This window comes from Nocardioides oceani (assembly GCF_030412965.1).
In the GTDB taxonomy this organism is placed as follows: Bacteria; Actinomycetota; Actinomycetes; order Propionibacteriales; family Nocardioidaceae; genus Nocardioides; species Nocardioides oceani.
On record NZ_JAUHJQ010000011.1, the window covers coordinates 56,571 to 110,670 of the forward strand.

Annotated in this window: 55 protein-coding genes and 1 tRNA gene (1 of these 56 running past the window's edge); 15 read left to right on the top strand and 41 right to left on the bottom strand. The window is 70.6% G+C overall.

Going from position 1 to position 54,100, the window contains the following annotated elements; all coding sequences use genetic code 11:
• From QWY28_RS19860 to QWY28_RS19870, 3 genes are all read right to left on the bottom strand, one after another.
• Nucleotides 1-1,804, bottom strand: partial view of a heavy metal translocating P-type ATPase gene (locus QWY28_RS19860; protein WP_300954418.1) — the 5' portion only. It extends 614 nt beyond the left edge of the window; the window shows 1,804 of its 2,418 coding nt (coding positions 1-1,804); the start codon lies at nt 1,802-1,804; its stop codon lies beyond the left edge, outside the window.
• A gap of 30 nt (nt 1,805-1,834) precedes the next feature.
• Entirely contained in the window at nt 1,835-2,389 is a 555-nt protein-coding gene (locus QWY28_RS19865; protein ID WP_300954420.1) for a DUF305 domain-containing protein, read from the bottom strand.
• A gap of 178 nt (nt 2,390-2,567) precedes the next feature.
• The gene (locus tag QWY28_RS19870) at nt 2,568-3,098 is read right to left on the bottom strand and encodes an ArsR/SmtB family transcription factor (RefSeq protein WP_224126685.1); all 531 of its coding nucleotides are present in this window, start codon (nt 3,096-3,098) and stop codon (nt 2,568-2,570) included.
• Between the two features lie 38 nt (nt 3,099-3,136).
• On the opposite strand from QWY28_RS19870, the gene QWY28_RS19875 reads away from it, so the two are divergent.
• Nucleotides 3,137-3,541, top strand: coding sequence for a four-helix bundle copper-binding protein (locus QWY28_RS19875; protein WP_300954423.1), 405 nt, complete (start codon nt 3,137-3,139; stop codon nt 3,539-3,541).
• Between the two features lie 518 nt (nt 3,542-4,059).
• Here QWY28_RS19875 and QWY28_RS19880 read toward each other — a convergent pair.
• The 9 genes from QWY28_RS19880 to QWY28_RS19920 form a co-directional block, all read right to left on the bottom strand.
• A complete protein-coding gene (locus QWY28_RS19880; RefSeq protein WP_300954424.1) occupies nt 4,060-5,598 on the bottom strand; it encodes a putative type IV secretion/conjugal transfer ATPase in 1,539 nt (512 codons plus the stop codon).
• Nucleotides 5,598-7,103, bottom strand: a complete 1,506-nt coding sequence (locus tag QWY28_RS19885) for an SCO6880 family protein (protein ID WP_300954426.1) — start codon at nt 7,101-7,103, stop codon at nt 5,598-5,600. Before QWY28_RS19885 ends, QWY28_RS19880 begins: the two co-directional genes overlap by 1 nt.
• 65 nt (nt 7,104-7,168) lie before the next feature.
• Nucleotides 7,169-9,163, bottom strand: a complete 1,995-nt coding sequence (locus QWY28_RS19890) for a type IV secretion system protein (RefSeq protein WP_300954427.1) — start codon at nt 9,161-9,163, stop codon at nt 7,169-7,171.
• Nucleotides 9,160-9,957 carry a hypothetical protein gene (locus tag QWY28_RS19895; protein ID WP_300954428.1) on the bottom strand — a complete coding sequence of 266 codons (798 nt, stop codon included), beginning with the start codon at nt 9,955-9,957 and terminating at the stop codon, nt 9,160-9,162. Before QWY28_RS19895 ends, QWY28_RS19890 begins: the two co-directional genes overlap by 4 nt.
• Before the next feature lies 1 nt (nt 9,958).
• The gene (locus QWY28_RS19900; protein ID WP_141003351.1) at nt 9,959-10,849 is read right to left on the bottom strand and encodes a hypothetical protein; all 891 of its coding nucleotides are present in this window, start codon (nt 10,847-10,849) and stop codon (nt 9,959-9,961) included.
• Nucleotides 10,849-11,142 (bottom strand): hypothetical protein, encoded by a 294-nt coding sequence (locus QWY28_RS19905; RefSeq protein WP_300954430.1) that lies wholly within the window; start codon nt 11,140-11,142, stop codon nt 10,849-10,851. Before QWY28_RS19905 ends, QWY28_RS19900 begins: the two co-directional genes overlap by 1 nt.
• Before the next feature lie 38 nt (nt 11,143-11,180).
• Complete coding sequence (locus QWY28_RS19910) at nt 11,181-12,029, bottom strand: hypothetical protein (protein ID WP_300954431.1); 849 nt, start codon at nt 12,027-12,029, stop codon at nt 11,181-11,183.
• The gene (locus QWY28_RS19915; RefSeq protein ID WP_300954432.1) at nt 12,026-12,244 is read right to left on the bottom strand and encodes a hypothetical protein; all 219 of its coding nucleotides are present in this window, start codon (nt 12,242-12,244) and stop codon (nt 12,026-12,028) included. The genes QWY28_RS19910 and QWY28_RS19915 overlap by 4 nt, the downstream gene beginning before the upstream one ends.
• A 118-nt stretch (nt 12,245-12,362) precedes the next feature.
• Complete coding sequence (locus tag QWY28_RS19920) at nt 12,363-13,259, bottom strand: hypothetical protein (RefSeq protein WP_300954433.1); 897 nt, start codon at nt 13,257-13,259, stop codon at nt 12,363-12,365.
• Between the two features lie 390 nt (nt 13,260-13,649).
• On the opposite strand from QWY28_RS19920, the gene QWY28_RS19925 reads away from it, so the two are divergent.
• Nucleotides 13,650-16,469: an NACHT domain-containing protein gene (locus QWY28_RS19925; RefSeq protein WP_300954435.1), complete on the top strand. Its 2,820-nt coding sequence runs from the start codon at nt 13,650-13,652 to the stop codon at nt 16,467-16,469.
• 597 nt (nt 16,470-17,066) lie between these two features.
• Here QWY28_RS19925 and QWY28_RS19930 read toward each other — a convergent pair.
• The 13 genes from QWY28_RS19930 to QWY28_RS19990 form a co-directional block, all read right to left on the bottom strand.
• Nucleotides 17,067-17,948 carry a hypothetical protein gene (locus tag QWY28_RS19930; protein WP_141003371.1) on the bottom strand — a complete coding sequence of 294 codons (882 nt, stop codon included), beginning with the start codon at nt 17,946-17,948 and terminating at the stop codon, nt 17,067-17,069.
• Nucleotides 17,949-17,965: 17 nt separating this feature from the next.
• Complete coding sequence (locus QWY28_RS19935) at nt 17,966-18,805, bottom strand: hypothetical protein (protein WP_109691876.1); 840 nt, start codon at nt 18,803-18,805, stop codon at nt 17,966-17,968.
• A gap of 23 nt (nt 18,806-18,828) precedes the next feature.
• A complete protein-coding gene (locus QWY28_RS19940; RefSeq protein ID WP_300954438.1) occupies nt 18,829-22,089 on the bottom strand; it encodes a LysM peptidoglycan-binding domain-containing protein in 3,261 nt (1,086 codons plus the stop codon).
• The gene (locus QWY28_RS19945) at nt 22,086-22,544 is read right to left on the bottom strand and encodes a TadE/TadG family type IV pilus assembly protein (RefSeq protein WP_300954440.1); all 459 of its coding nucleotides are present in this window, start codon (nt 22,542-22,544) and stop codon (nt 22,086-22,088) included. Before QWY28_RS19945 ends, QWY28_RS19940 begins: the two co-directional genes overlap by 4 nt.
• The gene (locus tag QWY28_RS19950; protein WP_300954441.1) at nt 22,541-22,939 is read right to left on the bottom strand and encodes a TadE/TadG family type IV pilus assembly protein; all 399 of its coding nucleotides are present in this window, start codon (nt 22,937-22,939) and stop codon (nt 22,541-22,543) included. The genes QWY28_RS19945 and QWY28_RS19950 overlap by 4 nt, the downstream gene beginning before the upstream one ends.
• A 47-nt stretch (nt 22,940-22,986) precedes the next feature.
• A complete protein-coding gene (locus QWY28_RS19955) occupies nt 22,987-23,337 on the bottom strand; it encodes a TadE family protein (protein WP_300954442.1) in 351 nt (116 codons plus the stop codon).
• Nucleotides 23,338-23,400: 63 nt separating this feature from the next.
• Complete coding sequence (locus QWY28_RS19960; protein ID WP_300954443.1) at nt 23,401-23,604, bottom strand: hypothetical protein; 204 nt, start codon at nt 23,602-23,604, stop codon at nt 23,401-23,403.
• 70 nt (nt 23,605-23,674) lie between these two features.
• The gene (locus tag QWY28_RS19965; RefSeq protein WP_300954444.1) at nt 23,675-24,589 is read right to left on the bottom strand and encodes a type II secretion system F family protein; all 915 of its coding nucleotides are present in this window, start codon (nt 24,587-24,589) and stop codon (nt 23,675-23,677) included.
• Complete coding sequence (locus QWY28_RS19970) at nt 24,586-25,518, bottom strand: type II secretion system F family protein (RefSeq protein WP_300954445.1); 933 nt, start codon at nt 25,516-25,518, stop codon at nt 24,586-24,588. Before QWY28_RS19970 ends, QWY28_RS19965 begins: the two co-directional genes overlap by 4 nt.
• Nucleotides 25,519-25,523: 5 nt before the next feature.
• A complete protein-coding gene (locus QWY28_RS19975; protein WP_300954446.1) occupies nt 25,524-27,203 on the bottom strand; it encodes a TadA family conjugal transfer-associated ATPase in 1,680 nt (559 codons plus the stop codon).
• On the bottom strand, nt 27,200-28,036 hold the full coding sequence (locus QWY28_RS19980; protein ID WP_300954447.1) for a MinD/ParA family ATP-binding protein: 837 nt from the start codon (nt 28,034-28,036) through the stop codon (nt 27,200-27,202). Before QWY28_RS19980 ends, QWY28_RS19975 begins: the two co-directional genes overlap by 4 nt.
• 3 nt (nt 28,037-28,039) lie before the next feature.
• On the bottom strand, nt 28,040-28,720 hold the full coding sequence (locus QWY28_RS19985) for an SAF domain-containing protein (protein ID WP_300954448.1): 681 nt from the start codon (nt 28,718-28,720) through the stop codon (nt 28,040-28,042).
• Nucleotides 28,721-29,058: 338 nt separating this feature from the next.
• Nucleotides 29,059-29,511: a helix-turn-helix transcriptional regulator gene (locus QWY28_RS19990; protein WP_300954449.1), complete on the bottom strand. Its 453-nt coding sequence runs from the start codon at nt 29,509-29,511 to the stop codon at nt 29,059-29,061.
• Between the two features lie 340 nt (nt 29,512-29,851).
• Here QWY28_RS19990 and QWY28_RS19995 point away from each other — a divergent pair, with 340 nt between their 5' ends.
• The 9 genes from QWY28_RS19995 to QWY28_RS20035 all read left to right on the top strand — a co-directional run bounded on the left by QWY28_RS19995 (nt 29,852) and on the right by QWY28_RS20035 (nt 35,836).
• The gene (locus QWY28_RS19995) at nt 29,852-30,196 is read left to right on the top strand and encodes a hypothetical protein (protein ID WP_300954450.1); all 345 of its coding nucleotides are present in this window, start codon (nt 29,852-29,854) and stop codon (nt 30,194-30,196) included.
• Nucleotides 30,197-30,263: 67 nt separating this feature from the next.
• A complete protein-coding gene (locus tag QWY28_RS20000; RefSeq protein WP_300954451.1) occupies nt 30,264-31,553 on the top strand; it encodes an ATP-binding protein in 1,290 nt (429 codons plus the stop codon).
• 399 nt (nt 31,554-31,952) lie between these two features.
• Entirely contained in the window at nt 31,953-32,360 is a 408-nt protein-coding gene (locus QWY28_RS20005; RefSeq protein WP_300954453.1) for a hypothetical protein, read from the top strand.
• A 297-nt stretch (nt 32,361-32,657) separates the two neighbouring features.
• The gene (locus tag QWY28_RS20010) at nt 32,658-33,371 is read left to right on the top strand and encodes a hypothetical protein (protein ID WP_300954454.1); all 714 of its coding nucleotides are present in this window, start codon (nt 32,658-32,660) and stop codon (nt 33,369-33,371) included.
• A 14-nt stretch (nt 33,372-33,385) separates the two neighbouring features.
• Nucleotides 33,386-34,324 (top strand): helix-turn-helix domain-containing protein, encoded by a 939-nt coding sequence (locus QWY28_RS20015; protein WP_300954455.1) that lies wholly within the window; start codon nt 33,386-33,388, stop codon nt 34,322-34,324.
• The gene (locus QWY28_RS20020; RefSeq protein ID WP_300954456.1) at nt 34,321-34,845 is read left to right on the top strand and encodes a thermonuclease family protein; all 525 of its coding nucleotides are present in this window, start codon (nt 34,321-34,323) and stop codon (nt 34,843-34,845) included. Before QWY28_RS20015 ends, QWY28_RS20020 begins: the two co-directional genes overlap by 4 nt.
• Before the next feature lie 15 nt (nt 34,846-34,860).
• Nucleotides 34,861-35,310 (top strand): hypothetical protein, encoded by a 450-nt coding sequence (locus QWY28_RS20025; protein ID WP_300954458.1) that lies wholly within the window; start codon nt 34,861-34,863, stop codon nt 35,308-35,310.
• Between the two features lie 124 nt (nt 35,311-35,434).
• Nucleotides 35,435-35,665, top strand: a complete 231-nt coding sequence (locus QWY28_RS20030) for a hypothetical protein (protein ID WP_300954460.1) — start codon at nt 35,435-35,437, stop codon at nt 35,663-35,665.
• Between the two features lie 9 nt (nt 35,666-35,674).
• Nucleotides 35,675-35,836, top strand: a complete 162-nt coding sequence (locus tag QWY28_RS20035; protein ID WP_166196085.1) for a hypothetical protein — start codon at nt 35,675-35,677, stop codon at nt 35,834-35,836.
• Between the two features lie 39 nt (nt 35,837-35,875).
• On the opposite strand, the gene QWY28_RS20040 is transcribed toward QWY28_RS20035, so the two are convergent.
• Entirely contained in the window at nt 35,876-36,865 is a 990-nt protein-coding gene (locus QWY28_RS20040) for a hypothetical protein (protein ID WP_300954461.1), read from the bottom strand.
• A 95-nt stretch (nt 36,866-36,960) separates the two neighbouring features.
• Between QWY28_RS20040 and QWY28_RS20045 the strand changes: the two genes are divergently transcribed.
• The 4 genes from QWY28_RS20045 (at nt 36,961) to QWY28_RS20055 (ending at nt 40,615) form a co-directional block, all read left to right on the top strand.
• The gene (locus tag QWY28_RS20045) at nt 36,961-37,329 is read left to right on the top strand and encodes a hypothetical protein (protein WP_166196089.1); all 369 of its coding nucleotides are present in this window, start codon (nt 36,961-36,963) and stop codon (nt 37,327-37,329) included.
• The gene (locus tag QWY28_RS20050) at nt 37,319-38,893 is read left to right on the top strand and encodes a hypothetical protein (RefSeq protein ID WP_300954462.1); all 1,575 of its coding nucleotides are present in this window, start codon (nt 37,319-37,321) and stop codon (nt 38,891-38,893) included. The genes QWY28_RS20045 and QWY28_RS20050 overlap by 11 nt, the downstream gene beginning before the upstream one ends.
• Nucleotides 38,894-39,125: 232 nt before the next feature.
• Nucleotides 39,126-39,410: a helix-turn-helix transcriptional regulator gene (locus QWY28_RS24460; RefSeq protein ID WP_369292710.1), complete on the top strand. Its 285-nt coding sequence runs from the start codon at nt 39,126-39,128 to the stop codon at nt 39,408-39,410.
• Nucleotides 39,411-39,436: 26 nt separating this feature from the next.
• Nucleotides 39,437-40,615 (top strand): tyrosine-type recombinase/integrase, encoded by a 1,179-nt coding sequence (locus QWY28_RS20055; protein WP_166196092.1) that lies wholly within the window; start codon nt 39,437-39,439, stop codon nt 40,613-40,615.
• 169 nt (nt 40,616-40,784) lie between these two features.
• Here QWY28_RS20055 and QWY28_RS20060 read toward each other — a convergent pair.
• From QWY28_RS20060 to zwf, 15 genes are all read right to left on the bottom strand, one after another.
• Nucleotides 40,785-40,858 (bottom strand) — tRNA-Pro (locus tag QWY28_RS20060).
• Nucleotides 40,859-40,996: 138 nt separating this feature from the next.
• On the bottom strand, nt 40,997-42,328 hold the full coding sequence (der, locus tag QWY28_RS20065) for a ribosome biogenesis GTPase Der (RefSeq protein ID WP_300954465.1): 1,332 nt from the start codon (nt 42,326-42,328) through the stop codon (nt 40,997-40,999).
• Nucleotides 42,325-43,092, bottom strand: coding sequence for a lysophospholipid acyltransferase family protein (locus QWY28_RS20070; protein WP_300954466.1), 768 nt, complete (start codon nt 43,090-43,092; stop codon nt 42,325-42,327). The genes der and QWY28_RS20070 overlap by 4 nt, the downstream gene beginning before the upstream one ends.
• Nucleotides 43,089-43,796, bottom strand: coding sequence for a (d)CMP kinase (gene cmk / locus QWY28_RS20075; RefSeq protein WP_300954467.1), 708 nt, complete (start codon nt 43,794-43,796; stop codon nt 43,089-43,091). The genes QWY28_RS20070 and cmk overlap by 4 nt, the downstream gene beginning before the upstream one ends.
• An 11-nt stretch (nt 43,797-43,807) precedes the next feature.
• Nucleotides 43,808-44,911, bottom strand: coding sequence for a prephenate dehydrogenase (locus QWY28_RS20080; protein WP_300954468.1), 1,104 nt, complete (start codon nt 44,909-44,911; stop codon nt 43,808-43,810).
• Nucleotides 44,904-45,287 (bottom strand): chorismate mutase, encoded by a 384-nt coding sequence (gene aroH, locus QWY28_RS20085; protein WP_300954469.1) that lies wholly within the window; start codon nt 45,285-45,287, stop codon nt 44,904-44,906. The genes QWY28_RS20080 and aroH overlap by 8 nt, the downstream gene beginning before the upstream one ends.
• An 81-nt stretch (nt 45,288-45,368) precedes the next feature.
• Nucleotides 45,369-45,968 carry a hypothetical protein gene (locus QWY28_RS20090; RefSeq protein ID WP_300954471.1) on the bottom strand — a complete coding sequence of 200 codons (600 nt, stop codon included), beginning with the start codon at nt 45,966-45,968 and terminating at the stop codon, nt 45,369-45,371.
• Nucleotides 45,965-46,726 (bottom strand): pseudouridine synthase, encoded by a 762-nt coding sequence (locus tag QWY28_RS20095; protein ID WP_300954472.1) that lies wholly within the window; start codon nt 46,724-46,726, stop codon nt 45,965-45,967. The genes QWY28_RS20090 and QWY28_RS20095 overlap by 4 nt, the downstream gene beginning before the upstream one ends.
• The gene (gene scpB, locus QWY28_RS20100; protein WP_300954473.1) at nt 46,723-47,454 is read right to left on the bottom strand and encodes an SMC-Scp complex subunit ScpB; all 732 of its coding nucleotides are present in this window, start codon (nt 47,452-47,454) and stop codon (nt 46,723-46,725) included. Before scpB ends, QWY28_RS20095 begins: the two co-directional genes overlap by 4 nt.
• On the bottom strand, nt 47,447-48,310 hold the full coding sequence (locus QWY28_RS20105) for a segregation and condensation protein A (RefSeq protein ID WP_300954474.1): 864 nt from the start codon (nt 48,308-48,310) through the stop codon (nt 47,447-47,449). Before QWY28_RS20105 ends, scpB begins: the two co-directional genes overlap by 8 nt.
• Complete coding sequence (locus tag QWY28_RS20110; RefSeq protein WP_300954476.1) at nt 48,307-48,684, bottom strand: hypothetical protein; 378 nt, start codon at nt 48,682-48,684, stop codon at nt 48,307-48,309. The genes QWY28_RS20105 and QWY28_RS20110 overlap by 4 nt, the downstream gene beginning before the upstream one ends.
• A complete protein-coding gene (locus QWY28_RS20115) occupies nt 48,669-49,643 on the bottom strand; it encodes a ParA family protein (protein ID WP_439117270.1) in 975 nt (324 codons plus the stop codon). Before QWY28_RS20115 ends, QWY28_RS20110 begins: the two co-directional genes overlap by 16 nt.
• 262 nt (nt 49,644-49,905) lie before the next feature.
• Complete coding sequence (locus tag QWY28_RS20120) at nt 49,906-50,196, bottom strand: GNAT family N-acetyltransferase (protein ID WP_300954478.1); 291 nt, start codon at nt 50,194-50,196, stop codon at nt 49,906-49,908.
• A 19-nt stretch (nt 50,197-50,215) separates the two neighbouring features.
• On the bottom strand, nt 50,216-52,042 hold the full coding sequence (locus QWY28_RS20125) for a glycoside hydrolase family 15 protein (RefSeq protein WP_300954479.1): 1,827 nt from the start codon (nt 52,040-52,042) through the stop codon (nt 50,216-50,218).
• Nucleotides 52,035-53,435, bottom strand: coding sequence for a glucose-6-phosphate dehydrogenase (zwf, locus tag QWY28_RS20130; RefSeq protein WP_300954480.1), 1,401 nt, complete (start codon nt 53,433-53,435; stop codon nt 52,035-52,037). The genes QWY28_RS20125 and zwf overlap by 8 nt, the downstream gene beginning before the upstream one ends.
• Nucleotides 53,436-54,100: the final 665 nt, after the last annotated feature.

The following is a 54,100-nucleotide window of genomic DNA, read 5'->3' on the forward strand; positions in this document are numbered from 1 at the left end:
CGCCGGTGCGGCGCAGCTGGGTGGCCTTGTCGGCCAGGGGCGCGGGGTCGATGTCCTGGCTCGTGAGGAACCCGGCTGTCCCGATCAGCACCTCGCGGCCCTCGACGATGCCGAGGACACCTTTGCCGGCGGGTGCGTCGAAGTCAGCGACCTCGGGCAGCCTGCCTGCGCTGGACTCGGTCCCGGCTGCCAGGGCGGAGTGGGCCTTGTCGACGATGGCGCGAGCCAACGGATGCTCCGAGGCGTTCTCCACCGCGGCCGCGAGCCACAGCAGCTCGTCGGCGGTGTGCGTGTGGAAGCTCTCGGCGAGCTCGACGGCGACGACGGCGGGTTTGCCCTCGGTCAGGGTGCCGGTCTTGTCGACGACGACGGTGTCGACCTTCTCCATCAGCTCGAGCGCTTCGGCGTTCTTGATCAGGACACCCATCTGGGCGCCGCGCCCGACACCGACCATGATGGACATGGGTGTGGCCAGGCCCAGGGCACACGGGCAGGCGATGATCAGGACGCTGACCGCGACGACGAGCGCGTGAGCCAGCTTCGGGTCGGGGCCTAGGAGCGCCCAGATGATGAATGCGAGCACGGCGACGCCGATGACGGCGGGTACGAAGATTGCTGAGACTCGGTCGACGGTGCGCTGGATGGGTGCGCGGGAGCGTTGGGCCTCGGCGACCATGTTCACGATGCGGGCAAGCATGGTGTCGCGGCCGACCGCGTTGGCGCGCACCAGCAGGGCGCCGGTCTGGTTGAGGGTGCCGCCGATGGCGCTATCGCCGACGTTCTTGGTGACGGGCATGGACTCGCCAGTGACGAGGGACTCGTCGACAGCGGACTTGCCGTCCTCAACAAGCCCGTCGACCGGGACCTTCTCGCCGGGGCGGACGCGCAGCATGTCCCCGATCTCAACCTGGTCGAGAGTGATTTCCTCCTCGGTGCCGTCCTCACCGACGCGGCGCGCGGTCTTGGGGGACAGGTCCAGGAGGGCCTTGATGGCGCCGGAGGTAGCTTCGCGCGCGCGGAGCTCGAGGACCTGCCCGAGAAGGACGAGGGTGGCGATAACGGCTGCAGCCTCGAAGTACACCTCGACGGCCCCGTCCTCACGGAAAGCGGCAGGGAAGATGCCCGGCGCGACGGTGGCGAGGACGGAGAACAGCCATGCGACGCCCGTGCCCATCGCGATGAGCGTGAACATGTTGAGGTTCCGGGTCCTCACTGATGCCCAGCCGCGGACGAAGAACGGCCACCCGGCCCACAGCACCGCCGGGGTCGCGAGCACGAGCTGGGTCCACGCCGACGCGGTGGCGGAGATGTTGTCGTGCAGCCACGGGACGAGGTCGCGGCCCATGCCGAGGATCACGACCGGGATGGACAGGACGACGCCGACCCAGAAGCGGCGGGTCATGTCGCGCAGTTCCTCGGACGGGCCGGTGTCCGCGGTGACGATGACGGGCTCGAGGGCCATCCCGCAGATGGGGCAGGTGCCGGGGCCGTCTTGGCGGATCTCGGGGTGCATCGGGCAGGTGTACTCGACCGACTCGCCCTCACTCGGGGTCGTCTGCCCATGTTCTGGCTCAGTTGCATGCTCGGCGCGGCCACCTGCGGCACGATCCGGGAAGCCATGGCCGGAGTACTGGCTGGGGTCGGCGAGGAACTTGCCCTTGCAGCCGGCTGAGCAGAAGTAGAACTGCTCACCGCGGTGGTCGACCGCGTGCTCGGCGACGGACGGATCGACCTTCATGCCGCACACCGGGTCGGTGGCCTGGTCCATCGTGGCGGCGTCGGGACGATGGGTGTGCGTATTCATGACTTCACCATACCCCCCTAGGGTATATGGTCAAGACAGTTCGACGCCGAACAGGGCCAACATGGCGAGGGCATCACTGACATCATCGAGGCTGCTGGCGGCAGTTCCCTCGAAGCTCGGGACGGGACGCTGATCGGCTTCCTCCTGGGTGGTGGCCGGGCCGTTCTTCTCGATATCCTCGATCAGCCAGTCCATCTCCTTAATCTCTTTGCGCTGGGCCTTGATGATCTCGTCGGCGAGTTCTCGAACGCGAACGTCATCGATGTCGGCCCGCTCGCTGGTCAAGATGGCGATCGAGTGGTGCGGGATCATGCCCTTCATGTACGCCTGGTCGTCGACCAACGCCTGGGAACGCGAGAGGTACAGCCCACCTGCACCGAGCAGCAGCGCCACCGCCACGAGCACGAGGTTGTAGGCGCGGTTCTTGTACATCATGCTGCGCATGAACGCGAACATCACCAGCGCCATGGCGCCGCCCATCAACAGCGCCATGTAGAAGCGCTCCTCGCTCCACCGCACGTGGTCAAAGGCGAAGACGTTGGAGTACATCAAGACGAACATCACCACCGTGGAGGTGGCGATCATCAGCCCGAAGCGTACGTACATCCGCCGCTCATGGGCCTTGTCCCCCTTCTGCTGCTCGGGCTTCTCCCGGTCACTGGGCTCGCTGGCACCGGACGGCTTCTGCGTATGAGGCGATGACATGGGGATTGCCCTTTCCGATGGGGGTCAGTTGCGGTAGTTGATGTCGCTCAGCTCGGCGTCAGACGTCGTCGTCCTCGATCGGAGCGCGAGACATCTCGATGAGCTGACGTAGACAGTGCTGACGAAGTGGCTCGGGAAAGCCCTCTGCGAGCCGGTAGTACACGATCCGGCCCTCCTTGCGTCGTCTCACCAGCCCGGCGGTACGCAGCACCCGAAGTCCGTAGGAGACTGCGTCCTCGCTCACCGACAACGCAATGGCGAGGTCGCCCACACAAAGCTCCTCGACCACGTCAAGCGCGTACAACAGTCGTGCCCGGGTGGGATCGGCCATCAGCGAGAGCACGCTGGTGAGCCGGTCTCCCTCCTCTGCCGACGGCAGGCGCTCGCGGGCCAAGGCAACCCGTCTCGGATCGACCGGGTGCTGGTGCCGGTCGCCGCCACCAGTGTTCTGGTCGGGCGCGTCTACGCGAGCGCGGACCGGATGGTCGTCAGTCACCCCGCGGAAGTACCCGATATCCGTGCGGCTATGCGGATGATGCTCGTCCGGTTGGGTACAGACGTCAGGAGAGCGGCGGATCAAGAGCACCATGCCGGGATGACCCCGCCGCCGTAACCAGAGGAGGAACCGTGGCTCACACCAAGATGCTGGAGGCTTACCCGAAGGACTTGGGCAACATCGACAAGGAAAAGCTGGCCGAGTGCATCGCGGCCTGTTTCGAGTGCGCACAGATTTGTACCGCGTGTGCCGACGCGTGTCTGTCGGAGGACATGGTCGCCGAATTGACCAAGTGCATTCGTACTGATCTCGACTGCGCCGACATCTGCGTCGCCACCGGGAACGCGTTGTCACGCCACACCGGGTACGACGCGAATGTGGCCCGAGCGTTCCTGGAAGCCTGCGCGACCGCCTGCAAGGCATGCGGCGACGAGTGCGAAAGCCATGCCGACATGCACGAGCACTGCCGTATCTGCGCCGAAGCCTGCCGACGCTGCGAACAAGCCTGCCGCGACCTCCTCGCCAATCTGGCGTAGAGGTCGGTCCGGTGACCCTCGTGGCCATAGCTCCACGGCCGGGTGCGTTCGTTCCAAGCCGGCACAAGGGGTCGACCCGTAGGTCAGCGTGGGTCAGGCAGTCCAAACTACGACATACAGCACTGTCTCACCGAGAACCGGAATCATGATCGACGACGCGGGCCCCGGCTGACCGGGCCCGCGTCGCGGCCTCCGCCGCACACTTGGCCGGTCACTGTGCAGTGCAAGCGCGCCCAACATGCTCGCGGTCGCGGCGCGGCATCTGGGTTCCGCTCTACGACGTACTCGCGGGGACGCCTGCCCTCGGAGGTGTGAGGGCCCCATCACCGCATAGGGAACCGCCAACGGTGAACCCGCGGGGCCGGCCCGATCGCCGCTACTCCTTCTCGGTGGCGGCTCCAGATCTGGCACACGAAATGCCACGTCCCCGGCTTCTCCGAACCTGAGTGTCCGCACACACTCGAGGACGTTGCGTATGCTCAGGTTCGTCGCAGAACCGTCAAAATTCGCGCGAACTTCTAAAGAGCGGCCTCGATGGCCTCGTTGGTGTAGTAGAGCTTCTTCTCCAGCGGGTGGAGCACCGTCTGGACCTTGTAGGTGGCATCACCGATGCACCACAGCGCGCGGCCCTTGTCCTGCATCGCCCACCCGGAGACGAGGTCCTGGGCGATCGGGCCGAGCCCGAGCATCGAGTCGAGCTCGCGGGCGACACGGGGCTTCTGGGCGCCGAGGATCTTGATGTCGGCCAGCTCGAGGAGGTCCTTGGCGATCATCGCGGCCTGGGAGTCGGCGTCGCCGACGGAGAGCAGGTCGGAGGGCTTGTGGAGGTTGCAGAACTGGATGTCGCCGCCCTTGCCGGCCATACCGCGGGAGAGCCGCAGGTCGGCGTCGAAGCTCGCCACCGCGGCGGTGCCGAGACGCATCTGCTTCCAGACCTCGTCGCGCACGACGATGCGCAGGTCGCCCGGCTCGGCGATCTCCCGCAGGCCGCGGCCCCAGGAGTTCATGCACAGCAGCGCGATGCCCACGGCCTCGTCGCCCAGGCCGTCGAGCCGGGAGAGGCTGAACGACTGGATCGGGGCGCGCCAGTCGACCTCGATGTTGGTGAAGTCGTCGAAGAGGCCGGCCAGGGTGCCGGTGACCAGCTCGCCGAGCGCGTTGCGCAGCAGCCGGGTCTCGTCGAGGAACACGCGGGGGTTCGCGTACTCGCAGGCCCGGACGAGCTCCTCGGTGGGGTTGCGGAGCAGGTCCCACAGCCGCGGGATGGTCGTCTCCTGCAGCACCGTGTTGCCGGCGGCGTACCCGGTGAGGATCGCCAGTGCGTTGCGGACGACGTCGGACTCGTCGGGGCCGAAGGGCACCCGCCGCTCGTCGTCGATCTTCATGGAGCCGACCAGGCCGCGGACCAGGACCAGCCACCGCTTGAAGATGATGGTGGCGCGGCGCTGCGCCTCCTCAGCCGAGAGCTTCTCCCACGCGTCGCCGAGCGGCCCCATGGACAGCGGGTTGACCCGGGCCCAGAAGCCGGGGGCGATGACGAAGGGCTCGACACCGAGCGCGCGGCACAGCGACTCGTACTCGTCCTTGACGTCGCCGGTGACGAGGGTGCGGTAGCCGAACGGCATCATCCGGGTACAGAACGCCTTGGTGGTGCCGGACTTGCCGCTTCCCGGCTTGGCGAACTGGAAGATGTTGGGGTTGGTCGCCGGCACGTCGTCGCGCAGCACCCACCCGAATGGGTCGCAGTAGAACGAGCCGCCGGAGAGCTGGTCGACGCCCATCTGCGCCCCGGTCGGGGGCAGGGCCGGCGCGGACACGAACGGCCAGAACACCGGCGCCTGGTCGCTGGTCATCCGCCAGGCCTGCGCCGGGGCGGAGGCGGGCGCCCAGCCGCGCCCGCGGCGCGCGGCCCCGCGGCGCGGGGCGTACTTGAAGATCCGGGGCTCCTTGGCCTCCGGCGCGAGCGTGGGGATCGTGGGCAGGTCGTGGCCGAAGTCCGACAGCAGGGCGGCCATGTCGCGGCCGCTGCCACGGTTCCGGCGGGTGGTGGTGGGCATCAGGCGTCTCCGCTCCGGGTCAGGCTCATCCCGACGGGGATGGTCGAGGCGGCGAAGCCGACGTCCTGGGCGAGGTCGAGTCGCAGCGGCGCGAACCCGGCGCGACGGATCGAGGCGTCCAGGCGGCGGCCGAACTCGGTGATTCGCAGCGTCTTGGGAACCGTGACGGTGCAGACCGCGTAAGGCCGGACCAGCGCGTTGCCGCGGGCAAGCTTGGCGTCCAGGCCGCGGGCCTTGTGGGCCTCGTCCCGCTGCTTGGCACGGGTCTTGCGGCCGAGCTTCTCGTTCATGCCCTCGGCCAGGTCCGCGGCCCACTCGGCGTTGCCGGACTGCCGGTCGGCCTTGGACTGGGACACGATCGGGAAGGCGACGACGAACGAGCGCCGCTCCCCCGACTCGCTGGGGGTGAGGATCGGCGCGAGTGCGCCCATCGCGACGCCGCGGGTCGGGAGCTTGATGGTGGCGCTGATCGAGTTCCACGCGTCGTGGCTGTAGTGCCGCACTGTCGCGTCGGCGCCCGAGGGGCCAGCCAGCGCCCAGGGCACGTCGGCGTTCACGTTCGGGTCCTTCTCCCGCATGGCGAGGGCCTCGACGATGCTGGCGCGGTCGCCGGGGGCGAACCCGGTCCGGGACGCCAGGGCGAGTTCCGGTGAGGTGAGCCAGCGGACCGACGTCATGCCCATCGGGCCGCGGAGCTGGGCCTCGATCTCGGCCATGAGCAGGTAGAGCTCGCGGCATCGGCCCTCGAACCCGCCACCGGACTCCTTGGCCGACCGGGCGATCCGGGTCTCCGGGACGACGATCGTGACAAACTGCTCGGTGCGCACCGACGCCTGAGTGAGGCCCACCGCCAGGTCGCTGTTGACGACCTCGGACAGCTCCGGCGCGTTGCCGCGGCGGTGCTTGGTGACCCACAGCTCGCGCTCGGCACCGTCCTCGGGGACGGTGCGGACCATGAACAGGATCTCGTCGATCTTCTCGGTGCAGCCGGCGACATCAAGCAGCCCGGCCAGCGCCTCGCCGTAACGGCTGCGCTCCTCGGTGTCCAACATGGCGATGCCGGGGTGGACGACCGCGGCGGTGACCGCCCAGGTCTTCGTGGCGTCATCGTGGATCACACCGACGCGCTGCAGCTGCGAGCCGTGCGGCGGGCCGTCGTGGATCTTGATGCCCTGCAGCACCCCGGGCAGGTCGGGGGTGCCGAGGTCCTCAGCGCGACCCTGGGCCGCCTTGGCGCGGAAGGAGGTCCAGCCGAGCAGCCCGCCGACGGCGTACATGCTCGAGGCGAACACCCAGCCGGTGGCCGAGCGGCCCCGGACCGGGATCACGGTGATGCCCAGCAGGAACAGCCAAACCAGCGCGAACAGGAACGCGGAAAACCACGCTCCGCGGCTGATCGCCCAGAACGCCGGCAGGCTGGCCAGCGCCAGGAACATCAGCTGGCCTCCGGAGAGGCCGAAGAACCAGCCGATGCGGTCGCGCTGGTAGTCGGCGTAGATGCTCATCGTCGGCTTCCTTCCGGGTCAGTAGAGGTCGATCGGGGTTGGGGGCAGGTGGTGGGGCGCATCGGCTACACCGCCACCGGTGGGAACCCGCCGGCGGCCGCACCAGCCCCGCCGGCACCTCCGGCTGCTCCCCCGCCACCGGCGGCGGGAGTCTTGGGCGTAGCTGCGGCTCCTCCGGAACCGCTCTGGCCGCCACCCGAGCCGCCGCCCGGTGCGCCACCGGTGGGCAGCGTCGGTGGAGTCGGCGGTGCCGGCGGCATGGGCGGGTTCGGCGGCGGGTCGTCGTCGCCGTTGTTCTGGGAGCCGGGGTGCGTGCCGCTGCTCTGGTCGCCGGACTGGCCACCCGAGTGGCCACCGGACTGTCGGCCACCCATGCCGCTGAAGTCGGGGCCGTAGGTGCTCTGCCCGACGCCGGCCTGGTTGGTCTCGTCCGACATCAGGGAGGTGGCCTTGGCGCCGGCGGAGTTGATCCAGCCCATGCCGGTCGACAGCGCCTGCCCGACCGGGCCGAAGCTGCCGAGGACGCCCTGGGTGGACTTGTTGAACCGGTCGCCGGTCGAGGCCTCGGCGCTCTGCTCACCCGAGGAGCGGCCGTTGCCGTCGGTGGTCGACGCGGCCGTGGAGCCGCCGCCGGCACCGCCGCCGCTGAGCAGGCCCTGGAGGCCGCCCTGAATGGCCATGCCCTGCCGGAACGAGGCCCCGCTGGGGGTGCCGGGGTCGACGAAGGCCAGGAGCTTGAACAGGGCCAGCGGCGCGACGACGCTGATCAGGATCGTCATCACCGCGGGCAGTGCGGTGCCGAACGCCTTGGCGGTGTCGTCGGCGAGGTGGGCGGCGACGCCGTTGGCGAACTGAACGCCGATGCCCAGCACCATCACCATCAGCACGGGGGTGAACGCCGCGGCGTGGAACCACCGCAGGCTCTTCCAGAACCAGGAGCGGGTGAAGTCGGAGACCAGCCCGGCCGCTGAGAGCGGGCCGGTGGCGGTCAGCACGAGCAGCGACGCCGCGCGGGCGAGGTAGACCAGGACGTGCCCGATCGCGGCCAGCCACAAGAAGATGCCGAGGAAGGCGAGCGCGGTGGCCACGCCGGCGTCGGTGATGTCGTCGATACCGAGGCCGCCCAGGGGGTCCCAGTCGGGCCAGATCTGCACCTTGAGCAGCGACTTCATCAGCGCCTTGGTGATGGCGCCGCACGCGGCGACGATCATCACGCAGTAGCCGAACCAGCAGGCGCAGACCAAGACGAACTGGCCGGCGCCGATGAATGCCCGGGCGAGCCCCTTGCCTTCGCGTTTGAAGGCCGCGGCACCGAGCTGGATCATCGCCAAGATGACCACCAGGGCGAGCGCGAGCCAGAGGGTGAAGGCGTAGACGTCCTTGCCGGGTCCGTCGGCGCGCAGGTCGGGGGTCAAGAACAGCTCGCTGAACGTGAGCACGATGCGCAGCACGAACAGGCCGGAGTTCCAGACCGCGAGCATGGCCGCGGTCCAGGCGTCGGCCGCAGCCTTGGCGATGACGTCGCCGATGGCCTCGAACGGGTTGGGGATGTCGCCGAGGCCCGGAATGCCGCCGCCGAACAGGTCGCCGACGTTCGGGAGGCCGGGGATCCCGGGCAGGCCGGGGACGCCCGGCAGGCCCGGGAGCCCGGGGAGTCCGCCGTCGCAGATCGCGTCGAGGATGCCGCAGCCGTCGGGGAGCAGTCCGGCGGCCCCGTCGAGGACGTCTCCGGCGCCGTTGATCAGGTTGCCGGCTCCGTCCTTGACGCCGCCGGCGGCGTCTTTGCCGCAGTCGATCGGGTCCTTGGCGCAGTCGACGGCGTCGCCGCCGAGGTCGCACAGCGCGTCGGGGCCGGGGCAGCCCATCTTGACGTTGCGGGCCGGCAGTTGGCCGGCGGTTTCGACCGTGGCGACGTGCGCCGTGGCGGTCGGCGGCTCGGCCGCGGCCGCGGCGGGCGGCTGGATCGCCATGGCCGCCCCGAGGAGCGTGGTGCTGACCAGGACCGCCAGGGCGCCGATGCCCAGCCGGGTCACCCGGCGGAAGAGGTCGCCGGCGGTCACTGGGGGGCTCCGTTGATCGGGATCCAGCCGGCCTGCTTGTACGCACGTGTGCCGGGCGCGACCGCCTTGGGCTGGCCGGTGGAGACCAGGTGCTCGATGTCCTCATCGCTGCCCTGGACCAGGCGCCAGTCGCCCACGCCGTCGACCTCGAGCCACCGCATCAGCTGGGTGCCGGCGTAGAGGCCGTCGCTGACCTTGCCGTTGGCGGTGGTGAGGGTGACGTAGCTGAGCAGGTTCACCGCGTAGTAGCCGGTGTCGAGCTCCTCGAGGGTGTAGGCGATCGGCGTCACGGCGTACGACGCGGGCGGGGGGACGTCACCCTCCTTCGGGACGCCGGCCTGCTGGCGGCGCAGTGCGACGGCGTCGCGGGCGCGCTGCTCGAAGACGGCCTTGTCCTCGGGGTTGGCGTACAGGCCGGCGACGGCGGCGGCCTGGTCGTAGTCGAACCCGACCTGCGCCTTGGCGACCTCGACCTGCAGTGCGACCGCGCCCAGGTCGGTCTGCTGGAACCGGGTCGGGTAGCCGTCGACCTGGCCGGCTCCGGTCGGGATCACCACGCCGTCCGCGGGGGCGGTCTCCGGGGCGACCAGGTCGACCGAGACGTTCTGCCCCTGCTGCCCGGTCTGGCTCGAGGAGTCGCCGCTGGTCTTGTCGGTGTCGTCGTCGTCATCGGCCCGGCCGCGCGCTCCGAGCCAGACGGCGGTCGCCACCAGTGCGGCGATCACCACCAGGACGCCCACGCGCAGCAGAGTGGTGCGGGACTCCCCCATCGAGTCGTTCATGCGGTTGCTCATCTCAGTGCTCCCCTTCGTGGTGTCCGTGGTCGCCGTGGTCGCCGGGGTTGATGGGTTCGGTGTGGTCGGTGGACCAGGTGCGCCAGCCGGCCTCGTGTGCCAGCTGGGTTCCGGGCCAGGTCGCTGGCGCGGGTGCCGGCGGGGCGCCGGGGGCGACCATCCAGCGGCCGCCGACCCACTGCATGCGCTCGCAGTGCGCGAAGGCGATCTGGCCTTCGGACTTGTAGGTGGCGCTGACCTTCATCAGCACGCAGACCGTGGCCCAGTCGGGGCCGTCGGTGCCCTTGACGAGCGCGGCGGCCGGCTCCAGCGACACCGAGGCGCTGGGGTCCTTGACCTCGCCCATCCCGGTGCTGGAGAGGAACGCGCGGACGCTGGCGGTGATCCACCAGTCCTCCGCCCGGACCCCGCCGGGCAGCGCCCAGGCGTTGTAGACCTCCTCGGCGGTGCTCAGGCTCATCGACTGCAGCACCGCGAGGTCGATCTGGGCCAGCTGGCCGATCGCGCCCTCCGGGGTCTGCGGGAACCCGGTCATCACGAACGCGGGTCCGTTGACGCCCGTCCCGGTCGGGATCTTGATCTCCGGGGCCTTGGCGCTGGTGGTCTCGGCCGGGAAGGCCGCACTCTCGGGCACGGTCAGCATCGGCTCGGCCGCGATCTCGTCGCGATGCGCGGCACCTCGGGCCACCGTCGAGCGCTCGGTCTCGCCGGTGGCCACGCCGGTGTTCGCGCTGGCCTCGCCACCGATACCGGAGACCGCCAGGTAGACCGCATACACGAGGCCGCCGAGCAGGAGCGCAGCCACGGCGACGGCGGCGGCAAGGATGCCGAGCAACCGGCGCCGGCTCCACTCGCTGGTGCCTTCTGCCTTCTTCGTGGCTGCGCGCCGCATCAGATGCAGCCCCTGCCGAGGATCCCGTTGAGCATCCCGGGCAGCACCAGGTAGGCGATCGCGCAGGCGAACACGACCACCACCGAGATCACGCCGACCTTGGAGGCGTGCGGCAGGGAGAACACCCGGCCGGCGATGATCGCGCCGATCGCGATGATGATGCCGAGACCGAACAGGACGATCACGCCCCACAGCACGTAGCTGGTGATCTCGTTGGTGGGGCCGACAGCACCCGGGGGCGCCTTCGGGCAGACCTGGGCGGCCATCGGGAGGAGTGCGGTCATGACGTCCATGGGTGGACTTCCTTTCTGGGGTTGCTGACCCGGGCGGGTCAGGCGCTTTCGCTGGTGTCGGTGGACAGGTGTTGGGGCTCGAGCAGCTGACGTGCTGCCGAGATCAGGGGGGCCGGGACGGGCCGGGAGTCCAGGCCATTGACCGCGAGGTCGCGGTCCTCGGGGATCTCCACGCACCGGTCCGCGTCCAGGACGCGACGTACTGCGGGGCCGCCGGCGTGCTCGAGGCCGCGGGGCCACTTCTTGCGGCGCGGGCCGCGGACGGCGAGGGCGATCTGCTCGGGCTGCCAGTGGCCGGCGAGGAGGTCCATGACGACACCGGCGCGGCGCATCCCGGGGACGGTGGCGGTGGTGACCAGGACGACCTGGTCGGCGGCGCGGACGGCCTCGGCGAGCCAGCAGTCGGTGGCCAGCAGCTGGCCGGCCTCCCAGCCGATGTCGAGGATCGTCAGCTGGGTCTCGTTCTCAGCGTCGGTGGGCAGCGGGACCTCGTCGACGCCGGCGAGGACCTCGCTGGCGCGCTCGAGCAGGACGTGGTCGCGCTTGCCCTGACGCCAGTCGGTCGGGTGCAGGCCGAGCTCGGCGGTGCTCGCCGCGGCGAGGCCGGAGGCGGTGACCGAGCAGCACTCGATGACGCGGACCGGTGCGGCTGCAGCGAGGCCGGTGGCCAGGGCGACGGTGCTCGTGCCGACCGAGCCTGCGGACCCGATCACGGCGATGGTGTGCTCGCCGTCGGCCGGGGTCCAGTCGTCCTCGGCGGCGGTGCCGCGGCCGCGGGGGCCCTTGCCGGCGCCGGGGCCGGTTCGGAACTCGCCGGCGTTCACGGCGTGCCAGGCGCGCTTGAGCTCGTCGACGCCGACCGGGCGGCTCGAGGTCTGGGTGCTCACTGGGCCTCCCCGATGGTGCCGCGGCGGAACTCGAGTGCGGCGCGGACCTCGGCCGGGGTCAGGGTCGCCAGCTGAGCCTTGGCGGCCTGGACGTCGTGCAGCTGGGCGACGCAGCCGGTCAGCTGCTCGATCGCCTCGGTCTCGCGCCCGGCGATCGCGAACAGCTCGGCGACCTGCTCCGGCGTCCGGGTCTCGCCGTCGTGGGTGTTCGTCATGGGCTTCACCACCTCCAGTTGCCTATGTGCCGCGGGGCGGCGGAAGCGATCAGGTCCGGGCCTATTCGTCATGGCCGAACCTCCTCGGGGCGGCCGCGGCGAGGGCGCGCACGGTGCGCTAGCCGTGGCGACGGACGGTTGCCTCAGAGACCCCGATGCGGGGCGCGACCCGGCTGGACACCTCGTTGCTGAGCAGGCCGCCGTACCCGCGCGCCAGACGTCGGGTCTCGACCCGGTCGGCCTCCTCGACCAGGCACAGCAGCAGGTACCGGTCCGCGGGGCTAATGACCTCGTGGTCGCACGCCCACGCGAGCAGCTCCAGGAGCTCCTCGGTGGCCGACGGCTCCTCCTGCTCGGGTCCGGCGTCGGCGAGGATCTCGGGGCGGTGGAACAGGGCGTCGGAGGCCCGCTCGGTCCGCATCTCGGCCGAGTAGCCGGCACCGCCGTCGGCGCTCGTAATGTCGCCGGCCGAGAAGGACTCGACGAGGGTCGTGTTCGCCCAAGTGCGGTCGGCCCGGGAGACGTAGAAGAAGTCGCCGACCTCGCGGAGCACGCCGACTCGGGTGTTGATCAAGATGTTGGACGCGACCTTCCGGAGCCGGCGCCACTTGAACGTGCGGACCTCGATCCACAGCTGCGAAGCCACGAGCTCGTCGACACGCTCGACCGCCGACCAGGTGCCCGCCATGACTGGCTGGCTGTCGCGGAAGACCTCGCGCGGCGGGAGGGTGCTCAGCCAGCCAGCGAGCCGGCAGGCGCCGGGCAGCAGGCACTTGGCCAGAGCGGCCGCAGCGGCGATGTTGTCGCCGCCGTCGGGGGCCGCCAGCATGGCCAGCGCCAGGAGGACCTGGTCGGAGGTTTCGTGGTCCACCGTCGGTAGCCAGGAGCGGAGGTCGTCGAAGTCGTCGACCACATCGAGGCGCGGATCGGCGGCCACCCAGGCCGGCCACTTCTGGCGGGCTTGGTCGAGCAGTTCGCTGTTGTCGTCGAGGCCGAGCTGGTCGCCCACACTCATCGCGCTCGCTCCTTTCGTCCGTGGCTGTGCACGGCAGAAAGGTCGCGAGCGGGCGTCCCCGCATCCGTCCCCCCAAACCCCTGATCTCGAGGGGGGACACTGAGGGGGACGCGCGTTTGCGCAGGTCAGAGGCGTCCCCCCGAAAGTTGAAGAAGTTTCTGGCCAACCCCTTGCGCAGCCCCGATTGTCGAGATGCAGCCAAAGCGAGGCGATCGAACTTTCGCCTCAAGAACACTGGTTCGGTAGACATTCTGGCCAGTAGGGCCGGTTCACCGGACTTGACCGCTGCCGGATGGCAGCATCGTGGACCCGCTGGAACCTGGCCGATCAGGCGCCTGGATGTCGGACGCAGCGGCTAGGTTGCACGAGACCAGAACGGAGTTTGCGTAAGTGACCTATGACCTGCAGCGCCTCGGACCGCTGGGGTTTCAGGATGCCGCAGCAGCTCTCGTAATCGCCCAATTCGGCCCTGTCGTGCGCCGACTCGGGCGCGGCAAGGACGGCGGCCGCGACATGGAGGCGCGCGGAGTTGTCGTCTGGTCCGGGACTCCAGAGAAGCCTGGCGAAGCTTGGGATGGCCATACGGTCTTCCAGGTCAAGCACAGGGAGCGGCCACTGGGCACCAAGGCCGACGCGCAATGGCTGTGGGACCAGATCCGCAACGAGCTCAACGAGTGGGCCAACCCGGACTCGAACCGTCTGGAAGTGCCGAAATATCTCGTCTTCGTCTCCAACGTACGGCTCTCACCCGACCCTGTGGACGGGGGCCTCGCCTACGTCGAGGAGAAGATCTCCGGCTTCTTCACCGAACTCAATGACCGCAGTCTCGACGACGGTCCCGGACGCTACGAGCGCCAGACTCGCAGGCAGCGTCTGCAGCCACTCAAGAAGTGGCGCCTTATCGACGGGAACCAGGTCGACTCTTGGTTCGACATCCACGACGGTGTCCGGCGCGCCTATGACGGCTTCCTCACCACCGGTGACGTCCTCGCAGACTTGGTGGCACTGCGCGCTGACCTGCCCGCCAAGGACCTCGAACCCGCTCTGCAGATCCATGCACGGAACTCGCTGGTCCGAGACCGCAACATCTATTTCGATGAAGCCGGCGGTGACGGGGGCGGGGTGCCGCTGGATCGGATCGTGGTTGACCTACCGGTCCGCGTGCGCTCGACCAATGAAGCTGCGCGTGCCGTTCAGTACGTGCTCGACCGAGGGGAGCACGCGCTCAAGCCGTCGATCGCCACCCTCCCCAAGCCTCGCCACATCGTCCTGACCGGCGCGCCGGGCAACGGCAAGACGACTATTACCCGTTTCCTCGTCCAGGCCTACCGAGCCGCCATGCTCGCCGACGCCAACAACCTCGGCGACGACCACCGCGCCGTCATCGACGGAACCGCCGAAAAGCTCCGGCTTCTCAAACGCGCGTTGCCCAGCCACCGGCGGTGGGCCGTGCGGGTCGACCTGGCCGAGTTCGCCAAACGCTTCGTCGCCGGCGGCCGACAGTCGCTGCTCGCTTGGATCGCCGAGGACCTCACTGCGCAGGGTTACACCCGCAAGCTCGAGCCGTGGTTGCTCAAGGAGTGGATGAACACCTGGCCATGGTTCGTCGCCCTCGACGGGCTCGACGAGGTTTCCGAACCGGCCGTGCGCAAGTGGGTCATCGGCGCAGTGCACGAGTTCGTCGCGGATGCAGAAGCGGACGACTCCGACGTGTTCGTCCTGGTCACGACTCGCCCGAGTGGCTACGTCGACGAGATGTCGGCTGAGCAGTTTGACCGCATCGACCTCACCGATCTACAGACCGCCGAAGCGCTCGCCTACGGGCATCTGGTCACCCAGATCCGCCTACGCAACGACAGCGCCAGGATCGCGCGCGTGGACGGCATCTTGAAGGACGCCGCCAACAACGACGCATTGCGGCACCTGCTGCGCACCCCGCTCCAGGTGCAGATCATGTCGATCATCGCCGAGGGCGCCGGCCCCTTCGACCCGGACCGATTCAACCTCTTCTGGCGGTACTACGACGTCGTTGCTCGGCGCGAACAGACCAAGGAGAACACACGATTCGCCGAGCTCTTGCGCGAGCACGCTCCGCAGGTCCTCGACCTTCACGAACGCGTCGGCCTCGAGCTCCAACGCCGCAGCGAATCCGCAGACGGAGGAACAGCATTCATGTCGGAGGAAGACCTCTCCGCGATCGCCTGGCACGTTCTTGCCGATGAGGGCTACTCGCCGTCAGGCAAGGATGCGCAGCTCCTCGAACGGATCGTTCGCGCCGCAACACATCGCCTGGTCCTGCTTGTCCCACGAGGAGACGGTTACGGCTTCGACGTGCGCTCGCTTCAAGAACTCATGGCAGCTCGGCGCATCACGACGGGCGAACTCGACGTCGTTCTGGATCGCCTGCGAGCCCTGGCCCCCAGCCCGCACTGGCGCAACACCTGGTTGTTCGCAGCCGGCCGCCTGTTCGCCGAGCCACAGACCCACCAGCACGACGCCCTGCTCGAACTAGTGGCGAGCCTCGACGACGGCGTCGCCGACAGGTTTTCCTCGATCGCCCCCGTCGGGCTCTACCTCGCCTGGGACATGCTCGATGACGGCATGGCTGCTTCTCGGCCGCGGCGTCTCAAACAGCTCATGGGCCTGGCAATGAAGGTGGTGGAGTATCCCGCACCCCAGGCGATACCTGACCTCGTTCCGCTCGTCATGCGACTCAGCGAAATCGACGACGACCTGCGCTGCCAAGTTCGCGACCATCTTCGCGAAGCCCTCGGCGGAGACACGAGCAGCCGGACCAACGCCGGAGCCATGCAGGCCCACATCCGAGATGCCGCGAAGAAGACGCCGACCAGCCCCGACGTACGCATGCTGGCCGAAGCCAAGCGGGCTCAAGGACGCTCGGTCACGCCCGACCCGCCCAGCGACTGGCAACACTTCGACGACGTCATCACAAGCCTCGCGAGCGACGCCGTTCACGACGTCGTCTCCCAGGCGGCGGCTGCTGTCCGAGCGGCACGGACGCGTGCCGTCACCGCCGAGGAGCTCGAGCACCTCGAGGCCGCTGCACTGGATCCCGAAGCATGCGAGCTCCTGGATGTTGCCCTAGACGCGGTCGCCCGTACCGAACCGGCAGTCGTCCGAGTCTGCTTCGAGGTCGCGCGCACGACGGCAGCGCGCCGGCAACTCGCAGCGCTCCTCGACCAGGTTTAACCGTCTCGTCGGGTGCGCTACGAGACCTCTGGATCGGCACGGAGCGAACGCATGGTCAGCTCGACCAAGCGCGTCGCCGCGGAATCATCTGGTGCCTTCGCCGCCGCGCTGAGGGCGTGGAGGCAGTAGTCGGCGAGCTCGCTCGCCGCGATGTCGGAGCGCAGCCCGTCATGACCCGAGACGCCTGGGGCTTTCCCCTTGCATCGGGCACCCCATCGGGCCGGCTATCGCCCGAGCCGTCCCGCCGCTATGCCGCCGGAGAAACGAGAACAGGCCCCCGTCCATACTCGAGGATGGGGGACCTGATTCTGACGCGGAGCTAGGGGGTGACGCCGACGCCGCGTGGGCTCATGTAGGTCGCGACCGGAACGCCGCTCAGGTGCCAGGTGGCGCTCCACTCAGCGAAGGTCGAGGAAGCCGCCCGGCCCCTGCTTCTCCGCGGCCACGATCGCCTCACCGTCGCGGGCCATACGTGCGATCCACTCGGCCGGGTGGTCGTCGAGCTCGCCCTCCACGACCACCGCCGGCTCGGCGACGAACTCACACCCTCGGGAGCTCGGTGAGGCGACCCCAGACGTTCTTCATGCCCTTGCCACGTCATTGGGTCAGCACCTGTGCCTCGCCGATGCGGATCGGCAGCGGGTTGGTGGTCAGGTCGAACTCGATGGTTCCGGACTGGCCACCACCGGTCCACTCGACAACCCAGTGGCTCGTGGCAGTGACCTGGTAGGCGCCCTCGGGCTGGTCCGTCGACATCTTCGCGTAGCGGTGCCCGCAGGTCGGCGAGTCCTGCTTGCCGTAGTGATCGGCGTACGGGGTGCCCTTGCCGGTGCAGTTCACCTTCGTCCCGTCCCCCATGTCCCACACGATGCTGGAGACGCTGGCGGTGGCACTGACCGAGACCGATCCCTCGCTGGCCGATGCAGTGATCGGGCCGAACGTGTCGTCGGTCGGGCTGTCGACCCACATCCACACCGGCAGCCCAACCAGACCAGCGCGGTTCGGTGCAGATTCGGGGACGATGCCGATCTTGATGGGGTCCAGATCCATTGAGGCGATCGCCCGGTTGGCGAGCACCACCGGATCGATTCCTACTTCGCCGGTCTGCACCCATGTGTACTCCCACGATGATCCCGGCGGCGGGAAGAAGCACATACGCCACGCACCGTCCTCGTTCGTCTGACCAGGAGGCGGCTCAAGCTTGTCGCCGATCTCCTCAGCCGACGGCCCGATCCAGCACTCGTGGACGCTGCTCCACACGGACCCCATCGGGCCGGTGCACGGGATCTCCCGACCGTTGTAGTTGCAGGTCGAAGAGCCCCCACCAGGTTCCTCGCCGCCACCCCCTGGGTCACCGCCCCCATCCGAGCAGTCGAGCTCGAACTGACCCGTCTCCGGGTTGTAGATCTCCTGGCAGTCCGCGCTCGCGCTCGTGGCGGTCAAGACGACGACTACGAACGCCGCGGGAACCGCCAGCACGAGCGCGAGTATTCGCCTCAGCATGACTGATCCCACTTGACGTCGGAGTTGGAGACCTTCCACGCGCCCTTGTCGCGAACGACCGTGTACTCAATCGGGACAGGGTTGCGCAGCGGGTCACCGTTCGGATCGGTGTGCTTGATCTTCTTGCCGTCCTTGTTGCGCTCCACGACATCCGTTCGATCCTCGCAGTCGATGATGAGGATCATCGAGTCCGATCGGCGGCGCGGCTCGGCGAGCGTGTGCACGTACTCCCCCGTGACCTTGATGTCGTACCGCTTGAGGGTGACAACAGCTTCTTGGATCTTGAGGAACTCGTCCCCCGTTGCCACCGGGTTGAGGCGCTTGAAGTCGATCGTGACGGCACGGTAGAAGTCGTCGCGCGCCTCGAGGTACTTCGTCAGCTGTGCGGCCGCCTTCTCCTCATCTGTCTTCGGAGTCGGCGAGGCGGTGGGCGGCGTCGGTGACGGGGACTGGCTCGGGGTCTCCTGGACCGTGGGCTCGTTGTCGTCGCCGCCGCAGCCCGTGAGAGCCAGGGCGAGGGCGAGGGCCACTCCCCCGAGTGCGGAGTGGTGCTTCCTCATGCGGTGTCTCCTCCTGTGGGTGGGCGGGGCCATGACGGATCGCTGGCTGACGTCGTTGGCGATGTGCTCGAGGTGTTCCTCGGCGGCGTCGACGAGCTCGGCCAGCGAGCCGTTGTCCGCCGGGTCGAACCCGAACTTCTTGTCGGCGTTGTAGAGGGTTCGGATGGTGTCGCGCACGAACACGGCCCGGGCGACGCGGCGGGCGTCAAGGTCGGCGTGGTCGGCGCCGGCCGCGGCGTAGCGGCCGGTGATCTCCTGGTCGAACGTTGCCACGTGCTGGTGCTCCCTTCCCCGAGTCAGCTCGCGAGCCAGCCGTGCGTACGGATGATTGTCTTCGTGCGCTCCGACAGTTCCATGGGCGCGTCGCCGTCGTCGGACCGGTTGCAGATCTCCTCGCGCAGGATCCGGTCGGCCTCGAGCTGGTCGCCCTCGGCCTTCATGACGTGGGCCAGGCACAGGCGGGTGCTCTCGCCGTCGGGGTCGGCCCGGTTGGCGACGTACGCCGCGGAGCGGGCCTTCACCAGGTCGCCGGCGGCGAGGGCCTCCGTGACGACGATGAGGGCGACGTCGGCGATCCAGCCACCCGCCATGAGGTCGACGCGGTCGGGCTCGTTGGCGAGCCAAGCCCACCCTTCCTCACGCAGTTGGCTGAACGGCTGCGCCTCTCCGACCAGCTCGAGCGCGGTGCACAGGTCCGCGACACCTTCGGCTCCGCCGCGGGCCTGTCCGCGCTTGCGGAGGCGGAGGAAGAGGTCGAGGTCGACGAGCAGTCCGTCGTCGACCTGGTAGACGTTGACCCCGGTGACCTTGGCCGCCGGTGCCTTGTCCGCGTAGGGCAGGTGGTCCTCGCCGGTGCGGGGGTTCGGGCCGAGCCAGTCGCGCACGATGTTTGTGTAGTCGCGGACCTTGCCGTCGGAGATCGAGAACGCGTCGCGGATCTGCTCGCGGGTGGCGCCGTGCTTGCGGTGCAGGGCGAGGAAGGCCAGCAGCTCGGTGAAGTAGGGCTTGCGCTTGGCGAGTGCCTTGCCGTGGGTGCGTGCGGTGACCGGGCCGAGCAGGGTGAGGCGCGGACGGTCGCAGTCGGTTGAGAACCAGTCGGCGATGTCCTGGTCGAGGGTGGGGTCCTTCTCCTCGACCTCGGCGCGGACGTGCGCGGGCACCTTGGGGGCCAGGGCCTCGAGGTCCTCCTGCACGATCGCGCTCTCGCGGATGTACTCCTCGTCCTCGCCCTCGAGCAGGGAGGACATCGGCTCGTCGACGGCATCCTCGGGGGTGTTGCGCGGCAGGGTGTACTCGCGGCGCAGGGCCCCGGAGGAGTCGGTGTAGGCCTCCCAGCCGTCGGTGGCGGTCTCGTCCACCGGGGTGTCGACGTACTCCGGGGTCTCACTCTGGGCATAGACCAGGGCGCAGCCGCGGGCCTCGTCGCTGGTGAGCCCGACCGCGATCAGGTTGAGGTCGGCGTGCTCAAGGATCACGCGGCCGGTGTTGGTCATGTGCAGCGCCGCACCGGGAGTGTTGGGGCGCTCGCCGGCGACCACGATGGAGGTCGCGGACTGACCGACGTGGTCGTTGACCAGCTGCAGCAGCTGCTCGAGGTCGTCGGGGTCGCCGGCCGCCGCGTCCAGCAGCAGCATCCGCGCGGGCCAGGTGTCGTCGTCAACGCTGCCGGTGCGGCCCGTGGACACATCGGTGTCGTGTCGCTTCGCCCGATCAACGGTAGTCACCGCCGCGGCGAGGATCTCCGCGGTCGCGGGCGTCCCGGCCGCGCCGGTCGGGTAGTAGCTGATCCGCTCGTCCATAGCGACGGTCTCCTCTGCCACGCCGATGCAGTCGACCTGGACGCGACGCGACCACGGGTTGACGGCCAGCTGGGCGGCGAGGTGGCGGGCGAAGTCACGCGCGTAGGTGGGGTCACCGCTGATGGTCAGCGTGGAGAGCTCCTCGCAGTTCAGCAGCCAGGTCTCGCCGGTGTCGCTCATGCCGATGGTGGCCAGCAGCGGGTAGGGCGGCTCGACGTTGCCGGTGTCGGGACCGAGGTCCTCGAACGCGGTGTCGGTGGTGACCTGCCAGTGGGTCTGGTCGGGACTGCCCACCCAGGGAGCGGGAACGGCGGCCGGAGCGCTCAGATGCAGCGTCAGCTTGCCGTGACCGAGCTCCACCGCGGCCAGCGGCGGCAGCGTGGTGCCCTGGGCACCGACCGCGGCCGCGAGGCGTCGCAGGGCCTCGTCGGCGAACTCCACGGTAGCGGCCGCGGCGGAACCGGTCGCGTTCAGGGTCATCTCCACCGGCGCGAGCTCGGGCGGCGGGGCGGCGATCGCGCGCCCGGGCGGCCGGTTCCGAAAGGCGGAGCGCCGGCGAGACCGCAGGGCCATGAGCAGGGCACCGGACAGCAGGACGCCCCCGCCGGTGAGACCGGCGAGGACCCAGGGTGCCTCGAGGATCGAGTCGTCCGTGTCGTCGACCTGGTCGACGTCGGCGACCGGCGCCGCCGGCTCCTCGGCCTGCGGGACCTCGGGTGCGGCGGTCTCCGGCGCCGGGGTCTCTTCGGCGACCGGCGGGGTTTCTTCGGCCGGCGGGTCGACCGGCGGCTGCTCGTCCTTCGGCTCCGCTGGGGTCTGCGGCTTGTCCTCGCGCGGCTGCGGCTGGTCTTGGCGGTCGTCGGCCGGCGTCTCGGCGCCGGGGACGTTGAGCTTCCAGCCCACTTCGATCACGTCGGGGTCGGTCAGATGGACTCCGCCGGGCTGGGTGATAGCTGTGGAGGCCGTGTAGATCTCCGGCCACCGGTCGGCGTCTCCGAGCTTGTCGTGCGCGATGTCGCTGAGGGTGTCGTTGGGCTGCACGGTGTAGCCGTGCGCCGGTGCTGCGTCGGCGGGCGCCGGCAGCTTGAGCACCCACCCGGGCTCGAGGAAGCTGGGCTGGTTGCCGAGCAGGTCGCGGTTGAGCTCGGCGATCTCTTTGTAGCGGGCTCCGTCGCCGAAGTGGTCCTCGGCGATCGACCACAGGCTCTCCCCCGGCTTCACGGCGTGGTCGACGGTCTTGGGGCCCTGGCGCTCCTGCGTCGTCTCGGCCTTGACGCCCTGGCGGGCGGGTCCCTGCTGTGAGGCGTGGTCGGCGCCGGCCGTGACGCGCCCCACCGTCGCCGGGGCCGCGGCGGCCGAACTGATCGTTGCTGCCTGCGTGGCGATGGGGGCGGCGATGAACAGCAGTGCGGCCAGACCGATGAGGCCGCGCGCTGCTGCCTGGGGCCTACCCAGACCCGGCAGTTGGGGCGCCTGGACCTTGCGGAGCGCTGCGATGGCCTCCACAACAAGGCTCAGGGCCATGAACGCCCAGGCGACCCAGCCGATCACCTTGAACAGGCCGAGGACGAGCGTGCCGTCGTCGGGCGCCAGGAGCGCGTTCTTGACGCTGCCCAGGGTGGGCATCTGGTCGGGGATCGGGCTGGCGCCGATCGCGAGGAAGAGAGCGGGCAGGCCGAGGACGATGCCCAGCACGGCGAGCGAGGCGGCGAGGCCGGTGAGTCGCTGGCCGATGGTGGGGTGGGTGGGCGTAGTCATCTCTCGATGCCTCCTTCGGCGCGGATGAGCCGCGCGGACGCCTCCCCGGTGACCTGCATGGAGTCCAGGCCGATAATCCCGAGGAACTTGCTGGTGTAGGTGTCGGTGGTGGTGACGATCAAGGTGTCGCCGTTGACGACGCGCGCGGTTCCTTCCACGCCGGCGGCGTGGAGGTAGTCCTGGGCGGCGGCCTTGGCGGCGTTGATGTCGACCCGGAGGTCCTCACCGCGCACCGCGGTGGAGCCCTGGACCTCCTGGGCGCCGGTGCGGGCGGCTTGGGATGCGGCACTGCGCGCTTGCTGCTGGGTGTGGACCTTGCCGCCGAGGTCGACGGCCATCCCGACGAGGATGATCATCACGAAGGACGCGGTGGCGAACCAGACGCTGATGGAGCCGCGCTCACCGCGCGCACCACGCGTTCCGAGGCGGCGCAGGCGGCGCAGCTGGCTGATCATCGGCGCTCCCGGTAGGCGTCGACGGGGCTACTGGCGGTCGCGGTGATCGTCCTGGTGCCGGGCAGACCGGGGATGGCAAGGTCGGCGACGTCGACCTTGCAGGTCACCCTGGCGGTCACCTGGGCCGTGGTGCCCAACGGGGCGTTGAACGCCGCGGCGTTGACTGTGACGTTGGTGGTCGCGCACTGCAGGCCCTGGTCGTTCAGGCTGCTGGTGGCCGCAGCCTTGCCTGAGCTGATCGCCTCGCTCTGGGTCCGCTCGATGGACGCTGCTCGAGCTGCCTCGTAGGCGGCGGCCTCCACCGACTGCTTGGCGATCTCGACGCGTCCGCCGAGGATGATCATCGCGATGAACAGGCCGAAGGCCGGGACGCCGATCGCGGCCTCGATGGCCACGGATCCGCGCTCGTCCCGGCGGCGTCGAGAATCATGAACTCGCCAGGTCATTCGGTCAGCCTTTCGACCGGGACACTGGCGCTCTGCCTGACGGTCACGTGCCAGCCGGGGATCACGCTCAGCGACTTGCCTTTGACGGTGATCGTTGCCGTTGTCGTGGTTCGTGATCCGGAGACGCTGGTGGAGGTCATCACGTCGGAGCCACCGGCGTGGTTGAGGAAGGTGTTCGCCGTGGAGACGCCGGACTCGCGGGTTCCAGTCTCGCTGCCTGCCTCGCGGGCGCCCTCCTGCGCGGCCGCGAGCGCTACCTGCTTAGCGTGGTAGTACAGGGCTCCCTGGAGGCCGAGGAACATCAGCAGGAACAGCGCGGGCATCAAGAACACCATCTGTATGGTCACTGATCCGCGCTCGTCCCGGCTGCGGCGCTGAGAGCTGGCGAACATGACGGAACTCGGTCCTGCCTACTTGATCTTGCCGGACTCGCTTGTCACGAAGGCCCTGATGGCTGCGACGACGATGCCGACGATGGCGATGGCGGCCACCGCCCAGAGCACCTCCTGAATCGTGACCGAGCCGCGCTCGTCGCGCTGTCTGGTGACGCGGTTCTCGAGGGATGCGAGCGCCGCCATGGCCGCCAGCTGGAGGGCGATGAAGAGCTTCAACATCGGGGGTCTTCCTTCCTTGGTTGTTTGGGTGCGGTCTAGGCGATCCGAGGTGGGATGGGTGTTAGGTCGGTCAGGTGGCGAAGCGGAGCATCGAGGGGGTGACGAGGATCGCCATGAAGACGATGCCGAGCAGGCTGGCCGGGATGTACATGCGCTCGGAGGCGGCGTTGGCCTTGCCGAGCTCGGCGCTGGACATCGCCGAGCGGAGCGCGGCGGCGCGGGCCCGGAGGTTGTTGTAGATCTGGGCTCCGTCCTGGCCGGACTGCTGCATGATGTCGGCGAGGTCGTCGAGTTCGGGGACGCCGAGCTCGTCGGCCAGGCTGTGCAGGGAGTCCCACGGTGCGCGGGTCATGTAGCGGGCGCGGCGCAGCTCGCTCTCGATCCGCTTGAACACCCACTTGTCGCCGACCTCGGCTGCCGAGCGCAGCGCCTGCTGGCCGCTGGATCCGTCGCGGACGCCGGTGGCGACCATGTCGATGTAGGCGCCGAGTGCCCGGTTGAACTCGATGCGGGCCTTCTTGGCGTCGTCGGTGGCGTTGTAGTTGGGCATGAACCAGAACAGGGCAGCCAGGGCCAGCGAGCCGAGCGTGGGGATCGCGAACGGCAGGGGCAACCCGATCAGCGAGAAGAAGGTGGCCAGCAGGGGCGGCATGACGAGGCCGAGGAGCGCCCAGACGACCTTCTCGCCGTAGAACCGGGTCTCGCTGATGTGCAGGATGGCCAGGTCTTTGCGGGGCGTGTGTGCCCACGCGCCGCCGGGGAGGTTCTTCATCGCCCACAGGCCGATCCGGTCGACGGCCGAGCCGGTGTCGGTGCCGGTGTCGTCGAGGCCGGGGGTGCCGCGGCGGGGCGCGACGTGGTCGGGCGAGAGCCGGTCCAGCGCGTCGACCAGGTCGGGGTCGGAGGGCGCGAGGCGCCACACGAGCAGGGCGAGGGCCAGTCCGAGGAGGGTGCCGCTGGCGAGCGCGAGCTGCAGGCCGGTCATGCCAGTGCTCCTTCCTTCTCGCTGTGCGCTGTGCGCTGGGCGGCGCGGTGGGCGTTGCGGGCCTGGAGGTCGAGGAAGCGCGGGAGCGGCTTGGCGACGGCCATCCGTCGCATCCAGAGCAGGGTGGCCACGTAGGCGGTGAGCAGGACGGCGAGGACGACCTGGCCCAGTGGGGTGCCGTAGGGCTCGATGTAGTCGCCGGTGAAGGCGAGGATGCCGAGCACGCCGAGGGTGATGACGGTGACGGTGCGGGCGGTGGTGCGGGGCTTGGCCTGGTCGGCGGCGATCTGGCGTCGAGCGCGGACGTCGGCCGCGACGGTCTCGGCGAGGGCGTCCAGTGCCTTCGACAGTCCGGCCTGTCCGCGGCCGCTGGCGGCGAGGATCAGCTGGCTGGCCACGACGTCGCCGGTGGAGTCGTTGAGGTCCTCGGCGAAGGCGCGCAGGACGTCCTCGGTGGAGGAGGTGTTGTTCCACAGCCGGGAGACCATCAGCCCGACCTCGCGCTCGATCGGTTCCGGTGTCGACTGCAGCGACTTGATGAGTGCCGAGCGCAGGGACTGCCCGGCGGTCAGCTTGCCGGACAGGGACCGGGTCCACTCCTCGAGCGCTTCGAGCTTCTCGATGCTGGCGGCGGCCGGCGGCGGCGTGAGCAGCAGCGGGATGCCGACGATCGCGGCCGGGACGAGGACGATGGCGATCACCCAGCCGGTCACCAGCGCGACCAGGAGGCCGGCCACGGCGCCGCCGATCATGAGCATTCGGGTACGACGGTCGAGCCGGACGAACCAGCTCCCGAGCCGTCCGAACGGGGTGGTGGTCCGGGCCGGCTTCGGCGGCTTGGGCGGCGCCGGGATCATCGCGTAGACCATGCCGATCAGGCCTATGACGATGAGGGCGCCGAAGACGGCGGGCAGGAAACCCGATGACATTGGGCTCATGAGGTGGCCACCCCCGGGTTGGCCTGGGACTCGGCCTTGTACGCCTCGAGGTCGAATCCGTGGCGTGCTAGTTCCTGGGCGAGGAAGTTGTCGAGCTTGCCGGTCGCGACGGCCTGGCCGAGCTGGTTGGGCGCGAAGATCGGGGTGGTGGCGTACCCGCGGGCTGCGTCGATGCTCGGCTGGACGACCAGGACCTCCTCGACCCAGCGCTGCTTGCGGAAGGTGCCGTCGTCGTTGGGGACGACCTCGGAGCGCAGGTACATCACGATGTCGATCGCGGCGGCGAGCTTGCTGATCGCCAGCTCGCGGGTGACCTGGGGGCCCTTCTCCATGGCGCAGGAGACGAGTTTCTCGATGGTGTGCTCGGCGCTGCGGGCGTGGGTGGTGCTGATCGAGCCCGGGCCGGACTCCATGGCCTTGAGCATGTTCCAGACCTCCGGGCCGCGGACCTCGCCGACGATCTGGCGGGCGAGGTTGAACCGGAAGGAGTGGTGGATGGCCTCTTCGAGGCTGAACTCGCCTGCCTGGCGGCCGTCGATGCCGACCTCGCCGGATCCGGGGCGGTGCTCCCAGGCGTGGACGATCTTGTGCCGGTCGACCAGCTCGTGCAGGTGCAGTTCGAACTCGGTCTCGAAGGTGCCGATCATCTCCCAGGGTGGGATGCACGAGCACAGGGCGCGGACCCAGGTGGTCTTGCCGGAGCCCTGGACGCCGGAGACGACGATGCTCTTGCCGGCCCGCACGCAGGCCGCGAGGAAGTCGGCCAGGACCGCGGTGCAGGCCTTGCGGTCGTAGACCATCTCGTCCATGGAGACCTCGCGCATGCCGTGGCGGCGGATCACGACCGAGGTGTAGGCCATCACCCAGGAGCCGGCCGCGAGCCGCGCTCCCCCGGGCAGCCGGAGGTCCAGGTGCGGGCGGGCCTCGGTGAAGGGCCGGTTCTGCCGGGCGCCCAGGTCGGCGAGGAACTCGCGCAGCTCGTCCTCGGAGTCGGCGATCGGGTCGGCCTCGACCAGGGTGCCGTCGACCAGCTCCAGCCACACCGCGCAGACCGGGCCGCGGGCGATGACGATGATGTTCTCGACGTCCTCACGCTCGACCAGGGGCTGCAGGCGGCCCAGACCGAACAGGGCGGCGTGGAGGGCGGACTTGAGCGCCTTCTCCTGGTCCTTGGTCCACGGGGGCCGGCCGGTGGAGACCAGCGTCTCGGCCTCGGACTTGATGAGCTCCTCGATGACGTCGAGGCCCATCTGCTCGCGGTCCTCGTCGGTGACCCGGCCACCTTCCTTGTCGAGCCGTGCGGTCAGTCGCGAGGAGATCTCCGCGCGGTACTGCGCGATCAGCTCCCAGTCCAGCTCGACCCGGCCGTCCGCGTCGGGCACGTTGTGGTGATGCTCCTCCGGTGCGGGCGCCACCAGCGGACGCAGGCTGAACTCCGAGCGAGCACGGCCCGGAAGCTCCTGCTCGCTGGTCCAGGCGCCGGCGAAGATAGGCAGGGAGGTCGGGTCGTGGTCCTCGACGACCGGCGGCGGGGGCGGCGGGGTGCCGTTGGTGCTGCGGCCGCGGGCGAAGGGCGAGGTCTGCTCCCGCTTCGCGGCGTGACGGGCCTCGAGCCACTCGTCGGCGCGCAGCGGGTCGCGGCCGTTGGTGTCGGGGTGGTGTCCGTTGGCGCTCATGCGTGGCCTCCGTTCGTGGGAGCGAGGGCGGCCTGGTTGGCGCCGATGATGGACTGGATGGCCGCGGCGCTGGCCCGATATCCGCGCAGCAGCCCGGAGGACTCGAACTTGCGGGGCTTGCGGGCGCCGTGGGAGTAGACCTCGGCCACCTCGGGCTCCCATTCCACTGAGGCGACGACGGGGAGTTGCAGGGCCTTGGCGATGTGCCGGGCGCTGTAGGGCCGGACTCGGGCACCGGTGGGCATCGGCCAGCGTCGCTCCTCGTCGACGAGAAGGACCCCAAGCCGGGACAAGCCACCGACCCCGGCGAACTGCGTGCGCAACGTCTTGGCCCAGCTGGTGGCGCCGGCCAGGGCCGGCAACGAGCTGCGGGTGATCAAGAGGGTCAGGTCGGAGGCGGCGATCAGCGGCTGGGGCCAGCCGGCCAGGCCGAGCCGGCCTGCGTCGACGATGACGTCCTGGCCGTGGCGCTCCAGCGCGCGCAGCTGCTCGGTGAGCGGCTCCCACAGGGGCAGCAGGCTGGGGGCCTGCTCGTGAGCCCGGATGCCGGGCAGGAACCACGCCGAGCGCTCGGCCGGGGCCTCGGGGTCCAGCAGGAGCGTCTCGCGCGGCAGTGCCTCGGCCAGCGTTCCCTCGCGCAGGGAGAGGGCGAGGTTGATCAGCCCCCCGGTCGGCTCGTGGGTGCCGTGGAAGTAGCCGGCGAAGACCGAGGAGGAGCCGGTGGGGTCGGCGTCGACCAGGAGCACCGGTCGGTGCCAGTTCAGGGTGAGCCCGAGCGCCGTGGTGGAGACGCCAGGCGAACCGCTCGCGGAGGCCAGGACGATCAGCGCCATGCCTCAGCGCTCCCGGGCGTCCAGGACGAGCGCGACCCGTCCGGTGGCGGCACGGGCAGCCAGGTCGGCGGCATCGGCCTCGGGCACCGAGACGTCGACGACGGTCTCCCCTGTCTCCTCGACCCGGCTAACACCAACGACGACTGCCTCGACCGAGACCGGGTCCTCGTTAGTGATCTCGCCCTGGTCGCCGGGTGTGGTGACGATCCGGACCGAGTCACCGGCATAGAGCTGCACGGACGGCATCAGCGCCGGGGCGAGGCTGATGCCCACCAGGGACTCCCCCTCCCCCGGCACCAGGCTGTCGGTGACGGCCTCCTCCGTGAGCAGAGTGCCGGCCCACAGGTCGACAGCGGCGCGGCTGCCCTCGAGCTCGCCCTTCTGACTCCCGGCAACCGGGGTCAGCGCTGGGTCGACGCTCACCCGCACCACCGAGAGGTCCCCGGCCTCGATGGTCTCGCCGCGCGTGATGTCACGGCTGACGACCAGGACCTCTTGGGAGTCGTTGACCGAGCTGAACGCGAACGCGGTTCCCAGGGCGCCGGCGGCGACGAGGGCAGCACAAAGTGCGAAAACCCACGGCCTGCGGCGCCGCTTGAGCCGTGGACTCTTGTTGAATTTGGGCGCAGGTCGATTGGTGGAGGGCGCCTCGCCCGACGCACTTTGAGCGGTGTTCAGCGACATGGATCCCGAGTCCTCTCGTGTCTCGATCACCTACGTGTCAAGACGGGCCCTCGGCGATCACCACGAGTCCAACTCGATAGTCCCACGCTAGTGCATTTCTATCGAGCGGCTCGGTTTCCACAGGTGACCGATTTCGAGATGACATCGCCCAGTCCTGACCGGAAGGGTTGCGCAGCTCATTCCCCCGATGGAATTAGCGTCAACGCCTCCGAATGATCCGGAGTCCATGGGACCACAAATCGTCCGCCTCTTCCGGAATCAGTTTCTCGCCTGTGGATAGCGTCCAAACCCGGCTGCCGTTGCGCACTTGCGACGCCGTGCGGCTGCCGAAGGTCTCCTCAGGCCGAAGTGTCTCCGCCCCGCTGGTGCTGTCGCTGGGACTCACGGAAAGCCGCGACCACCGCATCGACGGCCACCCCGTAAGCGCGGGCGAGCCCTTTAAGCGACTCAGGTGCAGGGAGTCGGGCCCAGCGCCCCTGCTCCCAGGCGTAGTAGGTCGGGACGGCTACCTTCACGGCCATCGCGAGGTTCTGCGCGCTGAGCCCTGCCTGCAGGCGCAACGCCCTGAGGTCGGGGACCTCAGCGTCGATCTGGATCAGCCGAAGCGTCGGGATGTCGAGGGCCTTGGCGAGTCTCACCAGGAAGTCGGGGCGCGGAGATGACGTGCCCAACTCCCAGCGAGAGATGCGCTCACCCCCAGCCGCTCCCACCAAGCGCGCCAACTCATGCTGAGTCAACCCCGCTTCCTCGCGAGCAGCCCTCAACGCGTTGGGGTCGATTCCGGAGGCCATCGCCGATGAACACTAGCGGTACCGATCGCCTGCGGGATCGGTCAGTCTGGGTCGCCCCGGACCGACGACGTGGGACCGCGGAGCCCGTCCGTCTCTCAGTGAGTGCGCCGCTGGCCACGCGGACACTCCTCGCCGCTCGGCGAATGACCTTGGGCGCGAAATCGCGCCCAGCCCCGGTGTCACTCTCGGTGGCCTTGCCCCCGCTGGCCGCCCGGCGCAAGCTCCGCACAGGGCCGTGAGCTCTCCCGCGCGATAGCCGGCGGATTCTCCTGGTGTCGCAGATCGGGCTGATCGCTTACAACCTCCTTCGCATGCAGGTGACCGGAAAGCGAGGTGGACCATGAGCATTCCCCCAGCCGAGAACCCGGTCCCCGGTGTCGTCACCTTCACCGCCCGCGGAGACGCTGCCCTCGATCGTCTGGCCGAGGCCCTGGTGGCCGAGTGTGACGGCTTGCCAGGGGGCGTCGCCGGCATCCTGGAGCGGGTTCTGGAGGCCGACGTCGAGGACCTGGCCGAATGCCTGAGCGAGACGACCCGGCTGCACGGCGATCGACCTGGTGGCGGCGTCGACGAGGTCGGTTCCGCGGGCGAGAGCCCCGATGATGCCGCCCGTCGTCGGCTCGGAGCGCGCACGCCAGGCGCTGCCAGCACGCCTGGGACACGCAGCTTCGACGTCGGGCGCTGATCCGGATCGACGGCATACACTTCGTTACACAAGCCCGCTGTGTAACAGAATGTATGGGAGACCTCTGATGCTGCCCAACCCCTACGCACCGGGCGAACTGCCGCGGGTCCTGGCCGGGAGGGAACAGCAGCAGGACAGGATCAAAGGCTACCTGAGCCGGATCGGCACATACGGCGAGATGGGCGGCCCGCTCCTGGTGTTCCTAGGCCCGCGCGGGGTCGGCAAGACCTCCCTGCTGCGCGAGGCCCAGCGCGACGCCGAGGCCCACGGATTCATCACCGGATGGGTGGCCTGCCGCCGCAACGCGCCGTTCCTGCCCGACCTGGTGAGCCGTGTCGGAAAGGCCATCGAGACCGCGGACATCCTCCCCCGAGCTGAGAAGGGCACCTGGAAGCTCCGCCTGGAGAGCATCGCCCTGGAGTTCGGGCTGCCGAGCGGGGTGAAGGTGAGCGCGACCGCGGCCGCCGACCGCTCCGGGGCTGAGGCACCTCCACGAGGTGCCCAGATCTCGGCGTTGGAGGACCTCCTGCACGAGACCAGCGCCCAAATCCGCGCACGCGGTGGCGCCGGACTCGTGGTCTTCGTCGACGAGCTGCACGCGGCCACCCGCGATGACCTCGCGGTCCTGCTCAACGCGATGCAGAACCTGGCTGGACGGCGCGAGGACAACCCCCTCGCCATCATCGGCGCCGGCCTGCCCTCGACTCCGGGAGTCCTGGTCAACGCAGCCACCTTCGGGGAGCGCAGCACCTTCCTCACGCTTCCCCGACTCGAGCCCGCCGCCGCGGTCGCCGCCGTGGCCGAGCCGGCCTCAGAGCTGGGCGTGACCTGGACACCCGCCGCGCTGCAGGCGATCGCGGCCGAGGCCCAAGGATTCCCGTACCTGCTGCAGGTCCTCGCCCACGCGACGTGGGAGGTGGCCAAGCCCTCAGGAACCAGTGACGTGCTCGACGTCGACCAGGTGCGGGCCGGCCTGCCGCTGGCCGACGACCAGCTGACCTCCATGTACGCCGCCCGGTGGGCGGCCGCGACCGAGCTGGAGAAGCAGATCATGTCCGTGATGGCGCAGGCCGGCACGCCCACGGTGACGCGGGCAGAGATCGCCGCGGCGCTCGGCCGGCCCACGCAGGCCCTGGGCGTTCCGCGTGAGCGCCTGATCGACAAGGGCATCATCGAGCCCGCCAGTCGCGGCGAGGTCCGGTTCACGATGCCCGGCTTCGACCGCTACATCCGCGAGATCCTGGCCACCGGAGCACCGTCGGCCGCCGACCCGGCAGCCGGCAGTCTCGGTGCCGGCCGCCGACGGCGCGAACTCCCGCTCGCCTCCGACGGCGGCCACGACGCGCCGCGGCGTTAGAGCTCGCGGCGACCCTGCCGACGTAGGACCGCCTCGAGCTCGGCGACGCCCTCGCACAGCGGCATCGGGGGGCGCGACGTCGGCGAGGTCATCGAGCAGCTCGTCGACGTCGCCGGCCTCCAACTGCGGTGTGCTATAGGCGTTCCACTCCCCCACCGGCGGCGAGTCGGCGCTAGGCCCCGACGTCGGCCAGAGCGTTGAATCAAGCGGCCACCGCCAGAGCGACTCGTCTTACGATCAAGGCCGCCTGGTCGTCCATGGCTGATCAGTCTCCCGCCCGGAGGCCCCGGAGGGCACCCCTGCACTTATCCACAGCCCGCCGCCGGCGGCCGCGCGTACCCCGGGCGAGATCCGCGAGACTCAGGCCAGCGAGACCTCTCGGCAGGAAGGGGCAACCTGGTGGACGACAACGACCAGCTCGAGGCGAGCCGGCACGCGACGGCAGCCCGCGAACACGTCTACAGCTTCAACCGCGCCACGATGTGGGTGCGCGACCAGAACCCGGCCCAGACCTCCGACGAGCTGGCGGAGTTCGCCGACCTCGCGGCCGCGCTGCCCCAGGCGTTCTCGCAGCTGTCCAGCACGCTCGAGCAGGCATTGGCCGACCAAGTGCTCAGCATGGACTCGATGACCGACGAATCCGACCCAGCCATGGCGATCGGCGTCGCGCGTCTCCACCTGGAGGAGGCCCGCGGACTCGCGGTCGACCTCCACAAGCAACTGAACGCCGCCCGCAACGCCACCGCGCACATCATCAGCCAGGGCGTCGACGAGGAGCAGGAGTCGATGCCTTGGGACCAGCCCTGACCTGATGGTCCTCGGCCGTCGATGAACCGCGGTGCCTGAGGCCCGCGAGATTTCTTCGCGTCGGTGATCGCCCGAGCGGGTCGGCCTTCCCTTGGTGACTGAGACATGACCCCGGTCAACCAAGGAGCTGCCCGTGAGCACGCCCACCGATTCTCCCTCCGCCGCGGCCGACCGTGACCCGGTTCAGGAGGCCCGCAACCACCTCGAGCAGGCCCGGGCAGCGCTCGACCGCCTCCGTGAGGTCCTGCTCCCGTCGAGCAGTACGCCCCCGTCCGACACGGGAGGCGGTGAGCCGACATGACCACCGACATCGCTCTGCAAGCCGCAGACGCAGTCTTCATGGCCGAGCAGACCGTGGGACGCGCCCGCCGGGTCGTCGACGAGCTGCATACCACGATCAACTCCGCGCTCCTGGTTCTGGATGACGCTGAGCTCGACTCGGCCAGGGCCCGCTTCAGTGACCGTGGCGACTACTACCTCGAGGCAGCTGGCGAGCACCTGGACAGGCTGCAGACGCGGTGTGAAGATGCCAAGCACCTCATCCACGGTGTCTACGGCCATCTGGACCTTGCCGTCCAAGCTCTTGCTGCGCTGGGAGATCTGCTCTCCGCTGCCGGCGGGCTCGATTCCGCGGTCGTCGCCGATCTGGCTGACCTTAGACCGAGAATCGCGGTGGTCAGCGAGATGGTCATCCTTGGCAAGCCAGTTGCGCGCGCCGCGGTTCGGCACGTCGAGAGCGCCCGCGCCGCGGCGCGCCAGGCAACGCCGGCATCGCTGCTGGAGCCGGTCACCCTCGAGCGGAGCATCGCGACCGCCGGCAAGGAGCTCGGCCGCGCGGACGAGGACGTGCGCCTGCTCGAGAACGTCGTCGACCACGCCGCGCCCAACGCCCGGCAGTCGGCCGGGATCGCCAGTGACATCACCGACAATGCCCGCCGGCGGATGGCCGAACAGGGTCGCGCCCAGGTGCCTCGCCAGGCGTCCCCGGCCGTCGGGTCGCCGGCGCGGTAGGCAGGAGGACGGGCATGGACCTCGATCAGGGCGGCCGCCAGCTGGCTGGCCTCATCCTCGATGCCGCCGGCCGCGGGCAGCATGACCAGGTAGCCGATCTGGTCGCGCCGATGGACGCCGACCAGCTGCGGTCGCTGGTGGCCGTCCTCGCCGTCCAGGTCGACCAGACCCTTCCGGCGGCGCCGGCAACCGGCCCGGCAGCGGTGTGCGAGCTGGCCATCAACGCCGCCGCGCCGATGTTCGGCACCACGCCGGAGGCGATCCTGAGCGCCGAGCGCAGCCGCCCGGTCAGCGACGCCCGCGCCGTGGCCATGACCGCCGCCCGCGAGGTCGGCCTATCCCTGCCGGCGATCGCCGAGCACTTCAACAAGGACCACGGCTCGGTGATCCACGCCGTGCGCCGCACCGCCGAACGCCCCCGGCTGGCCGTCGCCGCGGCCCGGGTCACCAAGCACGTCAACGACCGCTACACCGCCCAACTCCCCCGGCCCGAGGCCAGCGTCGTCAGCCTCCACCAGGACCAGCCCGCGTCGACCTTCGAGCCCGATGGCCCGGTCGAGCACGCCGTCGTGGCGGCCGCCGAGGCCTTCGGCACCACACCCGAGGTCCTCCTGGGCGCCGATCGAACCCGGACGGCCGCCGACGCCCGAGCGGTGGCCATGACCGCGGCCCGCATCCACGGGCACAGCCTGCCGACGATCGCGCGGCACCTCGAACGCGACCACACGACCGTGCTCCATGCCACCCGGCGGATCGAGAAGACCCCGCCGCTGCGCGACCTCGCCGCGAAGATCGCAGCCGAACTCCCCGAGGAGCGGGCCGCTGCCAGCACCCGCCCGGCCGACGTCGACGAGCAGATCCCCGAGGCTCGCTACCGCTCCCCCGGCGCCCAGGCCCAGGAACGCGCGGTCCCCGTCTCCGGCGAGCGTCCGCAGCTGAGGGTCGCCCGGTGAAGGCCCTCATCGGCCTGGCCGCCGCTGCCATCGCCGCGTTCACCGCCGGCGGCATCACCGCAGCCCTCCCCGGCACCCCCACAGGCGCCGACCCATCGGAGGGCACGGCCACCCAAGTGCGGGTGACGGCCGTCGTCGACGGAGACACCCTCCGCGTCGAGGATCTGGCCGGCCGCCCGCTCGGCCGAGTCCGCCTGCTCGGCATCGACGCCCCCGAAGTCGCCCACCCTCCGACGCCCGCCGAGTGCTACGCCGACCAGGCAACCGACATGCTCGAGGACCTCGCGCCGGTCGGCAGCACCGTCCAGCTCGTCACCGACAGTCGACAGCCCGACCGCGACCGATACGACCGTCCGCTGCGCTACGTCGACCACGACGAGGTCGACGTAGCCCACGAGCTCCTTGCCCGCGGCGCCGCACGCCGCTACGAGGCAGCCCAGGATCTCGCCCGGGAAAACTCGTACGCTGCGGCCGCCGACGATGCCCAGGAGGCCGCCAGTGGCCTGTGGGCCACCTGCTGAGGGAGGGGGCCGCCCATGGACGAGCAGCTGACGACGGCCGCCAAGACGCTGGCCCGCTGGTGCTACGGCCGCGGCGTCAACGAGCGGATCCTCACCTACGGTGACCAGCTCCTCAGGAAGGCCGTCGACCAGGCGATCGGCCGGCCTGCGCCGGCGCACCTCGAGCACGCGCTGTGGCAACAGACCGCCATGCTGCTGCGCCAGCGGCGCGACTGGGACCGCGACCACCAGGCCACTCCCCCGCCGGCCGCGGCATGCCTTCCCTGCGCCGTGGCGGCCGAGCAGTGCCCCACCCACGCCGGTCGACGCTGTCGCGCCTGCGGTGGCCAGCTGCACCGCATCGTCGTCGACGAGGGCTACGACACTCATCCGTGCTGCGACCGCCCGAGCTCCACCGGTTCCCCCACCGTCCTCGAGCACACGGCGCAGCTGCTGGGCGCCACGCTGCTGACCCAGCCCGCCTGAACCCGGGGCAACCCGACTTCCAAGGAGTTCGGCCGCGGTGATCGCCCGGACCCTCGCCCCGCACATAGGTGACCAGGAGGACCGGCGCACCCGGTGCCGGCCCACGGGATCCATGGGAGTTCACATGAGTGACGCCGCTCGCGAGGAAGCCGCGCTCGAGGAAGAGGCACGACAGCGCGCCGAGGAGATCAGGGCCAGCGAGGAGGCAGCCGCCCAGGCCGCGGCCGCCGACACCGGCCCCTCCCCCGACGCCGAGATCGCGCAGGTTCACCGGTCCAGCCGCCAGCACGACCACACCGACACCGCCGCCTACCAGCGGCCCCAGCTCGGCCGCCACCGCGGCCCGCGCCCATAGGGGGCCGCGATGGCCACCGCACTCGCACCGACCACCGGACCCTCGACCGTCCGCTGGGTCGACTGCTCGCACAAGCTGGGTTCGCTGCCCTGCATGAACCACAAGCCACACGAGGGCAACGGCCGCGGTTGCGTGCATCACTCCACGTCCGGCTTCGCCGACGACGAGTAGCCCACGTCGGTCGGCCGCGAGACCCGCCAGCGAACAGCCTCAGCCGTGCACCAGGTGCAGCCGCGGCCGCTGACGCTGCTCGACGACCGCCTCCAACTGCCGCATCCGCTCGAGCGTCATCGGGTGCCCGAAGCGCCGCAGCAGACCAGCCAGCACGGGCCCGAGACCGCGCGCGAGCACGAACCGGTCGGCCTCGACCTCGACGCGGAGCTCGATCCGCCGGCCTGCTGCCGGCACCAGGTAGGTCAACGCGACGACCGCACCGCCGAGAAGCCCAGGCGCGGCACGCCCCTCGGCGACCGACTGCACCACGCAGATGACCCCCACGACGCCCCGCAGCGTCCAGGCCAGCCGCATGAACGGAAGCCAGGCGAACGCCCGGCCCACGCCTCGGAACGTCGCCACCACCACCCACCACGGCGTCGTCGCCGCAAGCATCGCCAGCTCCAGCCGCGGCCGCAGAGCCTGGTGCCGGCCGACAGCGTGAGCCAGTGCCGCGGCCGCTTCCGCCCTGGTCACGCCGCCCCGGTAGGTCGCGTCGACCAGGCCCGGGCTGACCACCACAGTGCCCCGCCCGATCGCCCCCGCAACCGGGGTGCTTGGACGCTGCACCCGGCGTACGAACACAGCGGCGATGTCGACGCCGCGGCCGGCCAGCTCAACGAGCACCGGCGCCATCACCCGGAACTCGGCCTCGGTCGCCGGGCGCGAGCTGGTCAGCACCGCGATCGCCGGCTGCTGCAGCTGCCCCAACGCGAGCGCGACCAGGACCCCGCCGGCAGCCATGAACACCACCAAGCCAAGTGCCGGGCGGAGCAGGGCGCACACCACCACGGTGAGGACGAAGCTCACCAGCAGTGCCGGCCCCAGCGTCACCACCCTCAGCACGGTCATCGGGAACCTCACCTCGACCCTCCTCCATCTTTCAGCACTAGTGCGGATCTCTTGACTTTGCTCGCGGTGATCGTCCGACACCCGCCGGACGACATAGGCGAACGAGACCAGTTTGTGCCCAGGTGCCGACAGCACCCCGAGTTATCCACAGCCCGCCGCTCGGCGCAGCGGGCCGCGGCCGGAACGTGGGTTCATGGGGCCAGACCGACCTCCAACCGAAAGGAACGCCCGTGGACGCACTCAACGCTGACGGCACCTGGGACCGTCTCGGCTCGATCGCCCAGCTGCTGCACCAGGCCGCTACCCAGGTGTGGACCGACGCCGACGCGGCCGCCGCCGACTCCCCGCTCCACGACCTCGGGCTGGGTGTCTACCTCGCTCACTCCCGGGCCAGCGCCCTACTGCCCGACGACTACGAGCTGCCCGATTACGTCGAGCTGCTCGCTGACCTCGAGGAGCGCACCGCGCTGCAGCTGCTCACCGAAGCTGAGGAGCTGACCCACCCACTGCCGCTGCACCAGCCGGACCTCGTCCACGGCTCGCAGCTGGTCGTCGACCTGTGCGACCTCATCCGGGAAGCCCGCGGCCTTGGTTACTGACCTGCGCCGCGCGTACGCCGACATCGACGAGGAGCTCTTCGACGTCGGCCAGATCCCGATGACCTCGCGCGACGTGCGCAGCGTCGGCGAGATGCTCTTCGACGTCGACTACCTGGCCCGCCAGCTGCTCATGGACGTCGGAGGCGACGACGCCGGCACGCTGCTGCGCAGCTGGCCGACGATGGTCACGGCCGCCGAGGACCTGTGGGCCTCCCTCCCTGGCCGGCGACCAGGCGTCGACGAGCGCGACCGCCCCATCACCAGCCTCTCCGCCCAAGCCGCCACCATCGAGTCCAGCCTGTCCGGCCGGAAAGCCTGGCCAGGTCAAGGCCCGACCAACCCCCGCGTCGACCAGATGACCCAGACCCTCCTCAACGCCGCCGCCCTGGTCCGTCGCTACGGCGCCGAGATCCCGCACGAGCAGACCGAGGCCCACCGCGACCTCGAGGCAGCGCGCACCAGGATCATGCACGGCCTCTACCTGACCGCCCACGCCGCCAACGTCGCCCTGCACGACAACGGCCGCGACCGCGTCACCGACGCCCGCGAATCAGGCCGCCGCGTCCAGCTGGCCCAGCACCACTCCCCCTATGCGGTGGCACCCACCGGGGTCTGGGTCGACCGGATGTCCGCGTGCGAGAACACCGCCCGCAGCTACCTGACCGGCCAGTTCCCCCACGCCCTCACCGGCGAGGCCATCCGCCCTGTCGACGACCCCGGCCGACTGGCCCAGGCGCTGGCCAACTGGGACATCCAGTCCCACCGCGCCCTGGCCCGCCACCTCGCGCCGGCCAACGTCCTGCTCATCACCCGCACACAAGGGCTCATCGCCGGCGCCAGCATGGTCCTCGTCAACGCGGCCGCCACCGCCGGCGTCCTCGAGCCCTCGGAGCGGCTGGTGCCCGCGATCGCCGACGCAGGCCGCTCCTGGAGCAACCTGGCCAGCCGCTGGGGAGACCTGGTTCCCCCGGCCGCCCACCTCGACGAGCCCTTGGCTCGCGCGGCCGCAGAGGTCCGAGCCGCCTATCGCCACATCACGCACGACACCACCACCCTGGCGACACCAGAGGCCATCGCCGCCTGCCCCGAACTCCCCCAGGCCACCATGGTAAGCCTCCGCGCGATCGAGGCCGGCTCCGAGCTCGCGCACGTCGTCGCCGAAAAGGCCGACACCCCCAACCTGACCGGCCCAGCGCGTGCCCTGTCCCGCCGAGCGCACAACGACGTCGAGTCCGGGCTGGCCCCCCCGCCGACCGAGGGCGACGTTGTATGGGTCTCCCCCGCCGACATCCTCGCCCGACGCGTCGTCACGGTGCCCCAGCCGGTTGCGGATGCCTTGCGTTCCGTGAGTACGGCAACCGCGTCCGCAGCGTCTGTTGCCGCCACCACGGCGATGCTCGCGCGCTCGAACGACAACAGCCACCTACCCCCTCGGCCCAACGAGGCAGACACCGCCCACCAAGGCGGCCACGGCGTCACGACATCTTCGCCGAACCACGGCAAGCCATTCGGAGAGCCCCCGGGTGGCATTGATCGCCCAGCGCCTATCGGACCACTTAGGTGAACGTCAGACGTCACGTGGACTGAGACCACCGAGACCCTCAGCAATCCGAAGGAGACACGAGATGACAACGGCGAAGGAAGCCCTCAGCGTCGGCGGTCACCGACCGCCACCGGCTCCGGAGAGCGAACGCGGTTCTGAGGACACCATGACGAGCATGAGCGAACGCGCCACGCCGGCGACCGACGGGGCGGGTCCGACAGAACGCGTCCGGTTCGCCCTCACCCCGGCCACCATGAATATTGATCAAGCGGCCGCCTACATCGGAATCGCAAAGTCGACGCTCTACACGTGGCGCACCCGACGCCCGGGGTTCGGACCACGCGCAGTGAAGGTAGGCAGCGCACTGCGATACCGCCGTTCGGATCTCGATTCGTGGATCGAGGATCATGCCGAGACCCCCGACATCGAAACCGACAAGAGCATCGCAAGCGACAATCGGGGCCCTGGGGTCGACCAAGTGACGACGTCCGGACGGCGAAGCTCCATGTCGCGACGGACGCGTCCACGACATCGGTAAAGCACAGACGTCAGTAAGGAACGCCCATGGCTCGCCCCCCGCTGCCCATCGGGACATTCGGGACCATCACGACAAACGAGGTGCGTCCCGGCGTCTACCGCGCAAGAACCCGCTTCCGCGACTTCGACGGCGTCACGCGCGAAGTCAAGGGCACCGGTCGAAGTACCGCCGCAGCAGTGCGGGAACTCAAAGCCAAGATCGCCGATCGAAACGCGCCAACGGGTGACCTCATCGGCCCCGACATGCGGATCAGCAAGGTTGCCGAGATCTGGCTCTCGCTCTATCGCGCCGAACAGCGCTCCGAAGCAACCACCGCGAACGAGTATCAACGCATCATCGACAACGTCATCAATCCAGCCATCGGCAGCATTCGCCTGCGCGAGGCGACAGCTGGGCGCCTGGAGCGGCTCATCAGATCTCAGGACTCCCACAGCCGCCGAAAGAAGACCAAGACGGTCCTCAAGATGATGTTCGACGCTGCAGTCATCGACGATGCGCTTCCCGCCAACCCGGTCTCCTCCACGTCCCGACTCCGGGGCCAGAAGAAGGAGGTCCAAGCGCTCTCCGTGGACGATCTCAATGCGGTCCGCTCCGCTGTCGACGCCTGGATGACCAAGAAGCGGCCAGGTCCGAAGCCGAACCAGGACATGCCAGACATCGTCGACATGCTGCTCGCCACAGGGTGCCGGATCGGGGAAGTACTCGCGCTCCGATGGACAGACATCGACCTGAAGGCCACCCCGCCAACGGTGTCCATCACCGGCACCATCAAGACCGAGACGGGCAAGGGCACCTATCGGAAACACAAGCCGAAGTCGGACGCGTCGAAGCGCACCATCGCGCTACCACCATTTGCCGTCGACGTTCTGATGAGACGGCGAATCGAGCAACAACCCAATCACTACAACGCGGTCTTCGCCACCCGCAACGGCACCTGGCACCAGGTCGGCAACGTCGAGCGGAGGTGGCGCACGATCCGCGAAGACACCGGCTTCGACTGGGTGACGCCACACACCTTCCGCAAGACCGTGGCGACCTTGATCAACCGCCTAGTCGACTCCGACACCGCAGCCCGCGTCCTCGGCCACTCCTCAGATGCAATCACCAAGGAGTTCTACATCGAGAAGGACCGGACCACACCCGACGTGACGCACATCCTGCAATCCTTCGCCGGCCGGGCCACAGCGACCGCATCGGACGACTGACTCCAGCTGGTTCGAGCGCCGGCCCGACCTCAGGCTGCACGCCACCTCGGCACCAATCTGGATCATCAGCGCGAGGGTTTTCGGGACATAAACGCGACATAAGGCGATCTGACTCAAAAAGCTAGCGGCTCCTGATCTGCGTTTCCGCAGGTCAGGAGCCGCTTCTCGGTCGGGCTGACAGGATTTGAACCTGCGACCCCTTGACCCCCAGTCAAGTGCGCTACCAAGCTGCGCCACAGCCCGAGTGCTCACCGGAGCGAGCGCGTGAACACTACCGCAGCCCTCGCCCGAGTCCGGAATCCGGGGTCGTGTGCCCGCGGACGCGGCTGAACGCGGCGTGCGGCACACGACCCCGGCCCGAGGGCCGCTGGTCCCGGACGGTCAGCGCTTGCGCTTCTCGCGGGGTCGCTGCTGGAGCACGATCGGGGTGCCGATGAAGCCGAACTCCTCACGCAGCCGACGCTCGACGTACCGCTCGTAGGACGCCTCGAGCTTGCCGCTGGTGAACAGGATGAACGTCGGCGGGGCGGTGGAGGCCTGCGTGCCGAAGAGGATCTTCGGCTGCTTGCCGCCACGCACCGGGTGCGGGTGCTCGGAGACGAGCCGGCCGAGGAACGTGTTCAGCGCGCCGGTGCCGATCCGGGTCTCCCAGCCCTCGATCGCACGGTCCAGCGCGGGGACGAGGCGGTCGACGTGCCACCCGGTGCGGGCGGTGATGTTGATCCGAGGCGCCCACTGGACCTGGACGAGCTCGCGCTCGATCTCGCGGTCGAGGTAGTGGCGCCGCTCCTCGTCGACGAGGTCCCACTTGTTGAACGCGATGACCAGCGCACGGCCGGCCTCACGGACGGTCTGCAGGATGCGGACGTCCTGCTCGGAGATCGACTGGGACCCGTCGAGGACCAGCACGGCGACCTCGGCGCGGTCGATGGCGGTGCTGGTGCGCAGGGAGGCGTAGTACTCGTGGCCCGAGGCCTCCTTGACCCGCTTGCGGATGCCCGCGGTGTCGATGAAGCGCCACTGGCGGCCACCGAGCTCGACCAGCTCGTCGACGGGGTCGACGGTGGTGCCGGCGACGTTGTCGACGACGACCCGCTCCTCCCCCGCCAGCTTGTTGAGCAGCGAGGACTTGCCGACGTTGGGCTTGCCGACGATCGCGATGCGGCGCGGGCCGCCGACCTCCGGCTCCTGCTCGGGCGGCGGCTCCGGAAGCGCGGCGAGGATGGCGTCGAGCATGTCGCCCGAGCCGCGGCCGTGGAGGGCGGAGACGGGGTACGGCTCGCCGAGGCCGAGGTTCCACAGGCCGTACGCCTCGGCCTCGGTGCGCGCGTCGTCGACCTTGTTCGCGGCCAGGACGACCGGACGGCCGGACTTGCGCAGGATGCGCACGACCGCCTCGTCGGAGTCGGTGATGCCGACCGTCGCGTCGACCACGAAGAGCACGGCGTCGGCGAGGCTGACGGCGACCTCGGCCTGCGCGGCGATGGCCTGCGCGAGACCGCGCGCGTCGGGGTCCCAGCCGCCCGTGTCGACGACGGTAAACGCGCGGCCGGCCCAGGTGGCGTCGTACGACACCCGGTCGCGCGTCACGCCCGGGACGTCCTCGACGACCGCCTCGCGGCGACCGATGATGCGGTTGACCAGCGTCGACTTGCCGACGTTGGGGCGGCCGACGACGGCCAGGACGGGGACGGGTCCGAGGACCTCGGTCATGGTGCTCCTTGCTCGGTGACCCCGGTGGCGGGGTCGGGTTCGACATCGGTGGCTGGCAACGGACCCGGCAGCTCCAGCCCGGTCGACCTGCGTGCGTGGTCCAGCTGGACCAGCATGTGCTCCCTCAGCAACAACGAGGACCGCTCGACCTGTTCCCTCGTGCGCGGGAACGGCGCGGCGGGGACCTGCCACGGCGTGCCGAAGCACACCGCGATCCGGCCCCCGCGGGGCGGCAGCTCCTCCATGTGCGCGCCGGGCGCGCGGGTGCCGAAGAAGGTGACGGGGACGACCGGGGCGCCCGAGACCAGCGCGAGGTACGCCGCGCCGCGGTGGAAGCGGTCCAGCTCGCCGTCGCCGCGGCGTCCCTCGGGGAAGATCCCGACCGCGCCGTCGTCGCGGAGCACCCGCAGGCACACCCGGACCGCGCGCGGGTCGGGGCGGAACCGGTCGACGGGGACCTGGCCGGACCCCAGCAGGAACCGGCCCATCCGGCCCTCGAACATCTCGATCTTGGTGAGCGCGTGGACCGGCCGCGGCGCGAACATCGCGAGGAGCGGGCCGTCGGCGACACCGATGTGGTTGGCGGAGAAGATCACCGGGCCGCGGGCGGGGACGTTCGCGGTGCCGCGGACGTCCACGTCGTACCGGCGGCGGACCAGCCACCGGGCGATCGGGCGCAGCCCGTGGAGCATCAGCCGCGAGGGGTGCGGGACCCCGTCGCTCCGCGGCTGCTCGAGGTGGGCGGGCCTCGCCGGGCGGGTCACGTGCCGACCCGGTCGACCATGCCCACCACCAGCTCGATCACCTCGTCGAGGGTGTAGCCGGTCGTGTCGACGTGGACGGCGCCGTCGGCCATCACCAGCGGCGCGGTGGCCCGGCCGGAGTCGATGGCGTCGCGCGAGAGCAGCAGCTGCTCGGTGGCGGCCACGTCGGCGGCGCCCTGCTCGGCCGCGCGGCGGGAGGCGCGCGCGGCGGCGTCGGCGGTGAGGTAGAGCTTGACCGGGGCGTCGGGAACGACGACCGAACCGATGTCACGGCCCTCGACGACGATCCCGACCGGCTGCACGTCGGCGCCGATGATCTCGCGCTGCAGCCGGAGCAGGCGCGCGCGGACCTCGGGGACCGTGCTGACCGGCGAGACCGAGCCCGTGACGGCGTCGGTGCGGATCGCGGCGGCGACGTCGACCCCGTCGACGGTGATGGTCGGCGCTGCCGGGTCGGTGCCGGACTCCAGGACCGGCTCGGCGCAGCGCGCGGCGACCGCGGCCGGGTCGTGGACGTCGACGCCGTGCTCGAGCATCCACCAGGTCATCGCCCGGAACATCGCACCGGTGTCGAGGTAGCGCAGGCCCAGCCGGGTGGCGACACCGCGGCAGGTGCTCGACTTGCCGGAGCCGGACGTGCCGTCGACGGCGACGACGAGCCTGTCGGGGAACAGGTCGGAACGGTCCGCGGCAGCAGTGGTCACGGACGCGCAGCCTACCGGTGGCTGCACCAGCCCCGTGATTCCAACGAGGCCAGCAGGTGCTCGGCGCGCGACTCCTCGACGAGCAGCTCGACCAGGCCGACCGGGCGGCCGGGGTCGTGGTCGATGCGGATGTCCTCGATGTTGACCTCGCTGGCGACCGCGTCGGCCAGCAGCCGGGCGAGCTCGCCGGGGTGGTCGGGCACCGAGACCCACACCGAGGCCATCGGCCGGGCCGGACCGCCGTGCTTGGCCGGGATCACCCGCGTGCCGGCGACCCCGTGCTCGAGCACCTGCTCCAGCGCGGCCCGGTCGCCGCGACCGACGGCGTCGCGCACCCGGTCGAGCTCCGCGCGGACCTCGTCGAGCAGTGCGACGACGGCGTCGGCGTTGGCGCTGACGATCTGTCCGTAGAGGCGCGGGTCGCCCGCCGCGACACGCGTCACGTCGCGCACGCCCTGGCCGGAGAGCGCGAGGTGGTTCTCGGGGCCGGCGGCCAGGCGGCCGGCGACGAGCGCGGAGAGCAGGTGCGGCACGTGCGAGGTCCGCGCGACCGCGCGGTCGTGCTCGGCCGGTGTCAGCCAGACGGGTACGCCGCCGGCGAGCCGGACCAGCGCCTCGACCGTCTCGACGGCCGCCGGGTCGGAGCCGGCGTGCGGGGTGATCGCCCAGGGCCGGCCGTCGAAGAGCGAGGCGGACCCGGCGAGCGGCCCGGACCGCTCGCTGCCCGCCATCGGGTGGCTGCCGACGTACCGCTCGGCGCCGGGGTGCTCGGCGACCGCAGCGAGCGGCACCCCCTTGACGCTGCCGACGTCGGTGACGACCGCGCCGGTGCCCTCGGTCGCGTCGAGCGCGGCCGCGATCACCGCGCCGAGGTGGTCGGGGGGAACGGCGACGACCACCAGCACGGGCCGGTCGTCCGTGGTCCGGGCGCGGCCGGCGCCCAGGCCGGAGGCGGTGCGCACGTTCTCGGCGGAGGTGTCGGTGAGCAGCACCTCGAGGCCCGCGCGGCGGCACGCGAGCCCGATCGAGGTCCCCAGCAGGCCGGCCCCGACGACCTCGACCGGGCCGGTGAGCGCGGGCAGCCCCGGGTGCGGCTGCACGGGCAGGTCAGGCATCCGGGACGTCGCGCGTGCGGGTGAGGTCGCGGCGCAGCGCGGCGGCGCCGTGGAGGTAGACGTGGGTGATGTCCGCGCGCGGCAGGTCGGTCTCCACGTGGGCCATCATCCGGACCACCCGCGGCATCGAGCGCTCGATCTCGAGCTCGCGCGCGCAGATCAGCGGCACCTCGCCGAAGCCGAGCTGGCGGGCGGCGTACGCCGGGAACTCCGAGACGAGGTCGGAGGTCGCGGTGAAGATCGCCGAGATGAAGTCGTCGACCACCAGGCCGTTGGCCTCCATCACGTCGGTGACCATCTCCGCGACCCGCTCGAGCATGTGGTCGCGCGAGTCCTCCTCGAGCTGGGTCGCACCGCGGACCGCCCGCACCGCCACGTGTCACTCCTCATCGCCTGCACCGTTCCAAGGACCGGCCCAGGCTATCGGTCGGCGGCTGCCGACGCGGACGGGCGGGGGTCAGCGGCCGCAGCCGTCCCAGTCCGCGCGCCGGGCCACGAGGAGACGGTGGTCCGCGCGCACCTCGAGGTCGCGGCCCAGCCGGCTGAGGGCGACGGTCGGGAACCCATCGGCGGAGAACGTCCCGGCGGACATGCAGCCCTGGCGACGGAAGACGACGTCGACGTGCACCCGCAGCGCCTCGCCCCCGGCCAGCTCGCGGTCGACGACGAGGCGGGCGTGGAGGGCGTCGCGAGGCTCGTCGGCCAGGCCGTCGGCCGCCGCCGCGCGGACGACCGGCTGCGCGCCACTGCCGAGGTAGGGCCAGTCGACGTGGTCCACGCGGACCGAGCCACCACCGCCGTTGGCGATCGTCGCCGTCACCCGGCAGCGCATCCCTGGGCGCGCCTCGATCGCGTCGTCGCGCGCCCGCACCGCAGCCCCCTCGCACCGGGGCCGCGCCACGGTCACCGAGAGGTCGTCGGTGGCGGAGCCGGCCCAGGACCACCACCCGGCCGTGGCCGCCGCAGCGACGAGCGCCAGGCCGACCAGGGCGACGACGGCGCGGCCCCGCCCGGAGGGGGCCGCGGCCGGGGAGGGCGAGGCCTCCGGCGCCGTCACAGGGACGCGGCGTCGAGGAGCTCGCCGAGCTCGTCGTGGGTGAGGTCGCGCAGCTCGCCGGGCGCGAGGCCCTTCAGCTGCACCGACCCGATGGCCGTGCGGGTCAGCCGGCGCACCGGGTGGCCGACGTGGTCGAGCAGGCGGCGCACGATGCGGTTGCGGCCCTCGTGGATGACCAGCTCGACGATCGAGCGCTCGCCGAGCACCTCCACGATCCGCACCTTCTCGACCGTGACCGGGCCGTCCTCCAGGGTCACGCCCTCGAGCAGCTGCTTGACGGTGCGGCGGAAGACCTCGCCCTGGACCTCGGCGACGTAGGTCTTGTCCACCTCGTACGACGGGTGCGCCATGCGCTGGGCGAAGTCGCCGTCGTTGGTGAGCAGGATCAGTCCGGAGGTGTCGGTGTCGAGCCGGCCGACGTGGAAGAGCCGCTCGGGCCGGTCGTCGACGAGGTCCTGCAGGGTCTTCCGTCCCTCGGGGTCCGACATCGTCGAGACGACCCCGCGGGGCTTGTTGAGCGCGAGGTAGACGTGCGCCGAGACGGGCGGCAGCCGCTTCCCCTCCACCCGGATGACCGCGGTGCGCGGGTCGACCTTGGTGCCGAGCCGGGTGACGACCTCGCCGTCGACCTCGACCGCGCCCTCGAGCATCAGCTCCTCGCAGCGGCGGCGCGAGGCGACGCCGGACTGCGCGAGCAGCTTCTGGAGCCGGATCAGGCCGTCCTCGTCGGTCTGGATCTCCCTGCCTGCGGTGCTCATGCGGGCTCGGTCCCGCCGTCGGGCTCGGTCCCCGGCCCGGTCGCCGGGGCCGGCTCGGGAAGGTGCTCCGGCTCGGTCGGGGGCCCGGTCGGGGGCTCGGTCGCAGGCTCGGTCGCAGGCTCGGTCGGGGGTGGGGGCGCCGGGGCGCTCATCTCGGACAGCTCGTCCTCCAGGTCGTCCATGTCGGGCAGGTAGGGCGCCAGCTCGGGCAGGTCGTCGAGCGAGGTGACGCCGATGCGTTCGAGGAAGTACCCCGTGGTGCGGTAGAGGTTGGCCCCCGTCTCGGGGTCCTGGCCGGCCTCCTCGACCAGGCCGCGACTGAGCAGCGTACGCATGACGCCGTCCACGTTGACGCCCCGGATCGCCGAGACCCGAGCCCGGGAGACCGGTTGCTTGTAGGCGACGACGGCCAGCGTCTCGAGCGCGGCCTGGGTCAGCCGGGCCTGTTGGCCCTCGAGGACGAATCGCTCGACGACGTCCGCGAACGCCTCGCGGGTGTAGAAGCGCCACCCGCCCGCGACGTTGCGCAGCTCGAAGCCGCGCTCCTGCTCGTCGTACTCCCCCGCCAGTGCCGCCAGGGCCGCCGAGACGTCGTCGCGCGGGTGGCCCACCGCAGCCGCGAGGGTGGGTACGTCGAGCGGCTGGTCGGCCACCATCAGCACCGCCTCCAGCGACGGCCGCAGCGCGGCCAGCGGCACCTCGGGCTGCTCCTCGGTCGTCTCAGCCATCGTCGTCCCCTCCTGCGGCGGCCGCCTCGGGCGGCGCGCCCTCGAACTCGTCGCGGACCAGCTCCTCGACGTCCGCGTCGTCGTCGCCGGTCCACCGCACGGTCAGCTCACCGAGCGGGGTCACCTGGTCGAACGCCACAGCGCCCTCGCGGAACAGCTCCAGCAGCGACAGGAACCGCGCCACCGTGGTGAGGGTGTCGGGGCTGTCGCCGCACAGGGTCCGGAACGTCATCGTGCCGGTGCGGCGCAGCCGCTCGACCACCAGCGCGGCCTGCTCGCGGACGCTGACCTTCGGCGCGTGGATGTGGTGGAGGCTCAGCTCGGGCGGGCCGGGCTTCGGCGCGAGCGCCCGGGCCGCGAGCGCCGCGAACTGCTCGAGCCCGATGCCGATGAGCACCTCGGGCAGCAGCGTCGCGAACCGCTCCTCCAGGCCGACCGCGCGCGGATGGCGGCGGGACTCCCCCGCCAGCCGCGTCCCGAGCACCGCCGCGACCCGCTTGAACGCCTTGTACTGCAGCAGCCGCGCGAAGAGCAGGTCGCGCGCCTCGAGCAGCGCGAGGTCCTCCTCGTCCTCCACGTCGCCCTGGGGCAGCAACCGGGCCGCCTTGAGGTCGAGCAGGGTCGCGGCGACGAGCAGGAACGACGTGGTCTGCTCGAGGTCCCAGACGGCCCCGCCCGCCTTGACGTGCGCGATGAACTCGTCGGTGACCTTCGACAGCGCGACCTCGGTGACGTCGAGCTTGTGCTTGGCGATCAGCGAGAGCAGCAGGTCGAAGGGGCCCTCGAAGTTGTCCAGCCGCACCGCGAAGCCCGACGGCTGCTCGCCGCCGGCCGGCTCCGCCGGTGCGGTCGTCATCCCTCGGTCAGCCGCCGGACCAGCGCGCTGTCGTCGCCGTGGGCCTCGTAGTCGGCCAGCGCGAGCGCCACCGCCTCGCGGACCAGCCGGCCGCGGTCGACCGCGAGCCCCTGCCCGCGGCGCAACGCCAGCCGGGCGTGCTCGATCTCGAGCAGCTCCTCGGAGGTGACGTAGACCGTCATCTTCTCGTCGTGGCGGACCCGTCCGCTCGGCCGGCGGCGGCCGCCCGGTCGCTCCTGATCCTGCCGGTCGGGCTCGTCGGCGGGGCGGTCCGGGACCGCACGCACGGCCTTGGGGGCCGCCTCCTGCTCGTCGGGGACCGCGGTGGGGCGGAAGAGGTCGTCGGCCGAGGGCAGGCTCACGCGGCGGGCCACCGGGCGAGCACCTCCTTGGCGAGCTGCCGGTAGGAATCGGCGCCGGCCGAGCTCGAGGCGTACGTCGTGATCGGCTCGCCGGCGACGGTCGAGTCGGAGAACTTCACGGTCCGGCGGATGACGGTGTGAAAGACCTTGTCGCCCCAGGCCTGGACCAGCCGCTCCATGACCTCGCGGGAGTGCAGCGTGCGGCCGTCGAACATCGTGCCCAGCACGCCGTCGATCTCCAGGTCCGGGTTGAGCCGCTCCTTGACCTTGTCGATCGTGGTCTTCAGCAGCGCCACGCCGCGCAGCGCGAAGTACTCGCACTCCAGCGGCACGATGACGCCGTGGCTGGCGGTCAGCGCGTTGACCGTCAGCAGGCCGAGCGAGGGCTGGCAGTCGATGAGGACGACGTCGTACTCCGCCAGTGCCGGCCGGAGCACGCGCTGGAGGGTCTGCTCACGGGCGACCTCGTGGACCAGCTGCACCTCGGCCGCCGAGAGGTCGATGTTCGAGGGCAGCAGGTCCATGCCGGGAACGCCGGAGGGTACGACGACGTCCTCGAGGGTGACGTCGCGCTCCATCAGCAGGTTGTAGACCGTCAGGTCCATCTCGTGCGGGTTGAGGCCCAGGCCGACCGAGAGCGAGCCCTGCGGGTCGAAGTCGACCAGCAGCACCTTGCGACCCTGCTCGACCAGCGAGGCACCCAGGTTGATCGTCGTCGTGGTCTTGCCGACGCCGCCCTTCTGGTTGCACATCGAGATGACCCGCGCGTTGCCGTGCACGGTGACCGGACGCGGCTCGGGGATGACCGGCATCGGTCGCCCGGTCGGACCGAGCGCGGTTCCGTCCGCGGCCGGCTTCGGGGTGGCCTGGACGGGGCGTTCGAACGGGAGCGGCTCGGTCACGTGGGCATCGTCCTCCACCGGCTTCGCAGGTCGCGCCGGCGGGGTGGGGGTGCGGACCAGGGGCGGCATCTCGGGTGCACCGGAACCGGCGTGGAACCCACCATCGCTCATCTGCTGCTCCTCGTTCCCGACCCACGCCGCACGGGCGGGGACGTTTGTCGACATCACGACTTGTGACCGTCCCGCGCACCCTAGGACCGTGCTCCGACGCGCAACAACACGACGGCACAATCCCCCAGCCCGAGGCCCCGATCTGTGCACGACGTGTGCACGAGGCCCCGCTCCCGTGCACAGGCGGGGACCGGCCTGTGCACGGAGCTGTGGAGGAGGATCAGGCGAGCAGGGCCTGGTAGTCGGGGTGCTTGTCGATCCAGCCGCGGATGAAGGAGCACTGCGCGACGATCTTGGTCGTCCCCTCGTCCCGCACCGCGTCCAGGGCCGTCCGGGCCAGCGCGGAGCCGACGCCCCGACCCTCGAACTCGTCGTCGACGACCGTGTGGGTGAAGGTGATCGTGCCCCCGTCGCGGCGGTACTCGGCGAAGCCGGCCACCCGCCCGTCGAGCTCGGCCACCCACCGCTGCTCGTCCCGGTCGTCCCTCACCTGCGGCGTCTCGTCAGTCATGCGCCCCACCGTACGGGCCTCAACCGAGCGCCTCGTCGAGGTTGGTCGCGGCGCTGATCAGCGACAGGTGGGTGAAGGCCTGCGGGAAGTTGCCCAGCTGCTCACCGGTCAGGCCGACCTGTTCGCCGTACAGGCCCAGGTGGTTGGCGTAGGTGAACATCTTCTCCAGCGCCAGCCGCGCCTCGTCGAGCCGCCCGGCGCGGGTGAGCGCCTCGACGTACCAGAACGAGCACATCGAGAACGTCCCCTCGCCCCCGCCGACGCCGTCGTCGGTCAGCTCCGGCTCGTAGCGGAACACGAGCGTGTCCGAGACCAGCCGCTCCTCGACCACGGCGAGGGTGGAGAGGAAGCGCGGGTCGTTGGGCGCGAGCAGCTTGACCATCGGCATGAGCAGCACGCTCGCGTCGACGGTCGTGGCGCCCTCGTGGGCCACGAACGCGCCGAGCTCGGCGTCCCAGCAGTCGTCCATGATCCGGCGGTAGATTTCGTCGCGGACCTCCGCCCACCGCGCCAGCTCGCCGGGGAGACCGCGCTGGCGGGCCGTGCGCATCATCCGCTCCACCGCGACCCAGCACATCAGCCGCGAGACGGTGTGCTTCTGGGTGTCGCCGCGGACCTCCCACATGCCGGCGTCCGCACGGTCCCAGTTGTCCATGACCCACGCCAGCAGGCGGGTCAGGTCGGCCCAGGCGTCGTGGCTGATGCCGGGCCCGTACTTGTTGAACAGGTAGACCGAGTCGAACAGCTCGCCGTAGATGTCGAGCTGCAGCTGCCCGGTGGCGGCGTTGCCGACCCGCACCGGCACCGAGTCCCGGTAGCCGCGCAGGTGGTCCAGCTCGTGCTCCTCGGGCACCTCGCCGTCGATGTCGTAGGCGACCCGCAGCGGGCCGAGGTCGTCGTCGACGTCGGCGTCCTCCCCCATCCGCTCCGAGAGCCAGGCCATGAACCGCGCCGCCTCGTCGGTGAAGCCCAGCTTGAGCAGCGCGTAGAGGCTGAACGCCGCGTCGCGGATCCACACGTACCGGTAGTCCCAGTTGCGGCTGCCCCCGACCTCCTCGGGCAGGCTCGTCGTCGGGGCCGCGATGATCGCGCCCGACGGCTCGTGGGTGAGCAGCTTGAGGGTCAGCGCGGACCGGTTGACCATCTCCCGCCAGCGCCCCACGTACGTCGACTGCGAGAGCCACCCGCGCCAGAAGGCCGAGGTCCGCTCGAACAGCTCGTCGGTGTCCAGGTCCTCCCCCGCGTCGGCCACGGCGCCCTCCTCGAGCACCTCGAGCGCGAAGAGCAGGTGGTCGCCGGTGGACACCTCCACCTCCGCGCTGACCGTGCCGTCCTCGATCGTGAGGTCGGTCGTCGCGGACAGGCCCAGGCGCACGCCGTCCCCGGTCAGCAGCAGCCCGCCCTCGACCTCGGTGACCTCCACGCCCGCCCGGCCGTAGTCGGGCCGCGCCGTGAGCACCATCCGCAGGCGGGTGGTGCCCCGCACGGCACCCACGCGACGTACGACGCGCTGGCGGTGGTGGGGGTCGTCGCTGCGCAGGACCGGCATGAAGTCGTGCACCTCGGCGACGCCGCCCTCGGTGTGGAAGCGGGTGATGAGGATGTTGGTGTCCGGCAGGTAGAACTGGTGGGTCGCGGTGGTCTCGCCGACCGGCTCGATCCGCCACGACCCGGCGTCGGGGTCGAGCAGCGCGCCGAACACGCTCGGGGAGTCGAAGCGCGGTGCGCAGAACCAGTCGATGGTGCCGTGCACGTCGACGAGCGCGCAGGTTCGCAGGTCGCCGACCAGGCCGTGGTCGGCGATGGGTGGGTACGCCGGCCGGTCCTCCGCGGGCGGCTCAGCCACCGAGCCGCCACCCGCCCTCGGGGAGCGCCAGAGCGGCGTCGGGTCCCCACGAGCCCTGCTCGTAGGACTGCAGCGGCGGCGGGTCGTCGAGCAGCGGCTGGCACACCTGCCAGAGCCGGTCGACCTCGTCGGAGCGCGTGAAGAGCATCTGGTCGCCGCGCATCACGTCGAGCAGCAGCCGCTCGTAGGCCTCCAGCGGCTCGGCGTCGGGGAACTCCTGCTCGAGGTCGAGGTGCATGGCCGCGGCATCCACGACCATCTCCGGGCCGGGCCGCTTCGCGCGGAGGTCGACCTTGACCTCGGGCTCGTCGGTCAGCTCCAGGACCAGCTCGTGGGGGCAGGCGACCTGCTCGAAGAGCGGCTCGTCGGGCTCCTTGAACCGCAGCGTGATCGTCCGGCGGCCCTCGGCGAGCGCCTTGCCCGTGCGCAGCAGGAACGGCACGCCCCGCCACCGGTCGTTGTCCACCCGGGCCTCGAGCGCGACGAACGTCTCGACCCGGGAGTCGTCGTCGACCTCGTCCTCGTCGCGGTACCCGGCGTACTGGCCGAAGACCGCGCGCGCGGGATCGATCGGCTGGAGGTCTGCGAAGACCGCGGACTTGGCGTCGCGCAGCGCCTCGGCGCTGAAGTCCCGTGGCCGCTCCATGGCGACGAAGCCGAGCAGCTGGCACAGGTGCGTGGAGATCATGTCCCGCAGGCACCCCGTGCCCTCGTAGAAGCCGCCGCGGCCCTCGAGGCCCAGCGCCTCCGGGACGTCGATCTGGACCGAGGCGACGTCGCGGTTGCACCACGCCGCCTCGAGCAGCCGGTTGGCGAAGCGCAGCGCGAGGATGTCCTGGACCGCCTCCTTGCCGAGGAAGTGGTCGATGCGGAAGATCGCCTCCTCGTCGACGACCTCCTTGAGCGTGCGGTCCAGCTCGCGCGAGGACTCCAGATCGAGACCGAAGGGCTTCTCGACCACCAGCCGCGCGCGCTCCGCGATCCCCTCGCGGCCGAGCATGCCGACCATCCCCTGCATCGCCGACGGCGGCACGGAGAGGTAGACCAGGCGACGCGTGTCCTCGCCGAGGTCCTCCTCCGCCCGGCCGATCGCGCCGGCCAGGTCGGAGCCGTCGTCGGCCGACGAGGCCTCGAAGGACACCCGGCCGGCGAGCTCCTCCAGCACCGACTCCTCGACGTCGTCGACGCTGTCGCGGACCGCGTCGCGGACCAGGTCCTGGAACTCCTCCTGCGAGTCCGGCGCGTGCCGGCCGCTGCCGATGACGGCGTACGCCGCCGGGAGCCGGCCGGCGGCCGCCAGCCGGTACAGCCCGGGGTAGAGCTTGCGCTTGGCGAGGTCGCCGCGGGCCCCGAAGAGCACGAGGACGTGGGGTGGCAGCTGGTTCTCGGTCACACCCCTCGGTGGCCGCCCCTCGCCCGCACCAAACACCCGGGCCCGGCCGGATCGGCTGGTCGAGGAGCGCGCGCTGGCGCGTCTCGAACCCTTCCCGCTGGTTGAGCAGGCGAGCGCGCCACCCGCTGGTTGAGCAGGCGAGCGCCAGCGAGCCGTCGTCGAAACCCGGCGACCCAGGTCACCGCCCCGCGCCCTCCCGCTGGTTGAGCAGGCGAGCGCCAGCGAGCCGTCGTCGGAACCCGGCGACCCAGGTCACCGCCCCGCGCCCACCCGCTGGTTGAGCAGGCGAGCGCCAGCGAGCCGTCGTCGAAACCCGGCGACCCAGGTCACCGCCCCGCGCCCCCCGCTGGTTGAGCAGGCGAGCGCCAGCGAGCCGTCGTCGAAACCCGGCGACCGTGGTCGCCGCCCTGCACCCCTCACCGGGTTTCGACACGGTCGGCGCTAGGGCGCCTCCCTGCTCAACCAACGGAGGAGCCAGGAACCTGCCAGCGAGCCGTCGTCGAAACCCGGCGACCCAGGTCACCGCCCCGCGCCTCTCACCGGGTTTTGTGGTTCCCCCCGAATCGTGGAGGGCTTCTCTATGCGGCTTCCCGGTCGGGGGCCGCTGTGTCCTCGTAGTTGACCGGGCTCATCATGCCCGCCGAGCTGTGCCGGCGTTCGTGGTT

What these genes read in the sequence shown, in the direction of transcription:
- QWY28_RS19865 (WP_300954420.1), bottom strand. Translation starts at nt 2,389, where the DNA reads ATGATCGCCACCTCCACGGTGGTGATGTTCGTCTTGATGTACTCCAAC.
- QWY28_RS19870 (WP_224126685.1), bottom strand. Translation starts at nt 3,098, where the DNA reads ATGGTGCTCTTGATCCGCCGCTCTCCTGACGTCTGTACCCAACCGGAC.
- QWY28_RS19880 (WP_300954424.1), bottom strand. Translation starts at nt 5,598, where the DNA reads ATGCCCACCACCACCCGCCGGAACCGTGGCAGCGGCCGCGACATGGCC.
- QWY28_RS19885 (WP_300954426.1), bottom strand. Translation starts at nt 7,103, where the DNA reads ATGAGCATCTACGCCGACTACCAGCGCGACCGCATCGGCTGGTTCTTC.
- QWY28_RS19895 (WP_300954428.1), bottom strand. Translation starts at nt 9,957, where the DNA reads ATGAGCAACCGCATGAACGACTCGATGGGGGAGTCCCGCACCACTCTG.
- QWY28_RS19900 (WP_141003351.1), bottom strand. Translation starts at nt 10,849, where the DNA reads ATGCGGCGCGCAGCCACGAAGAAGGCAGAAGGCACCAGCGAGTGGAGC.
- QWY28_RS19905 (WP_300954430.1), bottom strand. Translation starts at nt 11,142, where the DNA reads ATGGACGTCATGACCGCACTCCTCCCGATGGCCGCCCAGGTCTGCCCG.
- QWY28_RS19915 (WP_300954432.1), bottom strand. Translation starts at nt 12,244, where the DNA reads ATGACGAACACCCACGACGGCGAGACCCGGACGCCGGAGCAGGTCGCC.
- QWY28_RS19920 (WP_300954433.1), bottom strand. Translation starts at nt 13,259, where the DNA reads ATGAGTGTGGGCGACCAGCTCGGCCTCGACGACAACAGCGAACTGCTC.
- QWY28_RS19940 (WP_300954438.1), bottom strand. Translation starts at nt 22,089, where the DNA reads ATGACTACGCCCACCCACCCCACCATCGGCCAGCGACTCACCGGCCTC.
- QWY28_RS19945 (WP_300954440.1), bottom strand. Translation starts at nt 22,544, where the DNA reads ATGATCAGCCAGCTGCGCCGCCTGCGCCGCCTCGGAACGCGTGGTGCG.
- QWY28_RS19960 (WP_300954443.1), bottom strand. Translation starts at nt 23,604, where the DNA reads ATGTTGAAGCTCTTCATCGCCCTCCAGCTGGCGGCCATGGCGGCGCTC.
- QWY28_RS19965 (WP_300954444.1), bottom strand. Translation starts at nt 24,589, where the DNA reads ATGACCGGCCTGCAGCTCGCGCTCGCCAGCGGCACCCTCCTCGGACTG.
- QWY28_RS19970 (WP_300954445.1), bottom strand. Translation starts at nt 25,518, where the DNA reads ATGTCATCGGGTTTCCTGCCCGCCGTCTTCGGCGCCCTCATCGTCATA.
- QWY28_RS19975 (WP_300954446.1), bottom strand. Translation starts at nt 27,203, where the DNA reads ATGAGCGCCAACGGACACCACCCCGACACCAACGGCCGCGACCCGCTG.
- QWY28_RS19980 (WP_300954447.1), bottom strand. Translation starts at nt 28,036, where the DNA reads ATGGCGCTGATCGTCCTGGCCTCCGCGAGCGGTTCGCCTGGCGTCTCC.
- QWY28_RS19985 (WP_300954448.1), bottom strand. Translation starts at nt 28,720, where the DNA reads ATGTCGCTGAACACCGCTCAAAGTGCGTCGGGCGAGGCGCCCTCCACC.
- QWY28_RS19990 (WP_300954449.1), bottom strand. Translation starts at nt 29,511, where the DNA reads ATGGCCTCCGGAATCGACCCCAACGCGTTGAGGGCTGCTCGCGAGGAA.
- QWY28_RS19995 (WP_300954450.1), top strand. Translation starts at nt 29,852, where the DNA reads ATGAGCATTCCCCCAGCCGAGAACCCGGTCCCCGGTGTCGTCACCTTC.
- QWY28_RS20000 (WP_300954451.1), top strand. Translation starts at nt 30,264, where the DNA reads ATGCTGCCCAACCCCTACGCACCGGGCGAACTGCCGCGGGTCCTGGCC.
- QWY28_RS20010 (WP_300954454.1), top strand. Translation starts at nt 32,658, where the DNA reads ATGACCACCGACATCGCTCTGCAAGCCGCAGACGCAGTCTTCATGGCC.
- QWY28_RS20015 (WP_300954455.1), top strand. Translation starts at nt 33,386, where the DNA reads ATGGACCTCGATCAGGGCGGCCGCCAGCTGGCTGGCCTCATCCTCGAT.
- QWY28_RS20025 (WP_300954458.1), top strand. Translation starts at nt 34,861, where the DNA reads ATGGACGAGCAGCTGACGACGGCCGCCAAGACGCTGGCCCGCTGGTGC.
- QWY28_RS20030 (WP_300954460.1), top strand. Translation starts at nt 35,435, where the DNA reads ATGAGTGACGCCGCTCGCGAGGAAGCCGCGCTCGAGGAAGAGGCACGA.
- QWY28_RS20035 (WP_166196085.1), top strand. Translation starts at nt 35,675, where the DNA reads ATGGCCACCGCACTCGCACCGACCACCGGACCCTCGACCGTCCGCTGG.
- QWY28_RS24460 (WP_369292710.1), top strand. Translation starts at nt 39,126, where the DNA reads ATGAATATTGATCAAGCGGCCGCCTACATCGGAATCGCAAAGTCGACG.
- QWY28_RS20055 (WP_166196092.1), top strand. Translation starts at nt 39,437, where the DNA reads ATGGCTCGCCCCCCGCTGCCCATCGGGACATTCGGGACCATCACGACA.
- der (WP_300954465.1), bottom strand. Translation starts at nt 42,328, where the DNA reads ATGACCGAGGTCCTCGGACCCGTCCCCGTCCTGGCCGTCGTCGGCCGC.
- QWY28_RS20080 (WP_300954468.1), bottom strand. Translation starts at nt 44,911, where the DNA reads ATGCCTGACCTGCCCGTGCAGCCGCACCCGGGGCTGCCCGCGCTCACC.
- QWY28_RS20095 (WP_300954472.1), bottom strand. Translation starts at nt 46,726, where the DNA reads ATGAGCACCGCAGGCAGGGAGATCCAGACCGACGAGGACGGCCTGATC.
- scpB (WP_300954473.1), bottom strand. Translation starts at nt 47,454, where the DNA reads ATGGCTGAGACGACCGAGGAGCAGCCCGAGGTGCCGCTGGCCGCGCTG.
- QWY28_RS20105 (WP_300954474.1), bottom strand. Translation starts at nt 48,310, where the DNA reads ATGACGACCGCACCGGCGGAGCCGGCCGGCGGCGAGCAGCCGTCGGGC.
- QWY28_RS20115 (WP_439117270.1), bottom strand. Translation starts at nt 49,643, where the DNA reads ATGCCGCCCCTGGTCCGCACCCCCACCCCGCCGGCGCGACCTGCGAAG.
- QWY28_RS20120 (WP_300954478.1), bottom strand. Translation starts at nt 50,196, where the DNA reads ATGACTGACGAGACGCCGCAGGTGAGGGACGACCGGGACGAGCAGCGG.